54 protein-coding genes and 1 riboswitch (2 of these 55 only partly in view) are annotated in these 56,334 nt (G+C 65.7%); of the genes, 25 read left to right on the top strand and 29 right to left on the bottom strand.

The window, feature by feature from the left end; translation table 11 throughout:
• Positions 1–1,898 carry the 5' portion of an ATP-dependent chaperone ClpB gene (gene clpB / locus XI04_RS26150; RefSeq protein WP_028139951.1) on the bottom strand. It extends 742 nt beyond the left edge of the window, so 1,898 of the gene's 2,640 nt are visible here — the first part of the coding sequence; it begins with the start codon at positions 1,896–1,898; its stop codon lies off the left edge, out of view.
• A 239-nt stretch (positions 1,899–2,137) separates the two neighbouring features.
• On the opposite strand from clpB, the gene XI04_RS26145 reads away from it, so the two are divergent.
• A complete protein-coding gene (locus tag XI04_RS26145) occupies positions 2,138–2,926 on the top strand; it encodes an MOSC domain-containing protein (protein ID WP_028139950.1) in 789 nt (262 codons plus the stop codon).
• Between the two features lie 127 nt (positions 2,927–3,053).
• Here XI04_RS26145 and XI04_RS26140 read toward each other — a convergent pair whose 3' ends face one another.
• A complete protein-coding gene (locus XI04_RS26140; RefSeq protein ID WP_028139949.1) occupies positions 3,054–3,728 on the bottom strand; it encodes a TIGR02594 family protein in 675 nt (224 codons plus the stop codon).
• 217 nt (positions 3,729–3,945) lie between these two features.
• On the opposite strand from XI04_RS26140, the gene XI04_RS26135 reads away from it, so the two are divergent.
• On the top strand, positions 3,946–4,809 hold the full coding sequence (locus tag XI04_RS26135; RefSeq protein WP_271609227.1) for an alpha/beta fold hydrolase: 864 nt from the start codon (positions 3,946–3,948) through the stop codon (positions 4,807–4,809).
• A gap of 115 nt (positions 4,810–4,924) precedes the next feature.
• Here XI04_RS26135 and metW read toward each other — a convergent pair whose 3' ends face one another.
• Together metW and metX are read right to left on the bottom strand one after the other, a co-directional pair.
• Positions 4,925–5,587 (bottom strand): methionine biosynthesis protein MetW, encoded by a 663-nt coding sequence (gene metW, locus XI04_RS26130; RefSeq protein ID WP_028139947.1) that lies wholly within the window; start codon positions 5,585–5,587, stop codon positions 4,925–4,927.
• A gap of 1 nt (position 5,588) precedes the next feature.
• The gene (gene metX, locus XI04_RS26125) at positions 5,589–6,785 is read right to left on the bottom strand and encodes a homoserine O-acetyltransferase MetX (protein ID WP_271609226.1); all 1,197 of its coding nucleotides are present in this window, start codon (positions 6,783–6,785) and stop codon (positions 5,589–5,591) included.
• 90 nt (positions 6,786–6,875) lie between these two features.
• A riboswitch (SAM riboswitch) is annotated at positions 6,876–6,955 on the bottom strand.
• Positions 6,956–7,111: 156 nt separating this feature from the next.
• Here metX and XI04_RS26120 point away from each other — a divergent pair.
• The 3 genes from XI04_RS26120 to XI04_RS26110 are packed head-to-tail and all read left to right on the top strand — an operon-like array spanning position 7,112 to position 10,029.
• Positions 7,112–7,960, top strand: coding sequence for a chorismate mutase (locus tag XI04_RS26120; protein WP_028139945.1), 849 nt, complete (start codon positions 7,112–7,114; stop codon positions 7,958–7,960).
• A gap of 36 nt (positions 7,961–7,996) precedes the next feature.
• A complete protein-coding gene (gene hisC / locus XI04_RS26115) occupies positions 7,997–9,094 on the top strand; it encodes a histidinol-phosphate transaminase (RefSeq protein WP_038948510.1) in 1,098 nt (365 codons plus the stop codon).
• Positions 9,091–10,029 (top strand): prephenate/arogenate dehydrogenase family protein, encoded by a 939-nt coding sequence (locus tag XI04_RS26110; RefSeq protein WP_038948511.1) that lies wholly within the window; start codon positions 9,091–9,093, stop codon positions 10,027–10,029. The genes hisC and XI04_RS26110 overlap by 4 nt, the downstream gene beginning before the upstream one ends.
• A gap of 54 nt (positions 10,030–10,083) precedes the next feature.
• Here XI04_RS26110 and XI04_RS26105 read toward each other — a convergent pair whose 3' ends face one another.
• A complete protein-coding gene (locus tag XI04_RS26105; RefSeq protein ID WP_038971927.1) occupies positions 10,084–10,974 on the bottom strand; it encodes a LysR family transcriptional regulator in 891 nt (296 codons plus the stop codon).
• 105 nt (positions 10,975–11,079) lie between these two features.
• Between XI04_RS26105 and XI04_RS26100 the strand changes: the two genes are divergently transcribed.
• Positions 11,080–11,949 carry an SDR family oxidoreductase gene (locus XI04_RS26100; RefSeq protein WP_028139941.1) on the top strand — a complete coding sequence of 290 codons (870 nt, stop codon included), beginning with the start codon at positions 11,080–11,082 and terminating at the stop codon, positions 11,947–11,949.
• Between the two features lie 121 nt (positions 11,950–12,070).
• Complete coding sequence (locus tag XI04_RS26095) at positions 12,071–12,739, top strand: NAD(P)-dependent oxidoreductase (protein ID WP_038948514.1); 669 nt, start codon at positions 12,071–12,073, stop codon at positions 12,737–12,739.
• A 14-nt stretch (positions 12,740–12,753) separates the two neighbouring features.
• On the opposite strand, the gene XI04_RS26090 is transcribed toward XI04_RS26095, so the two are convergent.
• Entirely contained in the window at positions 12,754–13,938 is a 1,185-nt protein-coding gene (locus XI04_RS26090; RefSeq protein ID WP_038948515.1) for a DUF2125 domain-containing protein, read from the bottom strand.
• 110 nt (positions 13,939–14,048) lie between these two features.
• Here XI04_RS26090 and XI04_RS26085 point away from each other — a divergent pair, with 110 nt between their 5' ends.
• Positions 14,049–14,657 (top strand): gamma-glutamylcyclotransferase, encoded by a 609-nt coding sequence (locus tag XI04_RS26085; RefSeq protein ID WP_028139938.1) that lies wholly within the window; start codon positions 14,049–14,051, stop codon positions 14,655–14,657.
• Here XI04_RS26085 and XI04_RS26080 read toward each other — a convergent pair.
• The 4 genes from XI04_RS26080 to ftsE all read right to left on the bottom strand — a co-directional run bounded on the left by XI04_RS26080 (position 14,654) and on the right by ftsE (position 17,904).
• The gene (locus XI04_RS26080) at positions 14,654–15,427 is read right to left on the bottom strand and encodes a lysophospholipid acyltransferase family protein (protein WP_038948516.1); all 774 of its coding nucleotides are present in this window, start codon (positions 15,425–15,427) and stop codon (positions 14,654–14,656) included. The genes XI04_RS26085 and XI04_RS26080 overlap by 4 nt on opposite strands.
• A 48-nt stretch (positions 15,428–15,475) precedes the next feature.
• Positions 15,476–16,180, bottom strand: a complete 705-nt coding sequence (locus XI04_RS26075; protein WP_028139936.1) for a YdcF family protein — start codon at positions 16,178–16,180, stop codon at positions 15,476–15,478.
• Between the two features lie 103 nt (positions 16,181–16,283).
• Positions 16,284–17,252, bottom strand: coding sequence for a cell division protein FtsX (locus XI04_RS26070; protein ID WP_028139935.1), 969 nt, complete (start codon positions 17,250–17,252; stop codon positions 16,284–16,286).
• Positions 17,245–17,904 carry a cell division ATP-binding protein FtsE gene (ftsE, locus tag XI04_RS26065; RefSeq protein WP_152103638.1) on the bottom strand — a complete coding sequence of 220 codons (660 nt, stop codon included), beginning with the start codon at positions 17,902–17,904 and terminating at the stop codon, positions 17,245–17,247. Before ftsE ends, XI04_RS26070 begins: the two co-directional genes overlap by 8 nt.
• A gap of 173 nt (positions 17,905–18,077) precedes the next feature.
• Between ftsE and XI04_RS26060 the strand changes: the two genes are divergently transcribed.
• Together XI04_RS26060 and XI04_RS26055 are read left to right on the top strand one after the other, a co-directional pair.
• Positions 18,078–18,956: an MJ0042-type zinc finger domain-containing protein gene (locus XI04_RS26060; RefSeq protein ID WP_028139934.1), complete on the top strand. Its 879-nt coding sequence runs from the start codon at positions 18,078–18,080 to the stop codon at positions 18,954–18,956.
• Positions 18,957–18,997: 41 nt separating this feature from the next.
• Positions 18,998–19,372, top strand: a complete 375-nt coding sequence (locus tag XI04_RS26055; protein WP_028139933.1) for a response regulator — start codon at positions 18,998–19,000, stop codon at positions 19,370–19,372.
• Between the two features lie 278 nt (positions 19,373–19,650).
• Here the strand turns inward: XI04_RS26055 and XI04_RS26050 are convergent, their stop codons facing one another.
• Positions 19,651–20,796 carry a DUF4175 family protein gene (locus XI04_RS26050; protein ID WP_028139932.1) on the bottom strand — a complete coding sequence of 382 codons (1,146 nt, stop codon included), beginning with the start codon at positions 20,794–20,796 and terminating at the stop codon, positions 19,651–19,653.
• Entirely contained in the window at positions 20,784–22,733 is a 1,950-nt protein-coding gene (locus XI04_RS26045; protein WP_271609225.1) for a TIGR02302 family protein, read from the bottom strand. The genes XI04_RS26050 and XI04_RS26045 overlap by 13 nt, the downstream gene beginning before the upstream one ends.
• A 165-nt stretch (positions 22,734–22,898) precedes the next feature.
• Here XI04_RS26045 and XI04_RS26040 point away from each other — a divergent pair, with 165 nt between their 5' ends.
• Positions 22,899–23,282, top strand: coding sequence for a carboxymuconolactone decarboxylase family protein (locus tag XI04_RS26040; protein ID WP_018316258.1), 384 nt, complete (start codon positions 22,899–22,901; stop codon positions 23,280–23,282).
• 233 nt (positions 23,283–23,515) lie between these two features.
• On the top strand, positions 23,516–24,424 hold the full coding sequence (locus XI04_RS26035; protein ID WP_271609224.1) for an NAD(P)-dependent oxidoreductase: 909 nt from the start codon (positions 23,516–23,518) through the stop codon (positions 24,422–24,424).
• Between the two features lie 177 nt (positions 24,425–24,601).
• Here XI04_RS26035 and lysA read toward each other — a convergent pair whose 3' ends face one another.
• The 3 genes from lysA to argH all read right to left on the bottom strand — a co-directional run bounded on the left by lysA (position 24,602) and on the right by argH (position 27,673).
• Complete coding sequence (gene lysA / locus XI04_RS26030) at positions 24,602–25,867, bottom strand: diaminopimelate decarboxylase (RefSeq protein ID WP_091960257.1); 1,266 nt, start codon at positions 25,865–25,867, stop codon at positions 24,602–24,604.
• Positions 25,868–25,890: 23 nt separating this feature from the next.
• Positions 25,891–26,181 carry an LPS translocon maturation chaperone LptM gene (gene lptM, locus XI04_RS26025; RefSeq protein ID WP_038948523.1) on the bottom strand — a complete coding sequence of 97 codons (291 nt, stop codon included), beginning with the start codon at positions 26,179–26,181 and terminating at the stop codon, positions 25,891–25,893.
• 94 nt (positions 26,182–26,275) lie between these two features.
• Positions 26,276–27,673, bottom strand: coding sequence for an argininosuccinate lyase (argH, locus tag XI04_RS26020; RefSeq protein ID WP_028139927.1), 1,398 nt, complete (start codon positions 27,671–27,673; stop codon positions 26,276–26,278).
• Between the two features lie 101 nt (positions 27,674–27,774).
• Here argH and tlpA point away from each other — a divergent pair, with 101 nt between their 5' ends.
• On the top strand, positions 27,775–28,440 hold the full coding sequence (tlpA, locus tag XI04_RS26015) for a thiol:disulfide interchange protein TlpA (protein ID WP_271609223.1): 666 nt from the start codon (positions 27,775–27,777) through the stop codon (positions 28,438–28,440).
• Positions 28,441–28,446: 6 nt separating this feature from the next.
• Here tlpA and XI04_RS26010 read toward each other — a convergent pair whose 3' ends face one another.
• The 6 genes from XI04_RS26010 to XI04_RS25985 all read right to left on the bottom strand — a co-directional run bounded on the left by XI04_RS26010 (position 28,447) and on the right by XI04_RS25985 (position 32,631).
• Complete coding sequence (locus XI04_RS26010) at positions 28,447–28,641, bottom strand: hypothetical protein (protein ID WP_028139925.1); 195 nt, start codon at positions 28,639–28,641, stop codon at positions 28,447–28,449.
• A gap of 225 nt (positions 28,642–28,866) precedes the next feature.
• Complete coding sequence (locus tag XI04_RS26005; protein ID WP_028139924.1) at positions 28,867–29,748, bottom strand: 3-hydroxybutyryl-CoA dehydrogenase; 882 nt, start codon at positions 29,746–29,748, stop codon at positions 28,867–28,869.
• Between the two features lie 209 nt (positions 29,749–29,957).
• On the bottom strand, positions 29,958–30,902 hold the full coding sequence (locus XI04_RS26000) for an electron transfer flavoprotein subunit alpha/FixB family protein (protein ID WP_028139923.1): 945 nt from the start codon (positions 30,900–30,902) through the stop codon (positions 29,958–29,960).
• Positions 30,902–31,651 carry an electron transfer flavoprotein subunit beta/FixA family protein gene (locus tag XI04_RS25995; RefSeq protein WP_018316267.1) on the bottom strand — a complete coding sequence of 250 codons (750 nt, stop codon included), beginning with the start codon at positions 31,649–31,651 and terminating at the stop codon, positions 30,902–30,904. The genes XI04_RS26000 and XI04_RS25995 overlap by 1 nt, the downstream gene beginning before the upstream one ends.
• A gap of 126 nt (positions 31,652–31,777) precedes the next feature.
• A complete protein-coding gene (locus XI04_RS25990; protein WP_028139922.1) occupies positions 31,778–32,350 on the bottom strand; it encodes a cob(I)yrinic acid a,c-diamide adenosyltransferase in 573 nt (190 codons plus the stop codon).
• A gap of 86 nt (positions 32,351–32,436) precedes the next feature.
• Positions 32,437–32,631, bottom strand: coding sequence for a twin transmembrane helix small protein (locus XI04_RS25985; RefSeq protein ID WP_028139921.1), 195 nt, complete (start codon positions 32,629–32,631; stop codon positions 32,437–32,439).
• Positions 32,632–32,947: 316 nt separating this feature from the next.
• Here XI04_RS25985 and XI04_RS25980 point away from each other — a divergent pair, with 316 nt between their 5' ends.
• The gene (locus tag XI04_RS25980; RefSeq protein ID WP_028139920.1) at positions 32,948–33,841 is read left to right on the top strand and encodes a YihY/virulence factor BrkB family protein; all 894 of its coding nucleotides are present in this window, start codon (positions 32,948–32,950) and stop codon (positions 33,839–33,841) included.
• Here the strand turns inward: XI04_RS25980 and XI04_RS25975 are convergent.
• Both XI04_RS25975 and gluQRS read right to left on the bottom strand, forming a co-directional pair.
• Positions 33,768–35,048, bottom strand: coding sequence for an ATP-binding protein (locus XI04_RS25975; RefSeq protein WP_271609222.1), 1,281 nt, complete (start codon positions 35,046–35,048; stop codon positions 33,768–33,770). The two genes, XI04_RS25980 and XI04_RS25975, sit on opposite strands and share 74 nt — an antisense overlap.
• Positions 35,049–35,152: 104 nt before the next feature.
• Positions 35,153–36,025 carry a tRNA glutamyl-Q(34) synthetase GluQRS gene (gluQRS, locus tag XI04_RS25970; protein ID WP_038971919.1) on the bottom strand — a complete coding sequence of 291 codons (873 nt, stop codon included), beginning with the start codon at positions 36,023–36,025 and terminating at the stop codon, positions 35,153–35,155.
• A gap of 186 nt (positions 36,026–36,211) precedes the next feature.
• Here gluQRS and XI04_RS25965 point away from each other — a divergent pair, with 186 nt between their 5' ends.
• Positions 36,212–36,865: a DNA-3-methyladenine glycosylase family protein gene (locus tag XI04_RS25965; protein WP_028139917.1), complete on the top strand. Its 654-nt coding sequence runs from the start codon at positions 36,212–36,214 to the stop codon at positions 36,863–36,865.
• A 72-nt stretch (positions 36,866–36,937) separates the two neighbouring features.
• Here the strand turns inward: XI04_RS25965 and XI04_RS25960 are convergent, their stop codons facing one another.
• Positions 36,938–37,825: a LysR family transcriptional regulator gene (locus tag XI04_RS25960; protein WP_271609232.1), complete on the bottom strand. Its 888-nt coding sequence runs from the start codon at positions 37,823–37,825 to the stop codon at positions 36,938–36,940.
• Positions 37,826–38,006: 181 nt separating this feature from the next.
• Here XI04_RS25960 and XI04_RS25955 point away from each other — a divergent pair, with 181 nt between their 5' ends.
• From XI04_RS25955 to XI04_RS25930, 6 genes are all read left to right on the top strand, one after another.
• Positions 38,007–38,981: an NAD(P)H-dependent flavin oxidoreductase gene (locus XI04_RS25955; protein WP_271609231.1), complete on the top strand. Its 975-nt coding sequence runs from the start codon at positions 38,007–38,009 to the stop codon at positions 38,979–38,981.
• Positions 38,982–39,016: 35 nt separating this feature from the next.
• Positions 39,017–40,201, top strand: coding sequence for an ABC transporter substrate-binding protein (locus tag XI04_RS25950; RefSeq protein ID WP_028139914.1), 1,185 nt, complete (start codon positions 39,017–39,019; stop codon positions 40,199–40,201).
• Between the two features lie 24 nt (positions 40,202–40,225).
• Positions 40,226–41,752, top strand: a complete 1,527-nt coding sequence (locus XI04_RS25945; RefSeq protein WP_212474984.1) for an acyl-CoA synthetase — start codon at positions 40,226–40,228, stop codon at positions 41,750–41,752.
• Positions 41,753–41,916: 164 nt separating this feature from the next.
• Complete coding sequence (locus tag XI04_RS25940) at positions 41,917–43,680, top strand: flavin-containing monooxygenase (RefSeq protein WP_271609221.1); 1,764 nt, start codon at positions 41,917–41,919, stop codon at positions 43,678–43,680.
• Positions 43,681–43,826: 146 nt separating this feature from the next.
• Positions 43,827–44,804, top strand: coding sequence for a peptidyl-alpha-hydroxyglycine alpha-amidating lyase family protein (locus tag XI04_RS25935; RefSeq protein WP_095425146.1), 978 nt, complete (start codon positions 43,827–43,829; stop codon positions 44,802–44,804).
• Positions 44,805–45,017: 213 nt separating this feature from the next.
• Entirely contained in the window at positions 45,018–45,575 is a 558-nt protein-coding gene (locus XI04_RS25930; protein WP_018316280.1) for an HNH endonuclease, read from the top strand.
• A gap of 9 nt (positions 45,576–45,584) precedes the next feature.
• Here XI04_RS25930 and XI04_RS25925 read toward each other — a convergent pair whose 3' ends face one another.
• The gene (locus XI04_RS25925) at positions 45,585–47,054 is read right to left on the bottom strand and encodes a GH1 family beta-glucosidase (RefSeq protein WP_271609220.1); all 1,470 of its coding nucleotides are present in this window, start codon (positions 47,052–47,054) and stop codon (positions 45,585–45,587) included.
• A gap of 2 nt (positions 47,055–47,056) precedes the next feature.
• Positions 47,057–48,058 (bottom strand): glycoside hydrolase family 16 protein, encoded by a 1,002-nt coding sequence (locus XI04_RS25920; protein ID WP_271609219.1) that lies wholly within the window; start codon positions 48,056–48,058, stop codon positions 47,057–47,059.
• Positions 48,059–48,296: 238 nt separating this feature from the next.
• On the opposite strand from XI04_RS25920, the gene XI04_RS25915 reads away from it, so the two are divergent.
• On the top strand, positions 48,297–48,518 hold the full coding sequence (locus XI04_RS25915; RefSeq protein ID WP_018316283.1) for a dodecin: 222 nt from the start codon (positions 48,297–48,299) through the stop codon (positions 48,516–48,518).
• Positions 48,519–48,684: 166 nt separating this feature from the next.
• Positions 48,685–50,589, top strand: a complete 1,905-nt coding sequence (locus XI04_RS25910; RefSeq protein ID WP_173015928.1) for a sensor domain-containing diguanylate cyclase — start codon at positions 48,685–48,687, stop codon at positions 50,587–50,589.
• A 13-nt stretch (positions 50,590–50,602) separates the two neighbouring features.
• Here XI04_RS25910 and XI04_RS25905 read toward each other — a convergent pair whose 3' ends face one another.
• Entirely contained in the window at positions 50,603–51,160 is a 558-nt protein-coding gene (locus XI04_RS25905) for an autotransporter outer membrane beta-barrel domain-containing protein (protein WP_271609230.1), read from the bottom strand.
• The gene (locus XI04_RS25900; RefSeq protein ID WP_271609218.1) at positions 51,139–53,790 is read right to left on the bottom strand and encodes an autotransporter-associated beta strand repeat-containing protein; all 2,652 of its coding nucleotides are present in this window, start codon (positions 53,788–53,790) and stop codon (positions 51,139–51,141) included. Before XI04_RS25900 ends, XI04_RS25905 begins: the two co-directional genes overlap by 22 nt.
• 363 nt (positions 53,791–54,153) lie before the next feature.
• Between XI04_RS25900 and XI04_RS25895 the strand changes: the two genes are divergently transcribed.
• Positions 54,154–55,197: a helix-turn-helix domain-containing protein gene (locus XI04_RS25895; RefSeq protein ID WP_271609217.1), complete on the top strand. Its 1,044-nt coding sequence runs from the start codon at positions 54,154–54,156 to the stop codon at positions 55,195–55,197.
• Between the two features lie 56 nt (positions 55,198–55,253).
• A complete protein-coding gene (locus XI04_RS25890) occupies positions 55,254–55,901 on the top strand; it encodes an HAD family hydrolase (RefSeq protein ID WP_271609216.1) in 648 nt (215 codons plus the stop codon).
• Between the two features lie 133 nt (positions 55,902–56,034).
• On the opposite strand, the gene XI04_RS25885 is transcribed toward XI04_RS25890, so the two are convergent.
• Positions 56,035–56,334: the 3' end of an ABC transporter ATP-binding protein gene (locus XI04_RS25885; RefSeq protein WP_018316287.1), read on the bottom strand. It continues 669 nt past the right edge of the window; only the last 300 of its 969 coding nucleotides appear in the window; its start codon lies beyond the right edge, outside the window; the stop codon is at positions 56,035–56,037.

Genomic DNA, 56,334 nt, shown 5'->3' with positions numbered 1-56,334 from the left:
AGGCGGACCATCGCGGTCTCGTCGTTGAACAGATACTCCGCGAGCGCCTTGGTCAGCTCGGTCTTGCCGACGCCGGTGGGCCCTAAGAACATGAACGAGCCCGTGGGGCGGTTCGGGTCCTGCAGGCCCGCGCGCGAGCGGCGCACGGCAGTTGCGACCGCACGCACGGCCTCGGCCTGGCCGACGACGCGGGTGCCGAGCTGCTCCTCCATCTTCAGGAGCTTTTCCTTCTCGCCCTCCAGCATCTTGTCGACGGGCACGCCGGTCCAGCGCGAGACCACCTGGGCGATGTGGTTGGCGGTGACCGCCTCCTCCATCATCTCGCCGGAGCCTTCGCGCGCCTCGATATCCGCAAGCTGCTTCTCGAGCTGCGGGATCCGGCCATAGGCCAGCTCGCCGGCCTTCTGGAATTCGCCGCGACGCTGGGCGTCGGCGAGATCGACGCGCAGGGCGTCCAGCTCCGATTTCAGCTTCTGGGCGTTGGAGAGCTTGTTCTTCTCCGCGCTCCAGCGTGCCGTCAGCGCCGCGGACTTCTCCTCGAGCTCGGCCAGCTCCTTCTGGAGCGCCTCGAGACGGGACTTGGAGCCGGGGTCGCTTTCTTTCTTGAGAGCTTCCTGCTCGATCTTGAGCCGGATGATCTCGCGGTCGAGCGAATCCAGCTCCTCCGGCTTGGAATCGACCTGCATCTTCAGCCGGGCCGCGGCCTCGTCCATCAGGTCGATCGCCTTGTCGGGCAGGAAGCGGTCAGTGATGTAACGGTTGGACAGCGTCGTCGCCGCGACAAGCGCGGAATCGGTGATCCGCACGCCATGGTGCTGCTCGTACTTGTCCTTGAGGCCGCGCAGGATCGAGATGGTGTCCTCGACCGAGGGCTCGCTGACGAAGATCGGCTGGAAGCGCCGCGCCAGCGCGGCGTCCTTTTCGACGTGCTTCTGGTATTCGTCGAGCGTGGTCGCGCCGATGCAGTGCAGCTCGCCGCGGGCGAGCGCGGGCTTGAGCAGGTTGGAGGCGTCCATCGCGCCGTCGCCCTTGCCGGCGCCGATCAGGGTGTGCATCTCGTCGATGAACAGGACGAAATTTCCCTCGCTCGCGGTCACCTCCTGGAGCACGGACTTCAGCCGCTCCTCGAACTCACCGCGGTATTTTGCACCCGCGATCAGCGCGCCGAGGTCGAGCGACAGCAGCTTCTTGTCCTTCAGGCTCTCCGGCACGTCGCCGTTGACGATGCGCAGCGCCAACCCTTCCGCGATGGCGGTCTTGCCGACTCCGGGCTCGCCGATCAGGACGGGATTGTTCTTGGTCCGGCGCGACAGCACCTGGATGGTGCGGCGGATCTCCTCGTCGCGGCCGATGACCGGATCGAGCTTGCCGTCGCGCGCCGCCTGGGTCAGGTCGCGGGCGTATTTCTTCAGCGCGTCGTACGCGTTCTCGGCGGTGGCCGAATCGGCCGTGCGGCCCTTGCGCAGGGCCTCGATCGCCGCATTGAGGTTTTGCGGGGTGACGCCGCCCTTGGCGAGGATCGCGCCGGCCTCGCTGGTCTTCTCCAGCGTCAGGCCGAGCAGCAGCCGCTCGACGGTGACGAAGCTGTCGCCGGCCTTCTCGCCGGCCTTTTCGGCGGCATCAAAAGTACGGGCGAGCTCGGGCGCCAGATAGATCTGGCCGGCGCCACCGCCACTGACCTTCGGCACCTTGCCGAGGGCATCCTCGGTCGCCTTCAGGATTGCACGGGAATTGCCGCCGGCGCGGTCGATCAGGCCGGAAGCCAGCCCCTCATTGTCGTCCAGGAGGACCTTGAGCACGTGCAGGGTGGAAAACTGCTGGTGCCCCTCACGCACCGCGAGCGATTGCGCGGACTGGACGAAGCCCCTGGAGCGTTCGGTATATTTGTCGATATTCATCTTGTCTGTCCCTCGGCCTGCCCCTGGAGCCCTCTAAGGCACTCCAAACGGCATCTTCATTGGGTTTCCGATTACCGCATTGACGTTTCTCAACCGGTAACGGTCATGTTTTGCCGACGTTGCCGCCGGCCTGAGGCAGATGTGGGAAGCAGGTTGCAGATGCGAAAGAGGCCAGTTCACAATTTCGTGCGCTGGCCCGCCGGCTTGGCGGGGCCGGCTCGAATCCCTTAAGTAACGGCATGACAGTCAGCCACACTGCCGAAATCGCCGGCCTTTACCGCTACCCGATCAAGGGCCTGACGCCGGAGTCCCTGCGCCGCGCCCCCTTGCGGACGGGCCAGACCCTGCCCGCCGACCGCCGCTACGCCATCGAGAACGGCCCGAGCGGCTTTGATCCCGAGCGACCCGAGTGGAAGCCGAAAATCCAGTTTCTGATGCTCGCGCGCAATGAGCGGCTTGCCGAGCTCGACAGCCGGTTCGACGACGCCACCAATGTCCTGACCATCCGCAGGGACGGCCAGACCGTCGCCAGCGGCGATCTTGAGACCGCGGCCGGGCGCGCCGCCATCGAGCGCTACTTCGCGGAGAATTTTCAGCCGGAGCTGAAGGGGCCGCCAAAGGTCCTGTCAGGCCGCGACCACAGCTTCTCCGACGTCGCCCGCAAGGTGGTCTCCATCATCAATCTCGGCAGCGTCCGCGCCATCGAGACAATGCTGGGCGGCACCGCCGTGAATCCCCTGCGTTTCCGTGCCAATCTCTATGTGAAGGGTTGGCCGGCCTGGTCCGAGCTCGATCTCGTCGGCCAGACGCTCGCCATCGGGCAGGCGCGGCTGAAGGTGGTCAAGCGCATCGTCCGTTGCCCGGCCACCAATGTCGACCCGGTGACGGCGAAGCGCGATCTCGAGATACCGCCGACACTCTCGCGCAACCTCGGCCACATGGACTGCGGCATCTACGCCGAGGTAATCGAAGGTGGCGACATCGGCGTCGGCGATGCGGTTGCGGTGGAAGAGCCGAAGCTGGTGTGAGCGAACTCCGCTGCCGTAGGGTGGGCAAAGGCGCTCTTGCGCCGTGCCCACCATCTTTATCGAGCGGACGGAAGTGGTGGGCACGCTTGCGCTTTGCCCACCCTACGGCACCGTCGCTATGGCACCGTTAGTTCGGCATGACATAGGCATAGATCCGGCCGCGCGAGACCGGCGCTTCGCGGACGCGGTTGCCGTTGTTGCCGGAGATCATGATCGGATTGCCCTGTGCGTCGACGCCGGTGATGATGCCGACATGACCGCCGCGGCGGCCGCGCGACATCACCGCGATGGCGCCGACCTGCGGACCGGAGACACGGGTGCCGTAACGCGCGAACGAGCTCGCCATGTCGGAGCCCGAGCTCTTATGGCCGGTGTGCTCCAGCACCATGTTCATGAAGCGCGCGCACCACAGGCTGCCGCGCCCGGTCGGGTTGCCGCCAACATAGCGGCGCGCCTCGGACACCAGGCTCGATCCGCCGCCGAAGCCGCCGCTATTGGCCATTGCGGTGTTCACCATGGCGGTATGGGCCATGCCGCCGCTGTTGGCGTTCGGATCATAGCTCGCCTGGGTGTCGGCGAATCCGCCCGCCTGCAATTGCGCCGCGCTGCGCTCGAAGCGCGAGCTGCGGGCATGGTGGCGGTAATGATGATGCCTGGCGTGGTGCACGTAAGCGTGCCGCTCTGCGCTATGACGATGATGCGGCCGCGCTGAGGCCGGAGAAACCAATGCGGCAACCGCCGCGAACAAAATCGCCAGCGCGACAACACAACGCGACAGGCGAGACGCAAACAACTCAAACATTCTTCATCCTTCGTTGACACCCCACTTCCCAATCGGCCCGTGCAACGGCCGACATCGGTCTGGCCGTTAAGCCGCCCGATGTGGCGAGAAAAAGACGCGGGCTGCCTGCGAATAGCTGCGATGATTTTGCGCCGATACTGGCTTGAGGCTGCCGCATTGCCGACAACAGCATTAACTGCAATCCTGCAAAGGCGGCTTTAAGAGAGGGAAACGGTTAATGCCCCACGCCACGACCAGGGACGACGTCCGCATCTATTTCGAAGAAGCGGGTCAGGGAACGCCAATCATTTTTCTGCACGAGTTCGCGGCCGACCACACCAATTGGGAGCCGCAGATGCGCTACTTCTCGCGCGGCCATCGCTGCATCACCTATTCGGCGCGCGGCTACACGCCGTCGGACGTGCCTGAGGGTGAGGTCTACAGCTACACGCATTTCTACACCGATGCGCTCGCGGTGCTCGATCATCTCAGGATCGAGCGCGCGCATCTGGTCGGCCTGTCGATGGGCGCCTACTCGTCGCTCCAGATCGGGCTGAACGCGCCGCAGCGCGCGCTGTCGATGACGCTGGCCGGCGTCGGCTCCGGTTCGGAGATCGAGAACCTGGAGGCCTGGCGCAAGCAGTGCCGCGCCAACGCCGAGCAGTTCGAGACACTGGGCTCCGCCGAGGTCGCAAAGGTCACGCGCGAGGCGCCGAGCCGGATTCCCTTCCTGGTGAAGGACCCGCGCGGCCATGCCGATTTCTATGCCGCGCTGGCGCGCCACGATTCCAAGGGATCGGCGCGTACGATGCGCGGCTTCCAGGGCGGCCGCCCCTCGATCTACACGATGACGGATGCGATCAAGCACGCATCGACGCCGGCGCTGATCATCTGCGGCGACGAGGACGATCCGTGCGTCGGACCGAGCCTGTTCCTGAAGCAGCATCTGCCTGCGGCGGGGCTGGCGATGTTTCCGAAGTCGGGCCACGTGCTCAATCTCGAAGAGCCCGCGCTGTTCAACGAAAGTGTGGAGCGGTTCGTGACGCTGGTGGAAGCGGGACGATGGCCGGTGCGCGATCCGCGGTCGCTGGCTCCACACTAGCTGTCATTCCGGGATGCGCCGAAGGCGCAGGCCCGGAATCCATCGGGCTGCGGGCGCTGTTGCACGATTGATTCCGGGCTCGCGCTACGCGCGCCCGGGAATGACGCCTACGGCGTCACTTCCCCCCGCCCCGGCTGAGCAGGAACACCGCCTGCTCCCCGAACATGTTCCACACCCACCAGGGCAGATTCAGCGGCACCGGGCGGCCGTAGAGATCGAGCGCGACCGAGCGCTCCATCTTGACGTTGATCTCGTCGCAGAGCTGCACGAAATCCTTGATGGTGCAGAAATGGATGTTGGCGGTGTCGTACCAGGTCGCCGGCAAATTCTCGGTGCGCGGCATGTGGCCGCCGACCAGGAGCTGGAGCCGCATCCTCCAGAAACCGAAATTCGGGAACGAGACGATGGCGCGGCGGCCGATGCGCAGCAGATTCTCCAGCACCACGCGCGGCTGCCGCGTCGCCTGCAGCGTCTGCGACAGGATCACGTAGTCGAAGGCGTCATCCGGATAATTGACGAGGTCAGTGTCGGCATCGCCCTGCACCACCGCAAGGCCCTTGGCGACGCAGCGATTGACACCCTCGCGCGACAGCTCGATGCCGCGGCCGTCGATGCCGCGGGTCTCCAGCAGCTGAAGCAGGTCGCCCTCGCCGCAGCCGACGTCGAGCACTTTCGAGCCCGGCTTGACCATCTCGGCGACCAGCAGATGATCGGCGCGAAACTGGCCGGACGATCCGGTCGCAAGGCCGCCCAGCGGCAATACTTCCTGCACAGACATGCTAGCCATCCTTCAGTCCACGCGCCTTGCCCGCCGATTGCAGGAAGGCGCGGGAGATGTCGAAGAATTCGGGAACGTCGAGCAGGAAGGCGTCGTGGCCGCGATCGGTCTCGATCTCGGCGAACGACACCCGCGCGCTCGATGCATTCAGCGCGTGCACCAGCGCGCGCGATTCCGAGGTCGGAAACAGCCAGTCGCTGGTGAAGGAGACCACGCAGAAGCGGGTCGCAATTTCCGCGAACGCCTTTGCGAGCACGCCGCCATGGTCGGCGGCAATGTCGAAATAGTCCATCGCGCGCGTCAGATAGAGATAGGAATTGGCGTCGAAGCGCTCGACGAAGGACGAGCCCTGGTAGCGCAGATAGGACTCGACCTGGAAGTCGGCGTCGAACGAGAAGGTCGGCAGCTCGCGGTCCTGCATGCGCCGGCCGAACTTGCGATGCAGCGCGGCATCGGAGAGGTAGGTGATGTGCGCCGCCATCCGCGCCACCGCGAGCCCGCGATGCGGATGGATGCCGTGATCGGCATAGCCGCCGCCGTGCCAGTCGGGATCAGCCATCACGGCCTGGCGGCCGAGCTCGTGGAAGGCGATGTTCTGCGCCGAGTGCCGCGTCGCGCAGGCAATCGCCAGCGCGGAGAACACGCGGCCCGGATAGGCGGCGGTCCACTGCAGCACCTGCATGCCGCCCATCGAGCCACCGACGACCGCAAACAGCGTGTCGACGCCGAGCCGGTCGACCAGCATCGCCTGCGCACGCACCATGTCGGGGATGGTGATGACGGGGAAATCGAGGCCCCAGACCTTGCCGGTGGCAGGATTGATCGAGGCCGGCCCGGTCGAGCCCATGCAGCCGCCGATCACGTTGGAGCAGATGATGAAGTAGTGCTTGGGATCGATGGGCCGACCGGGGCCGACCAGCGTCTCCCACCAGCCGGGCTTGCCGGTGACGGGATGCACGTTGGCGACATGCTGATCGCCGGTCAGCGCATGGCAGATCAGCACCGCGTTGGAGCGATCGGCGTTGAGCTCGCCATAGGTCTGGTAGGCGATCTGGAACGGGGTGAGATCGACGCCGCAATCGAGCCGCAGCGGCTGCTCGGCGCCGAAATGCGCGATCTGCGAGCTTGGATGATCCACCTCGTGCGACCGCTCGTCGGCGCTGATCGCAGGACTCGGTATCGACTTGACGCCACCCATCTGACCATCGACCTCGTTTGCGGTCGGGATCGAGACCGCAGTGACATCAGGCCATGAAAAACCCGGCCTGAACGATAGGTTCGGCCGGGATCAGAAGCGTCCCCGGCCTGTTTAGCGAGTTTTTTAACGTGGCTGCAAGCCGGCCGGCTCAAATGACCACGGAACGGGCAAAAGCTACCGTCTTGGGCGGTTTTCGTCAAGTCGCGGCCCGGATCGGCCCAATTCGTCTCTCACGCGTCGTCCGAAAAGGACGTGATTTCTCTTTGCTTTCGCTGCCCTGACTGCCTAATCAGGACATCCCCCATCGAAACCATCGACAGCCAGACATGTCCCAACGTCCGCCCGCGCCACCATCGCTTCAGGAACTGCGCAAGGAGATCGACGCGATCGACGAGGGCATGCATCGCCTGCTGATGCAGCGCGGCGACATCATCGACCGCCTGATCCAGGTGAAGCAGACCCAGGAGGTCGGCTCGGCGTTCCGCCCGGCGCGCGAGGCCGCCATGATGCGCGAGATCGTGCAGCGCCATCGCGGCATCCTGCCGCTCGACACGGTCGAGAGCATCTGGCGCGTCATCATCTCGACGTTCACTTACGTGCAGGCACCGTTCTCGGTGCATGCCGACATCTCGGCGAGTGAGCCGGCGATGCGCGATTCCGCGCGCTTCCATTTCGGCTTCACGGTGCCTTACGTCGCGCATTTCAGCGCACAGGCCGCAGTCGAGGCGGTGGCGAAATCCAAGGGGGATCTGGCGCTGGTCTCGGCGACGTCCAGCCGCACGCCATGGTGGCTCTTGCTCGAAACGGAAGGCGCGCCAAAAATCATCGCGCGGATGCCCTTCGTCGAGCGCGCCGATCATCCGGCCGCACTGCCGGTGTTCGCGATCTCGCGCGTCGCCGACAGCGCCCTGGTGACGGAGGTCGAGACCTTCAGCGTCCGCGTGTCCGGGTGGAACGCCGAGGTCGCGCGCGCCCTGTCGCCGCTCGCCGAGATCGTGGCGGTGCCTGATACCGCCTTCGACGGCGCGGCGCTGCTGGTCTCGGTCACGAGCGCGACCAGCATCGACAAAATCAGGGCTGCCCTGATCGAGGCGGGGGCCTCGGTGCGCTCTACAGCCCTCGTCGGCAGCCACGCAACGCGCTATACGGTGCCCCCGACCGGGGCGAAATCGTAAACCACGCGCCGCGCCCCGCCATTTTCGGAGTTCAAGATGTCCCGCCCCGTGCCGAATCCCGGCATTCTCGACATTGCGCCCTACACGCCCGGCAAGAGCCCGGTCGCCGAGCCGGGCCGCAAGGTGTTCAAGCTGTCGGCCAACGAGACGCCGTTCGGGCCCTCGCCCAAGGCGATCGAGGCGTTCAAGCACGTGGCGGATCACCTGGAAGACTATCCGGAAGGAACCTCGCGCGTGCTGCGCGAGGCGATCGGCCGCTCCTTCGGGCTCGACCCGAACCGCATCATCTGCGGCGCCGGCTCGGACGAGATCCTCAATCTGCTCGCCCACACCTATCTCAGCCAGGGTGACGAGGCGATCTCCACCACGCACGGCTTCCTGGTCTACCCGATCGCGACCATGGCGGTGGGCGCCAAGAACGTCGTCGCGCAGGAGACCAACCTCACCTGCGACGTCGACGCCATCCTCAAGGCGGTGACGCCGAAGACCAAGCTGGTCTGGCTCGCCAACCCCAACAATCCAACCGGCACCTATGTGCCGTTCGACGAGGTCAAGCGCCTGCGCGCCGGCCTGCCGTCGCACGTGCTGCTGGTGCTCGATGCCGCCTATTGCGACTACGTCTCGCGCAACGACTACGAGATGGGGATCGAACTGGTCGCTACCACCGAGAATACGGTGGTGACGCACACCTTCTCCAAGATCCACGGCCTCGCCGCACTGCGCATCGGCTGGATGTTCGGCCCCGAGCACATCATCGACGCGGTCAACCGCATCCGCGGCCCGTTCAACGTGTCGACGCCGGCAATGTATGCCGCGGTCGCCGCGATCGAGGACACTGCGCACCAGGCGATGTCGAAGCAATTCACCGAGACCTGGCGCAACTGGCTGACCGAGGAGATCGGCAAGCTTGGGCTGAAGGTGACGCCGAGCGTCGCCAATTTCGTGCTGATCCATTTCCCGACCGACAAGGGCAAGACCGCGGATGACGCCGACGCCTTCCTGACCAAGCGGGGCCTCGTGCTGCGCGGCTTGAAGAATTACGGCCTGCCGCATTCGCTGCGCATGACCATCGGCACCGAGGAGGCCAACCGCCTCGTGGTCGACGGCTTGCGCGACTTCATGGCCGGCAAATGAGCAGCGCACCGCACTTCCAGCGCGTCGCGCTGATCGGCTTCGGCCTGATCGGCGGCTCGATCGCGCGCGCTGCGAAGCTCCAGAGCCTGGCGGGCGAAATCGTCACCACCGCGCGCTCGGAGAAGACCCGCGCGCGGGTGATGGAGCTCGGGATCGTCGATCAGGTCGTGGCGACCAATGCGGAAGCAGTGAAGGATGCCGATCTCGTCATCCTCTGCATTCCCGTCGGCGCCTGCGGCGAGGTCGCGCAGGAGATCGCCGCGCATCTGAAGCCCGGCGCCGTTGTCTCCGACGTCGGCTCGGTCAAGGGCGCCATCGTCAGGGACATGGCGCCGCATCTGCCGAAGACCGTTCATTTCGTGCCGGCGCACCCCGTGGCAGGCACCGAGCATTCGGGGCCGGATTCAGGTTTCGCCGAGCTCTTCATCAATCGCTGGTGCATCCTCACCCCGCCGGAAGGCGTCGACGCGGCCGCGACTGATCGCCTGCGCGCCTTCTGGGCGGCGATGGGCGCCAAGGTCGAGGTGATGACGCCGGACCATCACGATCTCGTGCTCGCGATCACCAGCCATCTGCCGCATCTGATCGCCTACACCATCGTTGGCACCGCCGACGAGCTGGCGCAGGTGACGGAGTCCGAGGTGATCAAATTCTCCGCCGGCGGTTTCCGCGATTTCACCCGCATCGCGGCGTCCGACCCGACGATGTGGCGCGACGTCTTCCTCGCCAACAAGGAGGCCGTGCTGGAGATGCTCGGCACCTTCACCGAGGACCTCGCAAAACTGACCCGCGCGATCCGCCGCGGCGACGGCGAAGCCCTGTTCGACCATTTCACCCGCACCCGCGCCATCCGCCGCGGCATCGTCGAGATCGGCCAGGATTCGGCGGCCGCGGATTTCGGCCGGCAGCACGGGCAGCTCGGCAACAAGCCGTGAGTTCGTAGCTCGGATGGCGCCAGCGCGGGAGCGATCTCGATCTGCTCCCTTGACCTAGTCGATGAAGGCCGCGAGCTCACCCGGCGTCCCCGAGGGAAAGGCTTCCTTGAGAAAGTCGAGGAACGCGGATACGCGAGCGCTGAGCAGCCGGCGCGAAGGGTACAGCGCCCAGAGGACGATCTCCGGTCCGTCGACATCACCCCAGTGGACGAGCTTGCCGGCCGCCAGGTCGTGACTCACAAGCGACACAGGAAGGCGAGCGGCGCCCACGCCTGCGCGGACCGCATCGCGAACCATAACGATCGAGGACAGGCGAAGCACCGGATCGGTCGAGATCCGTGAGTTTCCGATCGAAGACTTCACCTCCCACGCCGATGTCAGATCGCTCGCACCACGCACCACGGTCGGAACGGCAAGATCGTACGCAGGGCGACTGAGGTCGGGGCTCGCGACCACGACCAGCCGATCGCGCATCAGGATTCGTCCGACAAGGGTTTCGTCGGGGTCGGGATTGACGCGGATCACGAGGTCATAGCCTTCCTCGATCATGTCGACGGCGCGGTCTTCCGTCGTGACCTCGAGCCGCACCTCCGGATATTTCAGAGCGAACGCAGCGGCCAGCTTTCCCATCGCAGTTTGCGAGAAAAGCAGAGGCGCGCTGATCCGCAAGCTGCCTCGCGGCTTGGCACCGCCTGAAGCGATCGCCGCCGCCGTCTCGTCGAGTTCGGCGAGCAATGTTCCCGTCCGCTCATAGAGCGCCCGCCCTTCCTCGGTGAGCTTCAGCGTGCGGCTTCCGCGCTCGAAGAGGCGCAAGCCAAGGCTGCCCTCCAGCTCGGAGACCCGGCGCGAGAGCGTCGCCTTCGGGCGGCCGGCAGCCCGGGCGGCCCGTCCGAACCCGCCGTGACGGGCGACAAGGTTGAAATCGGCGAGTGCGAGCAGATCCATATGTTCCACCAATGAGACGGTCTGTACAAATATAGCGTCTATCGGCCCGCACGTGGGTCACTAATTTGCGGGGGTGTCCAGCAACCCACCCCGGAGAGTGAACCCATGACCATCCTCGTGACCGGCGCCACCGGCAATGTCGGCCGCCAAGTCGTTGAACAGCTCGTCAAGCGCGGCGCCGATGTTCGCGCCCTCGTCCGCGATCCTGCAAAGGCCAACCTGCCGCCGGGCGTGAACGTCGTGCAGGGCGACCTCCTGGACGTTGACTCGCTGCGCAGTGCGTTCTCAGGCGTCTCCACCCTGTTCCTGCTCAACGCCGTGGTAGCGGACGAATTCACCCAGGCGCTGATCGCCCTCAACATTGCGCGAGAAGCTGGCGTCGAGCGGCTCGTCTATCTGTCGGTGATCCACAGCGATCTGTACGTGAACGTGCCGCACTTCGCGGGCAAGTTCGGCGTCGAGCGGATGATCGAGCAGATGGGCTTCAACGCCACCATCCTGCGCCCCGCCTACTTCATGAACAACGATCTCACGATCAAGGACGTGGTGAGCGGATACGGCGTCTACCCCATGCCGATCGGCGGCAAAGGACTGGCGATGATCGACGCCCGCGACATCGGTGAAATCGCGGCCATCGAGCTCGTCCGCCGCGACAAGTCCGGCGCATCACTTCCGCCCGACCGGATCAATCTCGTCGGTCCGGACACACTGACCGGCGCGAAGGCTGCCGCCATCTGGTCGGAGGTGCTGGGTCGCACGATCGCATATCCGGGTGACGATCCTGCCGGCTTCGAAAAGAACCTCAGGCAGTTCATGCCGAGCTGGATGGCCTTCGACATGCGGCTGATGAGCGAGCGCTTCCTCACCGACGGAATGATCCCCAATGCCGGCGACGTCGAGCGTTTGAACACTCTCCTCGGCCGTCCGCTGCGCTCCTATCGCGACTTCGTCTCTGAGATCACGGCTTCGGCCTGACGGCAGCGGCATCAGCCAAGGGCCCGCGAGCTGCTCGCGGAAGGCAAGCTCTGATCGTCACAACGAACATGAACCAGGGGGCGGCCTCCACGGAGACGTCCCGCATTCCGAGGTCACGACCATGCAAGACTCCGAAACCGATAACATCCGGACTGTCCCACCGAAGATACTGATCCTTGGCGCGACCGGCGCCACCGGCCGCCTGATCGTCAACCAGGCGGTGGCGCGAGGGTACGACGTCGCGGCGCTCGTGCGTTCTGGCGAGAAAGCGCGTGATCTGAAGGGTGCCAATCTCATCATCGGCGATGCCCGCGACGAGATCGCCTTGCGTCAGGCACTCAAGGGCCGTGATGCCGTTGTCAGCGCACTCGGCACACCGGCGAGCCCGTTCCGCGAGGTGACGCTGCTCTCGGCGGCGACACGCATGCTTGTGAATACGATGAAGGCGCAACAAGTCTCGCGCCTCGTCTGCATCACCGGAATTGGCGCAGGTGATAGCGCCGGCCATGGCGGGTTTGTTTTCGACAATCTGATTTTCCCGCTGCTCTTGCGCAAGGTGTACGCCGACAAAAACCGCCAGGAGGCCATCGTCAGAAACAGCGGGCTCGACTGGGTTCTCGTTCGGCCCTCAGTCCTGAACGACAAGCCCGGCCGCGGCTCGGTCCGAGCCCTGACGGACCTCTCCGACTTCCGTGGAGGAAGCATATCGCGACAGGACGTTGCGACCTTCGTCCTGGATCAACTGCGCGCCGATGCCTGGCTGCATCGTGCGCCGTTGATCACGTGGTGAACTCAGCCCACGCTCTAATACAGCGGCGGGATCTGGCCGACCTTGACCGGGCCGAGCAGCACGGCGCCGTCGACGAATTTCAGCGGGAAGCTTCTCGCCTTCTTGCCTTCCAGCGTGCTCTCGGTGCCGATCGAGTTGATGCCGGCGGCGACGCCGGCATTGGCGTTCTGCTTGATCACCTTGCCGAGGCCGGGCACGGCTCGGTCGAGCGCGCCGAACAGATTGTTGAGGTCCTGCGATTTCACGCCGGGCGCGACGCGATCGAGCGTTGCCTGCGGCACGCCCTCCTCCAGCATCTTCTCGATGCCGAGCGCGGGGATCACGCGCTCGAGGCCCGTCACCGTCATCTGCAATTCGCCGTCGAGCCGGCCATTGGCGGAGAGGCCAAGCGTGCCGGCCGCAACCGCGATCATCTCGCCCTGCTGGATCCGCGACTGCACGATCTCGATATGACCGCCGGCGGCCTGGATCTCGCGGAAGCGCTGCGGCCAGGGCTTTGGCGTCAGGTCGGAGAGGCCCGTGATCTTGGCGCGCGTGTCCGCCTCGAACGGCTCGGCGAGCAAGGGATGAACGCCCTGGATGCTGCCCTGCGCGACATGGAGCACGGTCTCGATCACGGGATGATCGGCTGGCGATCCGTCCGCGAGGCGCCCGTGCAGCTCGACCTGCTTGGCACGTGCGAGCGGCACCTGCATGCTGCCGTCGAGACGATTGATGTTGGGATCGTCGAACACGATCGAGGCGCGGTCCGGCACCGCCGGCAGGCCGACCACGCTGCTGCGGCCCTTGCTCCAGTTCACCACGAAGGTGTTTTGCGTGACACCGTCGGTCAGCGTCGCGGGCGCGGAGAATTCGGCGATGACGAGCTTGGGATCGTACACCTGCGCAACGACCAGGATGTTGTCGAGCTTGGCCGTGAACGGCGTCTTGTTGGCGTTCTGCGAGACCAGGGCGACGCTGGCGCCGGAGCACTGGACCTCGAAGCGGAACGGGAATCCGGCGATCGAGCGCTTGGCGCAATCATAGATGCGGCCGGACTTGGCCTCCTGCGCCCGCCAGGCGTCTGCGGCGATCTCGGCCTGCGAGGCCGCATAGAACCAGAAGCAGCTCCAGGCGACGGCGAGGATCAGGACGAGGAGGGGGGCGATGAAAAGGCCCCAACGGGAACGGCGGCCTGCGGCAACGGTCATATTGGACATGCGGCGACCCTTTGGCCCCAGATTTTGGCAAATGTAAGCGAGGCCAGCCCCCGACGAAAGGCGGAGAATTCACTTCGCTTGGGGGCGCGGTTCTGGTAGCCGTGCCCGAAATGTCCGAAATCACCCTCCCCTCCGTCACGACAGCCACGGGCGACCTCTGGGTGTTCGGCTACGGCTCGCTGATGTGGCGACCGGGCTTCGACTTCGAGGAGCGCGTCCCGGCGCGGCTGGTCGGCGAGCACCGGGCGCTCTGCGTCTATTCCTTCGTCCATCGCGGCACGCCGGAGAAGCCGGGCCTGGTGCTCGGGCTCGACCGCGGCGGCGCCTGCCGCGGCATCGCCTTCCGTGTCGCTGAAAAGAACCGCACCGAGGTCGTCGCGTATTTGCGGGCGCGCGAGCAGGTCACCTCGGTCTATCGCGAGGTGATGCGCTCGGTGTGGCTGGAGAACGATGCGCGCCAGCGCGTCTCCGCGCTCGCCTATGTCGTCGACCGCGGCCATGTGCAATATGCCGGCCGCCTCTCGCTCGCCGAGCAGCACCGCCATGTCGTCCAGGGCCACGGCCAGTCCGGCGCCAATCGCGACTATGTCACCGCGACGGTGAAGGCGATCGAGGCCGAAGGCTTTCGCGACGCCCAGCTGCATCAGCTCGCGACCATGCTGCATGGCGATGCGCATTCCCTGCACCCGCCGGCTCCCGATGATCGAGAGAGCCGCTAGCTCTCCGACGGGGCGTAACTCGGCGAGGCGCCGATCAATTGCTCCTGCTCCTTGCGGCCGGCTTCGACGAGGCGGCTGGTTGCCTCTTCGATGGCCGTTTGCACACGGGAGAGAAACTCATCCTTCGGCAGGCCTGACGGCAACGGATCGAGGAATTCCACCACGAGCGTGCCGGGATAGCGCATGAAGGTGCGGCGGGGCCAGAACAGGCCGGAGTTGAGCGCGATCGGCAGGCACGGCACGCCGCAGGACGAATAGATCTGCGCGAAGCCGGTCTTGTAGTCGGGCGGCGCGCCCGGCGCGCGGCGCGTGCCTTCCGGAAAGATCACGAGCTGCCGGCCCGAGCGCACCGCCTCGCGCGCCCGCCGCGTCATGTCCAAGAGCGCCTTCACGCCGGCCTTGCGGTCGATCGCGATCATCCCGGTCTTGACCAGGAACTGGCCGAACACCGGAATCTGCATGAGCTGACGCTTGAGGATGAAGATCGGACGATTGAAGAATCCGGGCAACACGAACGTCTCCCAGAACGACTGGTGCTTTGCCACGATCACCAGCGGCCCCTGCGGTATCTTCTCGACCCCGCGGAATTCGACCTTGATGTTGCAGACCACGCGCATCAGGACCAGCGTCGCCTTGGCCCACCATTCCGCAACCGTCAGCATGGCGCGCGGCGGCAATGCGAAGGTCGGCAGCGCCATGATCGCGAGGCAGACCAGCACGGCGTAGAACAGCACGTTGAACACGAGCGAGCGCAGGAAAATCAGGAACATCGACGATCCGATTATTTTGCCGATTAATTTGCCGATCAATTTGGCTTGTTAATTGGCTTGGGCGGTGGCGGGCCGCTTGGGCTGATGACCTGCAGGCTGCTCCGACATCTCGGGCGAAAGGTCAATCCCGAAATCCTCCAGCCGCACCCTGAGCTCGGCCGCGACGTACTTGACATATTCCGACAGCAGCAGCCGCAAGGTGGACGCCGAGGTCCACCACGGCTCCTCGCGCCATTTGTCGCCGACCACCGCGAATGGGATCAACGTCGTCTGCGGCATCGCATGCGAGAATTCCACCAGCGCGCGCGGCATGTGATAGTTCGAGGTGACCACGATCAGCGACTTGAACCGCCGGCCGTCGGCCCAGCGCCGCGCCTCCGCCGCATTGCCGCGGGTCGAGAGCGCGGTGCGGTCGAGATCGACACAACAGGTCATGAAGGACTGGTTCTCCGGCAACGTCCGGGAGATGTCGCTCGCCGTCGACGTCGGGTGCACGCCGGAGATCAGGAGCCGCCTGCCGTAGCCGGCAGCGAGCAGCTCCATCGCGTCCGACACCCGCGAGGAGCCGCCGGTCAGGACCACGATGCCGTCTGCCTTGCGGCTTGGGGCGATCTCGGCGCCGCGCAATTGCGACAGGAACGCGATGAAGCCCGCCGCCGCGCCGACGAAGGCGAGCGCAATCGTCGACACCAATGCCGCGCGCAGCCAGCCGCGCGGCAGGTTCGGCGATCGATCGTCGGTCGGCGAGGTCATATGATGTCGGTGATCCCTTCCCTGAGGTGATTTTAAAAGGTTTTGAGGCGAAGTGGAGTCCCGGTTTCTTCGCCCTCTCCTGCGGGAGAACGGAAGAAAGAACTCAATCCACATCGTTCAACGTCGCAAACAGGGTCTGGCGCGAGGCCACCGCGGTGATGGCGCCGATCAGCACGGCCTGGGCCGCGAGCACGATGTAGCCGGATGGCCGCAGCGAGAAGGTGCCGAGCAGAGCCGCGAACTGGTCGCCGACGGGGGTACCGGAAAACCAGCCGGCGATCGACTCGGAGAAGCCGAACACCAGCATGGCGGCGCCGCCGCCGATCACGCCGCCCTCGAGGCCCAGCCTCAGGAAATGACGCAGGAAGTGATTGGCGATGTAGCGGTCGCCGGCGCCGACGAAATGCAGCACCTCGACGATCGGACGGTTCGCCGCCATGGCGCCACGGGTCGCGAACGAGACCGAGATGATGGTAGCGATGATGACCAGCGCGAGGATGCCGAGGCCGGCGAGCACGGTGGCGTTGGTCATCGAGCGCATCCGCTCGATCCAGGCGCGGTGATCGTCGACGCTGGCACTTGGCGCGACCTGGGTCACGCGCGCGCGCAAGACGCCGAGATCGAGCAGCGTGCCGGGTTGCACGCGCGCGATGATCATGCGCGGCACCGGCAGGTCGTCCATCGACAGCCCGGTGCCGAGCCAGGGCTCGAGCAGCTTGCCGCTCTCCTCCCGGGTGAACGGCTTGACCTCGACGACGCCGGCTTGCGCACGCATCGCCTCCGTCACCGCCGCGGTGTCGCGTTCGAGATCGCGGCCGGCCTGCGGGCGAACCTGGATGGTGATTTCGCTGGCGACGTCCGACTGCCATTCCGCGGCGGATGCGCTCACCAATAGCACCGTGCCCGTGGTCATCGACGCCAGGAAGGTCATGATGGCGACGACGGCGACCAGCGCGCGGCCCTGGATCGAGGCCCGCGGCACGATCGGCGACATGTTGCGCGCGTTGGCCGGAAGCTGCGGACGCTCCTGTCCGAGGTCGACCAACACGCCGCGCTCGTCGGTCCTACTCATAGACGTGCAACCGTCCCTGGTGCAGCACCAGCCGCCGGGCCTCGTACTGGTCCATCAGGCCGATGTCGTGGGTCGCGATGATGACGGCGGTGCCCGATTTGTTGAGCTCGATGAAGAGCCGCAGCAGGCGGCGTCCGAGCGTCGGATCGACGCTGCCGGTCGGCTCGTCCGCGAGCAGCAGTTGCGGCCGCGAGATGACGGCGCGCGCGATCGCCGCGCGCTGCTTCTCGCCGCCCGACAGGATCGGCGGCAGCGCGTCCATGCGGTCGCCGAGCCCGACCCAGCGCAGCAGGTCGATCACCTCCTTGCGATAGCTCGCCTCGCTGCGGCCCATGACGCGGAACGGCAGCGCCACGTTCTCATAGGTCGTCATGTGATCGAGCAGGCGGAAATCCTGCAGCACGATGCCGATGCGCTTGCGCAAATCGGCGATCTCGTCCTTGCCGAGACGCGAGATGTCGTGGCCGAACAGATTGACGAGTCCCCGCGTCGGCCGGTGCGACAGGAACAACAGGCGCAGCAGCGAGGTCTTGCCGGCACCGGAGGGGCCGGTAAGAAACTGGAACGAATGCGCCGGGATCTGGAAGCTGAGGTCGCGCAGGATCTCCGGCCCCAGACCGTAACGCAATCCGACATTTTCGAACCGAACCAAGCTCAGCTCCGTTCGAGAGGGGACGCGGGTCGCACTGCTGCGCTCCGCCATACGCGACCAACGGGTTTTGCCGCCGTTATGGTTTCCGGTTCGTTAACGGTCGCGCTGTAGCATACATCGTAGCATCCTTGCCGCGCGGCTCTCCCCGACGCGGTCATCGTCAAGGCTCGTCCATGCATATCGTCTGCCCCCATTGTATGACATCCTACGCCATCAAGCTTGCGAGCCTTGGGGCGAACGGACGGGCGGTCCGCTGTTCCCGCTGCAAGGAGACCTGGATCGCCCATGCCGAGGATGCCATCGAGGAGGCATCCGTCCCGGCCATGGCCGCGGCCAGCCAGGCCGACGACCAGACCGATCTTGCCGAGCAATGGAACTCCTATGCCAAGGACGACGGCGCCACTGATGCGCCCGTCGTCGACAGCCCCTCGATTGCCAGCGACTGGCCCGACGAAGAGGCCAAGGAAACCGAAGACGAGTGGTCCGCGGCCGCCCGGGAAGCCGAGGAGGAGGTCGTCGGCGCGCAGCACCAGTCCTGGTTCCGCGGCTTGTTCGGCCGCCGCGGCGCGCGGGTGAGCCGTCCAGTCGCCACCGCGTCGCCCAAAAAATCCCATTTCGGCCTGCCGACCGCCTGCGCCGCCATGGGCGCGCTGGTTCTGGCGCTGGTGATCTGGCGCGGCGACATGGTGCGGCTGCTGCCGCAGACCGCCGCCTTCTACAAGATGGTCGGGCTCGAGGTGAACCTGCGGGGCCTCGCCTTCAAGGACGTGAAGCTGTCCAGCGAGACCGTGGACGGTAAGCAGGTGCTGGTGATCGAGGGTGTGATCGTCGGCGAGGGCAAGAAGCCGCTCGACATTCCGCGGCTGCGCTTTGCCGTGCGCGACGGGCAAGGCGCCGAGATCTACGCCTGGAATACGGTGCTGGAGCAGACCGTGCTGCGGCCCGGCGAGCGCGCCTTCTTCCGCTCCCGCCTGGCCTCGCCGCCGCCGGAAGGCCGCAATATCGACGTTCGCTTCTTCAACCGGCGCGACATTGCCGGCGGCAGCGTATAATCGCGCCGCCCGGTACCGAGGTTGGTCCGAAAGTTGGTCTCATGCCGAAGATCTTGATCGCCGATGACGAAGATTCGATGCGCACGCTGGTGGCGCGCGCCATCGCCATGGACGGGCACGAAACGGTCACCGCGCAGGACGGCGCCGAGGCGCTGGAGATCCTGACCCGCGAGGACGGCGCCTTCGACCTGCTGCTCACCGACATCCAGATGCCTATCATGGACGGCATCGCGCTGGCGCTCTCCGCCGCGCGCGATTTTCCCGATTTGACCATCTTGCTGATGACCGGCTTTGCCGACCAGCGCGAGCGCGCCTCGAACCTCAATGCGCTGGTGCACGACGTCGTGACAAAACCGTTCTCGGTCGCCGACATCCGCACCGCGGTGGCGGACGCGCTGGCGGCGAAAAAGGGGTAGTGGCGGGCAACCTTAACCACACATACCGCTGTCATGCCCCGGCTTGCCGTCTTCGCTGACGCTTCGCCGGCCGAGTACCCGCGTGGGCCCGGCGTAGCATCGCGGAGCCGGGACCGGGGCATCCAGTACGCCGCGGCCTATCGACTTAGTCACTGCTGTCTCTGGAATACTGGATCGCCCGGTCCCGGCTCCGCCAAGGCCCACACGGCGCTGGCACGCCGAAGCTTCAGCGAAGGCGGCAAGCCGGGCGATGACAGTGAGCTTGTGGCGACTTCGCCTCAGAAATCCTTCAGCAGCCGCTCGATGTAATCGAGCTCGATCTGCGGGCGCGAGCTGTCGCCGAGGCGGCGGCGGAGCTCTTCGAGGATGCGGCGGACGCGCTGGGCGTCGATCTCGCCCGGGATCTTGACGGTGTAGTCGTCGCTGAGATCGCGGCCGTGAAGCGGGCGGCCCAGCGGATCGGTCTGATTGCCGCCGCTTTGCTGCCGGCCGGCCCGATTGCCGGGACCATCGCCCTGCCCGTCGCCATCGCCCTGCTGCATCGCCTCGGCCATCTTCTGCGCGCCCTTGCGCATCGCGTCGAGGGCCTTGCCCTGCGAGTCCACGGCGCCATCGGCATTGCCTTCGCCGAGCTTCGAGCCGGCATCGCCCATGGCGCCGTCGGCGGCATCGAGGCTGCCGTCATCATCACCCTGGTCGCCGTCCTGATCGCCGCTCTGGCCCGGATCGCCCTGCTGCCCTTTCTGACCCTGCTGACCCTTCTGGCCTTTCTGTCCCTTCTGCGCGAGGCCGCGCTTGGCGAGCTCGTCCTGCAGCTTCTTCAGGCGGTCGCGCAGCGACTGCTGATCCTGCTGCAGGTCCGACATCGACTGGTCGCCCTGCGGCTTGCCGCGCGAGCGGTCACGCCGGGAATCCTGGCCCTGCTTGAAAGTCTTGTCGCGCAATTGCTGCTGCTTGCGGATCATGTCGCTGAGCTCGTTCAGCGCCTGCTCCATGTCGCTCTCGCCGGACTGCCCGGGCTGCGCCATCTGGAGATTTTCCATGATCTGCGCGAGCTGCTCGAGCATGCGCTGGGCCGCCTCTTTATTGCCCTCACGCGCCGCCTTCTCGATCTGCCGCAGCAGGTCATCCAGATCGCGCTGCGTGATGACGGAACGATCGCGATTGGACGACTGGCTTCTTTCCGTGGCGCGCTTGTACTCCTCGAGCTTCTGAATGGCGTCGGACTGGTTGTTCAGGCTCTTCCCGGATTCCTTCTGCCTGAGGCTGTCGCCGGATTCCTGCATCGCCTTTTCCGCGCTGTCGAGCAGCGCATCGGGATCCTGATCCAGCTGAGCCGCGGCCGGCGAGACGCCGCCCAACAGCATGGCGAGGCAGGCGATCGACATCGCCTTCAAGACTGGCACGGGTGCTAGCTTCCGCATTTCCGGTCCCGCGTAAACTGGTTGGTCTTGTCGTCCCCCGCCTTGTTGGCACGGCTGTTCGCCGATTTGCGATAGGCCTGAAGCTGCTCGCGCAAGACGTCCTGCTGCTGCGCCAGCTCGGCGAGCTGCTCGGGCGTCGCATGCTGGGTCTTTTGTCGCAGCTCGACTGCCTTGTCGAGGATGAGCTGGACCTCCGCCGGGAACGGCTGCCGGGCGCCGAGCGGATTCTGCTCGGCGCGGCGGGCGAGATCGCGCACCTTGCCGGCCATGGCCTCACGCAGCTTCTGCGTCAGCACCCTGAGCTCGTCCTCGCTGGCTCCGCGGTCCAGCGCCGCCTTGAGCGCATCCTGCGCCGAGCGTAGCGCGGCGTTGACACTGCCGGCGACGCCGTCATCCTCGATGGTCGTCGCGAAGGCCCACATGCTCGCCACCACGTTGCGCAGCGCATCGTCGGTGCGGGCGGCCTCGAGCTGGCTCGCCAGACTCCGGAGGCCGAGATAGCAGCCGGCATCCGGCGTGAACAATTCGGGTGCGATCATGAGCGCGTCGAGCGCGGTGTAGACGTCGGAATTCCTGTTGGCGTCGAGCGCGAGGATGCGGCGCTGCTCGATCAGCGCGCGCGCGAGCGAGTTGGTGAACAGACGCTCGGGCAGGCGCATGTTGAAGGGTTCGCTCCTGGCCTCGTTGCCGGCCTCGTCCTTGGCGGTGAGCGTCAGCGTGACGTCGGCGCCGGCATAGGGGTCCTCGCTGAGATCCTTCACGGTCTGGCCGACGCCGTTGCGGGTGCGCGCGTTCGGCAGCACGAGCGGGAATTGCGGCGGCTGGAACAGCGGACGCGCCGCGGCCTTGCCGTCGGAATCCTTGCTGCCATCCTTGACGGCATCTTTGGCGTCGGCGGGGCGCAAGGCAATCTGGGCATCCGCGCCGGTCACGCCGTAATCGTCCTCGATCTTGTAGGAGAGCTGGAGCCCGCCGCGCGCCTGGCGCTCGGGATCCTTGGCGAGCGCGATCGTCGGTGCACGGTCCGGCGTTGCCGCAAACGCCCATTGCGGCTGGCCGGAGGGCGCGCGGACATGTGCGGTGCCGTCAGCGGCGATGGTGAAATGCTTCTCGTTGGTGCCCTTGGGCGCGGCTTCCGCGGGAGCGGCCTCCTTGAGGCCGCCGGAGACGACGACATCCAGGCTGCCGCCGGAGGAGCGTACGATCAGGGTCGAGCCGGCGGGAACGGCAAGCGGGCCGGCGGCGGGCAGCGCCGCGGCCTCCTTGTTGGCGGCCGACAGGATGACCGGCGGCTTGCCGGTGTAAAGCGGCGGAGTGACCCAGGCATCGACGCGAACATTGGCCGGCGCCAGCACGCCGTTCCAGTCGAAAGCGGCCCCGAGCCGCATCGCGCGCTCATCGCCGGCGGCGAAGAAGGTCGCGACCAGCATCACCATGACCAGCGCGCGCAGCGCCCAGGGATCATGCAGCGCGAGCCGCGGATGCGGCAGACCGGCGCGGATGCGCTTGAGCGAGGCTAGCGTACGCTCGCGCTGCGCCTGCCACAGCGCCTGTGCGACCGGGTCCTGCGAGGACAGCGTGTCCGTCAGCGTCGTGGCCGGGCGATGACGGATGCCGGAGCCACGATCGAGCCGGCTGAGTGCCTCCTCGCGGCTCGGCCAGCGGAAGCGAATCAAGGGAAACAGGACGGCAATGGCGATGCCGGCGAAAACGACGAGACCGATGGCACGGGCAACGAACGGCAGCGCCAGCCAGAGGCCGGCCCAGGACACCACCAGGAACAGGCCGACGACGGTCAGAAGCCGCGCCAAATTCGGCCAGGCACGCTCCCACGCGATGGCATAAATGGCCCGATCGAGGGCTTGCGCCAGCTTCAGCCGCGACAGAGCATCGCTGTTGCGGATCGGGTCTGACGGGTCGGGGGTGACGCCGTTCAATCAACTCTCCAGGTTGCCCGGTAGAGAAGCCTATCACAACGGCAGCACTGAGGCATCCGTTCCGGCACGGGAGACACCCCTTTTCCCGCATAACACGAGGACGTGACTGGCCCGCGGCAACCCCGTAATTTCCGCGCCGCCCCGAGGGACAAGAGAGGATACGCCATGGACAAGAAGATGCACGACAAGGGCCTGGAAGTCCGCAAAGCGGTGCTGGGCGAGGCCTATGTCAACAACGCACTGAAGAACGTCGACGATTTCAACCGCCCGTTCCAGGAGATGCTGAACGAATATTGCTGGGGCACGGTGTGGGGCCGCGAGGAGCTGCCGCGCAAGACCCGCAGCATGCTCAACATCGCCATGATCGCGATCCTCAACCGCCAGCACGAGTTTCGCGCGCATCTGAAGGGCGCGCTGACCAATGGCGTCAGCCGCGAGGAGATCCGCGAGATCCTGATGCAGGTCGCGATCTATGGCGGCATGCCCGCCGCCGTCGACAGCTTCCGCATCGCGCGCGAGGTGTTCGCGGAGATCGACGGCAAGGCGTGAGATGTCGTCAAAATCTCCGCTGTCGTCCCGGGGCGCGCGTAGCGCGAACCCGGGACCCATAACCACAGGCAGCTGTGGTTAGCGGGACTCGGAGTGACCGCTTCCGCGCAACGACACCTCCCTGTGGTTATGGGTCCCGGGCTCATCGCTTCGCGATGCCCCGGGACGACGAGCGGAGAATGATGGCCGCTTCACGTTCAACCACCAACGAATAACAACCACAAGGAAACACCATGGACATCGGATTCATCGGGCTCGGAAACATGGGTTTCCCGATGGCGCGGCGGCTGATCGAGGCGGGACACAGGCTCGTCGTGTTCGACACGCGCAAGGAGGTGACGGGCAAGCTCGAAGCGCTCGGCGCTAAGCCAGCGACATCGCCGAAGGACGTCGCCGACCAGGTCGAGACCGTGATGGCGAGCCTGCCCTCGCTGCAGGCTTCGCTCGATGTTGCAACGGGAGCGAACGGCGTCATCGAAGGCAGCCGCGCAAAGCGCTTCATTGATCTCTCCACCGTCGGATCCGCGATGGCCGTGAAAATTCACGGCCTCCTCGCCAAGCGCAACATCGTGCAGATCGACTGCCCCGTCTCCGGCGGCGTCGGCGGTGCCGAGAAGGGCACGCTGGCGGTGATGGTGTCAGGGCCGAAGGCGGAGTTCGAGCTGCTCAGGCCCGCCCTCGACGTGATCGGGAAAGTGTTCTTCATCGGCGAGAAGCCCGGCGCGGCGCAGACCATGAAGCTCGCCAACAATTTCCTGTCGGCCACCGCGATCGTGGCGACCTCGGAAGCGGTCGTGATGGGCGTGAAGGCCGGGCTTGATCCCGCCGTCATGATCGACGTCATCAATGCCGGCTCCGGCATGAACACCGCGAGCCGAGACAAGTTTCCGCGCGCCGTGCTGCCGCGCAGCTTCGACTTCGGCTTCGCCACGGGCCTGATGGTGAAGGACGTGCGGCTGGCGCTGGAGGAGATGAAGCAGCTCGGCCTGTCGATGGAGGTCGCCGACGCGGTCGGGCGGTTGTGGGAGACCGTGATCAGCGCGGAAGGCGCCGAGTCCGATTTCACCGCGGCGATCAAGCCGATCGAGAAGAAGGCGGGCGTTGTGGTGGGTGGAGCGAAGGGTGGGGTGACGGGGAAGTAGCGATCCCAATCTCCGCTCGTCGTCCCGGACAAGCGAAGCGCAGATCCGGGACCCATAGCCACAGGAGGGTGTTTGGCGAAGGCTCGGAGTCACCAGCTTCGAGTCATAACCACTTCCTGTGGTTATGGGTCCCCGCCTACGCGGCGACGACACCGCGGCTGTTGAGCCGGCGTCGTCTCACAGCCACGGCGCCGGCGTGTCCATCGCGATCAGCTGCTCGACCTCGATGCGCGGACGGACCACGGCGTACTGATCGTCCTTCACCAGCACCTCCGGCACCAGCGGCCGCGTGTTGTAGGTGCCGGCCTGCACCGCGCCATAGGCGCCCGCGGTCATGATGGCGATGAGATCGCCGGGCGCGGGCGTCGGCAGCGTGCGGTCGAGCGCGAGATAGTCGCCGGTCTCGCAGACCGGGCCGACGACATCGGCCATGATGGTGGCGGCGCCCTTGGCGGGCTGCGTCACCGGCAGGATGTCGTGATGCGCCTCGTACAGCGTCGGGCGGATGAGGTCGTTCATGGCGGCGTCGATGATGACGAAATTCTTGCCGTCGCCATGCTTCACATAGATCACCTTGGCGACCAGGATGCCGGCATTGCCGACGATCATGCGGCCCGGCTCGAACATCAGCGTACAGCCGAGATTGTGGCTGACGCGCTTGACCATGGCGGCATAGGCGGCCGGCGCCGGCGGCGCTTCGCGGTCCATGTAATAGGGAATGCCGAGGCCGCCGCCGAAATCGACGTGGCTGATGTTGTGGCCATCGGCGCGCAGCGTCTGCACGAACTCGGAGAGGATGCGGAAGGCGGTCTCCATGCCGGAAAGGTCGGTGATCTGGCTGCCGATATGCACATCGGTGCCGGTCACCTCGATGCCCGGGAGCTTGGCGGCGCGGGCATAGACCTCTCGCGCATGCACGATCGGGATGCCGAACTTGTTCTCGGACTTGCCGGTGGAAATCTTGGCGTGGGTGCCGGCATCGACATCGGGATTGACGCGGAGCGAGATGCGCGCGGTCTTGCCCGTCTCGGTCGCCAGGCGCGACAGCAGCTCGAGCTCGGGCTCGGATTCGACGTTGAGACAGAGGATGTCGGCGGCGAGCGCGGCGCGCAGCTCCTGTTCGGTTTTGCCGACACCGGAGAACAGGATCTTATTCGGCGGAATGCCGGCGGCCAGCGCGCGCTTCAATTCACCACCGGAGACGACGTCGGCGCCGGCGCCCAGCTTGGCCAGCGTGCGCAGCACCGACTGGTTCGAGTTCGCCTTCATGGCGTAGCAGACCAGCACCTTCTCGCCGGCGAAGGCCTCGGTGAAGACGCGATAGTGCCGCTCCAGCGTCGCGGTCGAATAGCAATAGAACGGCGTGCCGACGGTTGCGGCCAGCTCGGACAGGTTCACCGCCTCGGCGTGCAGCACGCCGTTGCGATAGTCGAAATGGTTCATGACGCAGGCTCGGTTGTCCCGGCTTATTTCTTGCCGGGAGGTTCGTCCAGGAGCGGATCGAGAATGAACGGTTTCTTCCTGCCCTTGGCCGCCGCGGGCGCGGCATCCGCACCGTAGGTGGGATTGAACACGCTCGGCGTCCTCTGGGCCTCGGTCTCGGTGTCGGTTGGCGCAGCACCGTTGGCCGTGGGCGCGTTGGCGGTCGGCGGCAAATCCAGCGGGCCCTTGCGGCCGCAGCCGGCAAGCGCAAGCGCCGTCAGGCTCAAGACAATGATGGCCCACCCCGAGCCGGCCGGGCGAAACTTTGACGTCACGACGAAATCCCCACTACGCGGGGCGCACCATACAGAGATTGGCGCGCTCTGGCGAGAGCCGGATGACCATGAAACATAAGCGAAATTTTGCCCCTCAGCCCAATTTTCGCTCTTTTTCCAGCCGCTTCGCCCAGGCCTTGGCCTGCGACGCCACGTTCTTCGGCGCGGTGCCGCCGAAGCTGGTGCGGCTCTTCACCGACGATTCGACCGAGAGCACGCCGAGCACGTCCTTGGTGATTTTCGGCTCGATCGCCTGCATCTCCTTCAGCGGCAGCTCGTGCAGCGCGACGCCGCCCTCGGCGGCCTTGGCGACGATGCGGCCGGTGACGTGATGGGCTTCACGGAACGGCATTTTCAGCGTCCGCACCAGCCAGTCGGCAAGGTCGGTCGCGGTGGCATAGCCCTCGCCCGCAGCAAGCTTCATCTTGGCTTCGTCAGGCACGAGGTCGCGGACCATGCCGGTCATGGCGCGGATCGCCAGCGACAGCGCGGCAAAGCCCTCCATGGCGCCCTGCTTGTCCTCCTGCATGTCCTTTTGATAGGCGAGCGGCAGGCCCTTCATCACGATCAGGAGACCGTTGAGCGCGCCGATGACGCGGCCGGTCTTGGCGCGCACCAGCTCGGCGGCATCCGGATTGCGCTTCTGCGGCATGATCGAGGACCCAGTGGTGAACTTGTCGCTGAGCCGGATCATGCCGACCAGCGGCGAGGTCCAGATCACGATCTCCTCGGCAAAGCGCGACATGTGGACGGCACAGATCGAGGCGGCCGACAATGTCTCCAGCACGAAGTCGCGGTCGGAGACGGCATCGAGCGAGTTCGCCATCGGACGGTCGAAGCCAAGCGCCTTCGCGGTGGCGTGGCGGTCGATCGGGAACGAGGTGCCGGCCAGCGCGGCGGCGCCGAGCGGGGATTCATTGAGCCGCTTGCGCGCATCCTGGAAACGGCCGCGATCGCGCGCGGCCATCTCGACATAGGCGAGCAGATGATGGCCGAAGGTCACGGGCTGCGCGGTCTGCAGATGGGTGAAGCCGGGCATCACGGTGGCGGCATGCTCCAGCGCGCGATTGACCAGCGCGGCCTGGAACGCGGCGAGCGCCGCGTCGGTCTCGTCGAGAACATCGCGGACATAGAGACGGAAATCGGTCGCGACCTGGTCGTTGCGCGAGCGCGCGGTGTGCAGGCGGCCGGCGGCGGGGCCGATCAGCTCGGACAAGCGGCTCTCGACATTCATATGGATGTCCTCAAGCGCGCGCTTGAACTCGAAGCCGCCCTTGCCGATCTCTGACAAAATCGTGTCTAGACCCTTGCCGATATTTTTCGCATCAGAGCCCGTGATGATGCCCTGGCTGGCAAGCATCGCAGCGTGGGCCTTGGACGCGGCAATGTCCTGGGCGAAGAGGTGACGATCGACGTCGATGGAGACGTTGATCTCTTCCATGATCTCGTCGGGACGTTCCGAGAACCGGCCGCCCCACATCTTGTTGCTCATGATCCCCTGCTCACGCCTTGATTTGCCGCACGTTTGCTGGCCGCCGCCAGCCGTATTAAGAGGCCCCTGATAGCCATATCTGCGACCGGATGACAAACGATATGCTCGACAAGACGCCCTCCGCCACGCGCCGGGTCCCCCTCGTCATCGCCACCGTGGCGGTCGGAGGGCTGGCCGGCTTCGCCGCGCTGTACGGACTGGGCCTGGGCCGGTCGCCTGGCGGCGATCCGGCCTGCAAGCCGGCGGTTGCGACGGCGCAGAAAATCGCCCCCCTCGCCCACGGCGAGCTGGCGGCGCTGACCATGGCGAGCGCCCCCCTGAAGCTGCCCGACCTCGCCTTCGAGGACGCCGACGGCAAGCCGAAGAAGCTGTCCGATTTCCGCGGCAAGACGCTGCTGGTGAACCTCTGGGCCACCTGGTGCGTGCCATGTCGGAAGGAAATGCCGGCGCTGGACGAGCTCCACAGCAAGCTGTCGGGCCCGAATTTCGAGGTGGTGGCGATCAATATCGACACCCGCGACCCCGAGAAGCCGAAGACGTTCCTGAAAGAGGCCAATCTGACCAGGATCGGCTATTTCAGCGACCAAAAAGCAAAGGTTTTTCAAGATCTTAAGGCGATAGGCCGGGCGCTTGGCATGCCCACCTCCGTGCTGATCGATCCGCAAGGCTGCGAGATTGCGACGATTGCGGGACCGGCGGAATGGGCGAGCGAGGACGCGCTCAAGCTGATCCGGGCGGCGACGGGCAAGGCCGCCGCGGCGCTCTAGGGATTTTTAGGCGGTGACGTTGAGATTGGCGCCGACGCCGGCACCGACATTGGCCAGCGAAGGCTGCCCGGCACCCATCAGCGTCAGGACGGTGGATTTCTCCATGTCCATGTTCTGCTTGGTCAGCGTCGCCGAGATATTCGACTGCAGCGCGCCTTGCTGAGCGGCCAGCATGGTGCTGACCATTGCCATCATGTCCATTACGCGAACCCTCTTACCGGCTGCAGCCTAGGCGCGAGGGGTTAATGAGACATGAATTGTCACAGGACCGTGGTGTGGCCTCTTGTCTGTGTCCCGGACGCGGCGCGGCACGAAGTGACGCACCGCAGAGCCGGGACCCATGCTTCAGCGTGCACGAGGCTTCTGGGCCCCGGCTCTGCAGCGCATCGCTGACGCGCTGCGCAGCGTCCGGGGCACGAAACCGCCTTAGCGCGTCGGAACCGGCTTGGCGCCGCGGTAATCGTAGAAGCCGCGCTGGGTCTTGCGGCCGAGCCAGCCGGCCTCGACATATTTCACCAGCAGCGGGCACGGGCGGTACTTGGAATCGGCCAGCCCCTCATGCAGCACCTGCATGATGGAGAGGCAGGTATCGAGGCCGATGAAATCAGCCAGCTCCAGCGGGCCCATCGGATGGTGGGCGCCGAGCTTCATGGCCGCGTCGATCGCCTCCACGTTGCCGACGCCTTCATACAGCGTGTAGATCGCCTCGTTGATCATCGGCAGCAGGATGCGGTTGACGATGAAGGCCGGGAAATCCTCGGAGACCGCGACCTGCTTGCCAAGCTTGGCAACGAATTCCTTGGACGCCTCGAAGGTCTGGTCGTCGGTGGCGATGCCGCGGATCAGCTCCACCAGCTCCATCAGCGGCACCGGATTCATGAAGTGAATGCCGATGAAGCGCTCGGGCCGGTCGGTGGCGGCGGCAAGCCGGGTGATCGAGATCGAGGAGGTATCGGAGGCGACGATTGCCTCGGGCTTCAGCACCGCGCAGAGCTCGTGGAAGATCTTGCGCTTGACCTCTTCCTTCTCGACCGCGGTCTCGATCACGAGGTCGCAGTCGGCGAGGTCGTCCAGCTTCTCGGCGGACGTGATGCGCGCCATCGCCTTGGCCTTGTCGTCCTCGGAGACGGCCTTCTTGGAGACCTGGCGCGCCAGATTGCCATTGATGGTGGCCATGCCCGACTTGAGGCGATCAGGCGAAACGTCGTTGAGCACCACGTCGAAGCCGGCCAGCGCCGCGACATGCGCGATGCCGTTGCCCATCTGACCCGCGCCGATCACGCCGACCTTCTTGATCACTGCCGCCATAATGTCATCCACCGGAACGGCGCGCGACGAGCGCGCCTGCTATCCCCCGAGCCGGGAGGTCTGATTTGATCAGAAGCTTGATTTAATCAGAACCCGGGCTCGAAACCTAGATTGGATCGCTTCCCCGGCGTGCCCCACGCCAAAGAAAACGCTTCAGAAATGAAACACCGGCCGGAGTTTATGCCTCCGGCCGGTGTTTTTGGCGTCTTTTACTTGCCAAGCTTGCCAAGTTCGGCCGTCAATTCCGGAACCGCCTGGTAGAGATCGGCGACCAGGCCGTAATCGGCAACCTGGAAGATCGGCGCGTCCTCGTCCTTGTTGATCGCGACGATCACCTTGGAGTCCTTCATGCCGGCCAGATGCTGGATCGCGCCGGAAATGCCGACGGCGACATAGAGCTCGGGCGCCACGACCTTGCCGGTCTGGCCGACCTGCCAGTCGTTCGGCGCATAGCCGGCGTCCACCGCCGCACGCGAGGCACCGACACCGGCCCCAAGCTTGTCGGCGAGCGGCTCGATGTACTTGGCAAAATTCTCGCGGCTCTGCATGGCGCGGCCACCGGAGACGATGATCTTGGCCGAGGTCAGTTCGGGACGATCGCTCTTGGCGACCTCCTCGCCGACGAAGGACGACAGGGCCGGATCGGCCGCCGCCGCGACGGTCTCGACCGGTGCGCTGCCACCCTCGCCGGCTGCGGCGAAGGTCGAGGTCCGCACCGTGATGACCTTCTTGGCGTCCTTGGACTTCACGGTCTGGATGGCGTTGCCGGCATAGATCGGGCGCTCATAGGTGTCGGGGGCGACCACCTTGATGATTTCCGAGACCTGCATGACGTCGAGCAGGGCGGCGACGCGCGGCATCACGTTCTTGAAGCGCGAGGTCGCGGGCGCGACGATCGCATCATAGCCGGAGGCCAGCGAAACGATCAGCGCGGCCAGCGGCTCGGCGAGATCGTGCGCATAGAGCTCGCCATCGGCGAGCAGCACCTTCTTGACGCCGGCAAGCTTGGCAGCGGCATCCGCCGCGGCCTTGGCGTTCTGGCCGGCAACGAGGACCTCGACGTCCGCGCCGAGCGCGGCAGCCGCGGTCAGGGCCTTGTTGGTCGCATCCTTGAGCGACGCATTGTCGTGTTCGGCAATCAGCAGCGTCGTCATCAGAGCACCCCGGCTTCGTTCTTGAGTTTCGACACCAGCTCGGCGACGTCCTTGACCTTGACGCCCGCCTTGCGGCCGGCCGGCTCCGTCGTCTTGACGACCTCGAGACGCGGAGCGACGTCGACGCCGTAATCGGCGACGGTCTTGTCCGCGATCGGCTTCTTCTTGGCCTTCATGATGTTCGGCAGCGAGGCATAGCGCGGCTCGTTGAGACGCAGATCGGTGGTGACGATCGTCGGTCCCTTCAGCTTCACGGTCTGGAGTCCGCCGTCGACTTCGCGGGTGACCTTGAAGTCAGAACCTTCGACCTCGAGCTTCGAGGCGAAGGTCGCCTGCGACCAGCCGAGCAGCGCAGCCAGCATCTGGCCGGTCTGGTTGCTGTCGTCGTCGATCGCCTGCTTGCCGAGAATGATCAGGCCCGGCTGCTCTTCTTCGGCAACCTTCTTCAGGATCTTGGCGACCGCGAGCGGCTCGACGGTGCCCTCGGCCTTCACCAGGATGCCGCGATCGGCGCCCATGGCAAGACCCGTGCGGATCGTCTCCGACGCCTGCGCAGGTCCAATCGAAACCACCACGACTTCGGTCGCCTTGCCGGCTTCCTTCAGGCGCAGCGCTTCTTCGACCGCGATTTCGTCGAACGGGTTCATCGACATCTTGACGTTGGCGAGTTCAACGCCCGATCCATCGCCCTTGACGCGGACCTTGACGTTGTAATCGACCACCCGCTTTACCGGCACTAAGACCTTCATCGATCCTCTTTCACTCAATTTAGGAGGGGGGTTATCAACTGGCGCGGAACCTAAAGGCCCGATCTGCCCCGGTCAACGCGCGAACGGGCCTAATTTTAGCCCTCTGAAATGCGAGACCTCGATGGGTCAGCGGTTCTGGCCCGGAACCCAGAGCACGTCGCCGGCGCCATTCCCGTTGGCGGCTCGGCTGGCCACGAACAGGAAGTCCGACAGGCGGTTCATATATTGGATGCCAGCTGCACTGACCTGCTCCCCGGGTCGGGCCGCCAGTTCCACGATCACCCGTTCCGCCCTGCGGCATATCGTGCGCGCCACATGGAGATGAGCAGCAGCCGGCGTGCCGCCGGGAAGCACGAAGGAGGTCAGCGGCGCGAGCTTGTCGTTGAGCGCATCGATGTCGCGCTCGAGCCGTTCGACCTGGCTCGCCACCACCCGCAGGCGCTCGGCTTTGCCGTCACGTTCCGGAACCGCAAGGTCGGCGCCGAGATCGAACAGATCGTTCTGGATGCGGCCCAGCATCGCGTGGAGCTCGGGCGCATCCTGGGTATGGAGCCGCACCACGCCGATCGCAGCATTGGTTTCGTCGACCGTGCCATAGGCCTCGATACGCAGATCGTATTTTGGGCGGCGCTCGCCCGAGCCGAGGGCCGTCGTGCCGTCGTCACCGGTCTTCGTGTAGATGCGATTCAGTACGACCATAGAGGCCTCTTAATTTTGGGCATGATCTCGTCGGAAAACCGCTTCACACTTTGCGCTAACGCGGCCCTTCGGGTCCGGATCATGCCTTACCGCCCCATCGCCCAGACCGCGAGCATTGCGATGACGATCGCCACGAACTGAAGCAGCACGCGCCAGCGCATCAGCTTCTGCGAGGTATTGGGCGAGCCGCCGCGCATCATGTTGATGAGCCCGAGCAGCAGCACCAACGCCACGGCGCCGGCTGCCGCCGGCAGGATGAAAGTCGTCAGGAGAGATGCCATTGGGGGGTGATAACACCGTGCGCGCCGGTCCGCCATGGTGCCGCGGCAGCCTCCGGCGTCCTTCCGGGCGATGCGAAGCGTCGAGCCAGGAATCCGTCGGGCCACCCCTACTGCGGCGAAATGGATTCTCAGATGCGCAATTGCGCATCATAGCTCGCGCTGCGCGCGCCCCGGAATGACAGCGAGGCGCCTCGCGAACTGGCTTTTGGGGCAAGAATATCAGATGGTAGCGCGATGATTTCCGATTTGCGCCCATTGCCTATTCTCCTGATCTCTCCCTACGTGCAGGGAGAGCGAGCAGCGGTGTAGGTGCCACGTGAAAGCCATCCGCTACATTTACTGCGTCTTGGAGGATGCGTTCTACACGTTCCTGGCCGACGACGGCTGGGCGATCGCGAGCCACATCGCCCTGTCGACGCTGATGGCGTTGTTCCCGTTCCTGATCGTGCTGACCTCACTCGCGGGCTTCTTCGGCTCCAAGGAACTCGCCGACCAGGCCGCCAGCCTAATGCTGCAGATCTGGCCGAAGCAGGTCGCCGATTCGATCTCGGGCGAGGTGCATGACGTGCTGACCACGACCCGCACCGGCATTCTGACGATCGGCGCGGCGCTGTCGGTCTATTTCGCCTCCAACGGCGTCGAGGCCCTCCGGGTCGCACTCAATCGCGCCTATGCGGTGGTGGAGATGCGGCGCTGGTACTGGCTGCGTCTGGAATCGATTGTCTACACGCTGATTGCGGCCTTCACCGCGCTCGCCATGGCGTTCCTGATCGTGCTCGGTCCGCTCTTGATCGAGGCGGCGCGGCGCCACATCCCGCTGTTCGTCGAGTCCAACGAAAGCATCCTCACCTGGCTGCGCTACGGCATCACGATCGGTGCGCTGGTGGTGGCGCTGATCATCCTGCACGTCTGGCTGCCGGCGGGACGGCGCGGCTTCCTCCAGATCCTGCCCGGCATCGTCTTCACCATCGTGGCGTCGCTGATCTCCGGCATCGTGTTCGGGCAATATCTGGCGCGCTTCGCCAACAATTACGTGACGATGTATGCGGGGCTCGCCTCGGTGATCATCGCGCTGGTGTTCCTGTATTTCATCGCCGCGATCTTCGTTTACGGCGGCGAGCTCAATGCCGCGATCATCAAGTCACGGCTTCCTCACGGCGTGTCGCTTCAAGCAGCGCAGTCGCTAAAGCCCGCGGAGACACAGGCTTGACCAGGAAGGCGTCGGCGCCGGCCTCGCGCGAGGCCGCCTCGTCCTCGCCGCGACCGGACACCCCGATGATCGGGATCCGAGCCAGCGGCGCCTGCATGGTGCGGATCCGCCTGATGGCCTCGACGCCGTCGATGCCGGGCAGCACCATATCCATCAGCACCGCATCGAACGCGCCTTGCGCCAGCCGGCCGACGGCATCCTCGCCGCGCCCGATGAACTCGGCATGATGGCCGAGCTCGGTCAAAATCGTGTTGAGCACGACGCGGCCGAACGGATTGTCCTCGACGCTGAGGACGCGCAGCGCCGCGACCGCATCCGCCTCGGTCTCGCCCTTCGCCTTGCGGGATTTGCTGGGGCCCGCCGCATCGAGCGACACCGTCAGCGTAAAGGTGGCGCCGCCGCCGCGGCGCGGTGCGACGGTGATGTCGCCGCCCATCGCGCGCGCCAATTGCTTGACCGAGGACAGCCCTAAGCCGGCGCCGCCGAAGCGCGAGGCAATGGTGACATTGGCCTGGGTGAACGGGCGGAACAGCCGCTTGATCTCGACCATGGTCAGACCGATGCCGCTGTCGGACACCGCGAAGGCGACGCCGACCCTGCCCTTCTCTTTTGACTTGCCCTTTGCCTTGCCCTTGGCAGGACGCCAGGGCGCGACCTCGAGCGCCACGCCGCCCTGGTCGGTGAACTTCACGGCATTGTCGATCAGGTTCTCGAGCGCGGCGCGCAGGCGGACGGGATCGCCGACCACGAGGCCGGGGAGCTTGTCGGAGATCTCGACCTGGGCCTGGAGACCCTTGGCCGCGGCACGCCCGGCCAGTGAATCGCCGGCGCTGCGGGCGAGCGTGCGGAGATCGAACAGGTCCTGCCGCAGCGTACTTCCGGCCTTGCTGGCGCCCTTGCCGGTTCTGGCGGCATCCACGAACAGCGTGGCAAGGCTCGCCAGATGCTCGGCACCGGCCTTGATGGTGTCGGCCCAGCGCCGTTCCCGCTCGCCGAGATCGGAGGTCGCCAGCAGGTCGCTGATCGCCAGGATGCCGGTCAGGGGGGTGCGGACCTCATGGGCAAAGGCGGCGAGCGCCGCCTGGACGACATCCGGCGCGACCGTCTTGGTGCTGCGCTTGCGCAACCCACCGGTCGTCCCGGACCGCTTCCGAGGCGGTCGCCTGGACGTCCGCGTGGTGCGCGCTGGGCGCTTTTTCGCCGCCATAAATCCCCTTCGAAGTGTCCCCTTCGAACCCCGGGCTGTCGGCCAAGCATGGCACGGCGGAACCCCCGGAGTCACGGCGGCGTTTCGCTAACCCCCAGAGAAACTTAACCTAATCCCACCAGCCGACGGATGCCGGCAGGCGTGATGCCGGCCGCACGCAAGGCGTGAAGACCGGTCGAGCCGCTCGATTTCGACAGCTTCCGCCCCTCGCTGTCGCAAATCAGCCGGTGATGACGGTAGGCGGGTTCGGGCAGGCTGAGCAGGACCTGGAGCAGGCGGTGGACGGCGGTGGCGTGAAACAAGTCCTGGCCGCGCACGATCTCGCTGACGCCCTGAAGCGCATCGTCGACGACGACGGACAGGTGGTAGCTGGTCGGTGTCTCCTTGCGCGCCAGGATAACGTCACCCCAGGCCTCGGGCCGCGCCGGGACGGTGCCGTGCTCGCCATCGGGCCCCTCGCCCAGCTCATTCCAGGTCAGGCCGCCGACGCGCCGACAGGCGACCGCCATGTCGAGCCGCAGCGCGTAGGGCGCGCCGCTGTCGATCAGGCGCGCCCGCGCGTCAGCAGGCAGCGATTTGGACTCGCCGGGATAAAGCGGCGCGCCGTCGGGATCACGCGGCCACGGGCCATCCGCCTCGCGCGCGGAAACGAGCTTTGCGATCTCGGCGCGGCTTTCGAAGGCGGGATAGACGAGCCCAAGCGCCGACAGCTTGTCCAGCGCGGCACGATAATCGGCGAGATGCTCCGACTGTCGCCGCACCGGTGTCTCCCAATCAATTCCGAGCCAGGCCAGATCCTCGTAGACCGCCGCCTCGAATTCCGGCCGGCAGCGCGTCGTGTCGATGTCCTCGATCCGCAGCAACAGCCGGCCGCCCGACTCGCGCGCGCGGTCGAAATTCAGCAGCGCCGAATAGGCGTGGCCAAGATGGAGGTAGCCGTTCGGGCTCGGAGCGAATCGGAAAACGGGTGGTGTCATGAGAAAGAACTCGTCATGGCCGGGCTTGACCGCCTCGGCTGTCATTCCGGGGCGGTCCGCAGGACCGAACCCGGAATCTCGAGATTCCGGGTTCGACTTCGCATCGCCCCGGAATGACGGAGTAGGATAATAGATAAGCGGGTCAAGCCCGGCCACATGACGTCCGAAAGAGTTTGCCAAACTGCAATGACCATCCATCTCGAATCCCAGTCCGATCTCGAAGAGGCCGTCCACGCGCTGATCAAGCGTGACCCGCGCCTCAAACCCGTGTTCGAGATCGCGGGCATGCCGGCGCTGCGGCGGCGCGAGCCGGGTTTTGCGGGCCTTGCCCACATCGTCTGCGGCCAGCAACTCTCGACCGCGAGCGCGGCGGCAATCTGGGGACGGTTGTCGGCCGCCTTCGATCCGTTCGACCACGACGCGGTGCGCCGGGCCCGCACTGACCGGCTCGGGCGGCTCGGCCTGTCGGCTGCCAAGATCAAGACGCTGAAGCATCTCGCCCGCGAGATCGGCGCGCAGCGACTGAACCTCGACGTGCTCGCCGAGGAGGATGCCGACGCCGCGCATCACACGCTGATCGCGCTGCCCGGCATCGGCCCCTGGACCGCGGACGTCTACCTCCTGTTCTGCCTCGGCCATGGCGATGCCTGGCCCGCCGGCGATCTCGCCGTGCAGGAGGCCATCAAGGTCGGCCTCGGCCTTCAGGCGCGGCCGACGGAGAAGCAGATGGCGCCGCTCGCCGAGCCCTGGCGTCCGCTGCGCGGCGCGGCGGCGCATCTGTGGTGGAGCTATTATCGCGCGGTGAAGAAGCGCGAGGGCGTGCTCGCCGGCTCGGGCTAAAGCGCGACGCGATTAGGATGAAACGTCATCGCGCTTTTCGGAAAACCGCTGCGCACTTTCCCGGATCATGCTTTAGCCCCGCAGCCTCGCGCGGTCGGCCCGGGCGCATTCGGCGACGAAATCCACGACAGCACGCACCGCCGGAAGCTCGACGAGGTCGGGATGGGCCAGCAGCCACAGGTCCGCCACGCTGGCGAGCTTTTGCGGGGCGACGCGTACGAGGTCGGGATAGCTTTCTGCGACGAAGCAGGAGAGCGCCGAGATGCCAATCCCGGCGCGGACCGCCGCCAGCATGTCCCCCTGGGAAGAGCAGCGCATCACCACCCTGGCCTGCCGGGTGACGACGTCGCTCCAGCGCGCAAGCTGTGCATTCGACGCCTGGTCGGCGAAGCCGACGACGCTATGCTCCTTCCACTCGCCGCGCCGTTCAGGCAAGGACCGCCCCGCGGCATAATCGCGCGAGGCGTAGAATCCGGTCCCAAGGCGGCCGATCTTGCGACCGACCAGGTTTTCCTCGCCGCTGTCGAAGGGCCGCAGCACCACGTCCGCCTCACGCCGACGCACGCTCGCCGGAAACGGGTGGGTGATGATCTCGAGCCGGACATGGTCATGCCCACGCAGGAAGGCGGGCAGGCGCGGCATCAGCCAATGCGAGGCCAGCGTCGCGCCGATCGAAAGCTTGACGATGCCGCGCGCCTTATGTCCCCCGGCCGCGACCGCGGTCTCGGCCCGCAGCGCCGCCGCCGCCATGGCCTCGGCGTGCTCGCGCAATGTCCGTCCATCCGCGGTCAGTGCCAGGCCGTCGGCGGCGCGCGCCAGCAACCTGGTGCCGAGCTGGGCTTCCAGCGCCGCGATCTTGCGACTGACGGTCGGATGGCTGGTGTGCAGCCGGCGGGCGGCCGCGGTGAAGCTTCCGGTATCGGCGACCGCGACGAAGGTCTTGCAGAGATCCCAGTCCAATCGGCTCCCCCCGTTCATATCTGAAAGGCTATCCGTTCATTATTGAACGACCGGAGGGCGCCGTCCAACCTTATAGTGGGTTCAAATCCGCGACACGGGCGGCAATCGCCCGCGCGACAATCAACACGGAAACGCCTCGTCATCCGCCCGCCGGCGGGGCCGCGTTTTCAGGGAGGACATGATGGCGCTGCCCGCTCTCTTGAAGGATTCGCTCGCGCTGCCGGTGGTGGGCTCGCCGCTCTTCATCGTCTCCGGACCGGAGCTGGTGATCGCCCAGTGCAAGGCGGGCGTCGTCGGCTCGTTTCCGGCGCTCAACGCCCGTCCGGTCGAGAAGCTGGACGCGTGGTTGAGCCGCATCGAGGACGAGCTCGGGCAATACAAATCGCTCAATCCGGGCAAAAAGGTCGCGCCCTACGCGGTCAACCAGATCTGCCACGCCTCCAACGACCGCCTGATGAAGGACATGGAGACCTGCGTGAAACATCGCGTCCCCATCATCATCACCTCGCTGCGGCCGCCGGCGGAGATCGTCGAGGCCGCGCATTCCTATGGCGGGCTGGTGTTCCACGACGTCATCAACGTCAAGCATGCGCGGAAAGCGGCCGAGCACGGCGTCGACGGCCTGATCCTGGTCTGCGCGGGCGCCGGCGGGCATGCCGGAACGCTCTCGCCCTTCGCGCTGGTGCGCGAGGTCAAGCAATGGTTCAAGGGCACGGTCCTGCTGTCGGGCGCGATCAGCGACGGCTTCGGCATCGCCTCCGCGCTGACGCTTGGCGCCGACCTCGCTTATATGGGCACGCGTTTCATCGCGACCAGGGAAGCCAACGCCGACGAAGCCTACAAGTCCGCGCTGACGCAGCATGCCGCGCACGACATCGTCTACACCAACCTCTTTACCGGCGTGCACGGCAACTATCTCGGCCCCTCCATCGCCGCCGCGGGGTTAGATCCGGACAATCTGCCGATGGCCGACAAGACGAAGATGAATTTCGGCTCAAGCGGCAACACGAAATCAAAGGCGTGGCGCGACATCTGGGGTTCGGGCCAGGGCATCGGCCAGATCACCGATGCGCCTGCCGTCGCCGACCTGGTCGACCGGATGAAGGAGGAGTTCGATCAGGCCCGGCAGGATTTCCTGCTCCGCGCCAGCGCCTGACGTCTCGGACTACAAGAAAAAAACGGGAGGACACCATGAAGCTCGCAGCCGCATTGATCGGCATGTCGTTGCTGACGCTCGGCGCCGGCAGCGCCCGCGCCGAAGGCAGCGCCGAGATCCGCATCGGGCAGACCCTGCCCTATAGCGGCCCGGCCTCCGGCTTCGGCGCGATCGGGCGGACGCAGGAAGCGTTCTTCGACAAGATCAATGCCGATGGCGGCATCAACGGCCGCAAGGTCAAGTTCATCACGCTGGACGACGCCTATTCGCCGCCGAAGACGGTCGAGCAGACCCGCAAGCTGGTCGAGCAGGACGAGGTGCTGATGATGTTCGGCTCGCTCGGCACCGCCACCAACAGCGCGGTGCAGCGTTATCTCAACGCCAAGAAGGTGCCGCAGCTGTTCGTGCTCTCGGGCGCCACCAAATGGGCCGAGCCGCAGAAGAATCCGTGGACGATGCCGGGGATGGCGGCCTACGAATCCGAGGGCGTGGTCTATGCCAAATACATCTTGCAGACCAAGCCCGACGCCAGGATCGCGATCCTGGCGCAGAACGACGATTTCGGTCGCGACTATGTCGCAGGCTTCAAGCGCGCGCTCGGGGCCAAGGCGGCCGGCATGATCATCGCCGAACAGACCTACGAGACCAGCGCGCCGACGATCAGCTCTCAGCTCTCGACCCTGAAGGCCTCGGGCGCCAACGTGCTGTTCGGCGTCGTGCTCGGAAAATTCACCTCGCAGATGGTCAAGGGCGTGGCCGAGATCGGCTGGAAGCCCGAACTGTTCTTCGTGCCGACCTCGGCTTCGTCGATTTCGTTCCTGGAGCCGGCCGGGCTCGACAACGCGGTCGGCCTGATCTCGTCGAGCAACCAGAAGGACACGATGGACCCGCAATGGGCCGACGATCCCGGCGTGAAGGAGTATTTTGCCTTCATGAAGCAATACCTGCCGAACGCCGACCTTTCCAACTCCAACTACGCGGCCGGCTACCACTATGCAACGCTGCTGATGACGGTGCTGAGGGCGTGCAAGGAAGACGTCAGCCGCGACAACATCATGCGCCAGGCGGCCTCGCTGAAGGAGGTGAAGCTGCCGCTGCTGCTGCCGGGAATCTCGGTTACGACCGGCGCCGACGACTATCTGCCGTTCCAGCAGCTTCAGCTCCGCCGCTTCAACGGCAAGAGCTGGGTCGGCTTCGGCGACGTGCTGGACGATCGCTAGGCTCGTGCGGGACAAGGACACGCCATGATCATCAGCGGCGAGCGCCGGATCAGCTATGACGAGATCCAGTCACGCATCAGGCGGGCGGCAAGCGGGTTTCGCGCCCTGGGCCTTGCCGAGGCCGCGCCGGTTGCGATGATGCTGCGCAACGACTTCGCCCTGTTCGAGGTGGTTGCGGCCTCCGCCGCCCTCGGCAGCCCGGTGGTGCCGATCAACTGGCATCTCAAGGCCGAGGAGGTCCGCTACATCCTGACCGACAGCGGCGCGAAGATCCTGGTCTGCCACGCCGACCTGCTGCCGCAGATTCGTGACGGCGTGGCGCCGGATGTCCGCCTTCTCGTGGTCGCGACGCCGCCCGAGCTGGCGGCGACCTTCGCCATTGCCCCGGAGCTGACCGCGGTCCCGCCCGGACGGACCGATTGGGAGCGCTGGCGCGACGGCCATACCGAAACCCAGGAACCGCCGCGCCGGGCCGCGGCAATGATCTACACCTCGGGCACGACCGGGATGCCGAAGGGCGTGCGGCGCATGCCGATGCAGCCCGAGCAGGCGGCCGCTTCCGAACGTGTCGGCGCGATCGCCTATGGCATCAAGCCGCGGGACAACCAAATCTTGCTGATCAACGGGCCGATGTATCACTCGGCGCCGCATTCCTACGGCATGATGGCGTTCCGCAACGGCTGCACCATCGTCCTCCAGCCGCGGTTCGATGCGGAGGAGCTGCTGGCACTGATCGAGCGTCACCGCGTGACGCACATCCACATGGTCCCGACGATGTTCGTGCGGCTGCTGCGGCTCCCCGAGACGGTCAGGCGGCGCTACGACCTGTCGTCGCTGCGCTTCGTCGTGCACGGGGCTGCGCCCTGCCCGCCCGAGGTGAAGAAGGCGATGATCGATTGGTGGGGGCCGGTCATCAACGAGTATTTCGGCTCGACCGAGACCGGGATCCCGGTGTGGCACTCTGCCGAGGAGGCGCTGAAGAAGCCCGGCACCGTCGGCCGCGCCATCGAAGGCGGCATCGTCAGGATCTTCCGCGACGACGGCAGCGCGTGCAACGCCAACGAGGTCGGCGAAATCTACATGCGCCAGACGGCGGTGCCCGATTTCGATTACCACGGCAAGGCGCAGGCGCGCGCCGAGGCGGGGCGCGACGGCCTCGTCAGCGTCGGCGACGTCGGCTATCTCGACGAGGACGGCTATCTGTTTCTGTGCGACCGCAAGCGCGACATGGTGATATCAGGCGGCGTCAACATCTATCCCGCCGAGATCGAGAACGCGCTGATCGGCATGCCCGGAGTGCGCGATTGCGCCGTGTTCGGCATTCCCGACCCGGAATATGGCGAGCGGCTATGTGCCTGCATCGAGCCCGACACCGGCGACCAGCTCTCCGCCGCCGCAGTGCAGGCTTTTCTGCGCGAGCGGCTGGCGAACTTCAAGGTGCCGAAGGAGATCCGGTTCCTGGATGCGCTGCCCCGGGAGGCGACCGGAAAGATCTTCAAACGCAAGCTGCGCGATCCCTATTGGACCGGCCGGGGTCCGGGCGGCGCTTAAACCTTCTCCGGCCGGCGTCCGTGCGAGCGGAATACCAGGCCATATTCCGCCCGAGCAGGGCTGCATGTCTGCCTCGCTCGGGTCCGCAGCTTTTGGCGGGCGAGGAAACCGTATAGCGTCCGATCTCAGAGGAAACGCCGCGAAAGACGGCCAAGAGGTCGCGCATGCTCGACAAGACCAAGGATCTATCCGCCTGCGCCCAGGCCTGGCTCGATGAATTCGAGCGCGCGCTGGGCAGGCCCGATCCCGCCACGCTGGACCGCCTCCTCCTCGCCGACAGCTTCTGGCGCGACGTGCTGGCGCTGAGCTGGAACCTGCAAACGATCGCCGGCCGCGAGATGATTGCGCAAGCGCTGGCCGCGCTCGCGCCCGAGGCGGCACCGACCAGCTTCAGAATCGCGCCGAACCGCGCGCCGCCGCGCTGGGTGACGCGTGCCGGCACCAACACCATCGAAGCGATCTTCACGTTCGAAACCGTGACCGGCCGTGGCAGCGGCATCCTGCGGCTCATTCCCGACAAGACCGACGGCGACCGCCTGAAGGCCTGGACGCTGCTCACCGCGCTCGACGAGCTCAAGGGATTCGAGGAGCAGCTCGGCACGTCGCGACCGCGCGGCCAGGCCTATTCCCGCGATTTCCGCGGGCCGAACTGGCTGGATTTGCGCAACGCCTCGCGCGACTATGCCGATCGCGACCCTGCCGCGCTGGTGGTCGGCGGCGGCCAGGCCGGGCTCGCGATAGCAGCCCGGCTGAAGCAGTTGAAGGTCGACGCGCTGATCGTCGATCGCGAGATGCGGATCGGCGACAATTGGCGCAAGCGCTATCATGCGCTCACCCTGCACAACCAAGTGCAGGTCAATCACCTCCCCTACATGCCGTTTCCGCCGAACTGGCCGGTCTATATCCCCAAGGACAAGCTCGCCAACTGGTTCGAGGCTTACGTCGATGCGATGGAGCTGAACTTCTGGACCGGCACCGAGTTCGAAAGCGGCGCCTATGATGAGGTCGAGGGCCACTGGACCGTCACGCTGCGCCGTGCCGACGGCAGCAGGCGCACCATGCATCCGCGCCACGTGATCATGGCGACCGGCGTCAGCGGCATCGCCAATGTTCCGGCCATTCCGACGCTCGACAATTTCAAGGGAACGCTGCTGCATTCCAGCCGCTATGAGGACGGCGAGACCTGGACAGGCAAGCGCGCGATCGTCATCGGCACCGGCAACAGCGGCCACGACATCGCGCAGGATCTGTATTCCAGCGGCGCCGAGGTGACGCTGGTGCAGCGCGCAGCCACGCTGGTCACCAATATCGAGCCGTCGGCGCAGCTCGCTTATGCGACCTACAACGAAGGCACGCTCGAGGACAACGACCTGATCGCGGCCTCGATGCCGACGCCGCTGGCGAAGAAGACGCATGTGATGCTGACGGAGCAGTCGAAGCAGCTCGACAAGGAGCTGCTCGACGGCCTCTCGCGCGTCGGCTTCAAGCTCGACTTCGGCGAGGCCGGCACCGGCTGGCAGTTCAAATACCTCACCCGCGGCGGCGGCTATTATTTCAACGTCGGCTGCTCCAACCTGATCGTCGAGGGCGCGATCAAGCTCAGGCAGTTTGCCGACATCGAGGGCTTTGTACCCGAGGGGGCGCGGATGAAGGACGGCACGCTGCTTCCCGCCGATCTCATCGTGCTCTCCACCGGCTACAAGCCGCAGGAATATCTGGTGCGAAAGCTGTTTGGCGAGGCCATCGCCGACCGCGTCGGCCCGATCTGGGGCTTTGGCGACGGTCTTGAGCTGCGCAACATGTATGCGCGCACCAGGCAGCCGGGGCTCTGGTTCATCGCCGGCAGCCTCGCGCAGTGCCGGATCAACTCGAAATACCTCGCGCTCCAGATCAAAGCGATCGAGGAAGGGATTTTGGGACGGGCATAACGACAATCGTCATTCCGGGGCGCGCGTCAACGCGAACTATGATGCGCAATTGAGCATCTGAGAATCCATCTATCCGCGGAATATGCAGCACAATGGAGTCCGGGGCTCACGCTTCGCGTGCCCCGGAATGACAGGAGGACAGATTCATGCCAGCCATTCTCGGCAGCGGCGAGCACCGCTACCGCGTCGTCGACAATTTCGCGAAACTGCCCGACGGCTGGCAGCTCACCGACGTCGCCTCCGTCGCGGTCGACGGCAGGGATCGTGTCTACGTCTTCAACCGCGGTGCCCACCCGATGGTGGTGCTCGACCGCGAGGGCAATTTCCTGCGCAGCTGGGGCGAAGGGCTGTTCTCGCGCGCGCACGGCCTTCACATCGACGCCGACGACAATCTCTACTGCACCGATGACGGCGACCACACCGTGCGCAAATGCACCACGGACGGCAAGGTGCTGCTGACGATCGGCATCCCCGAGAAGCCGGCGCCGTTCATGAGCGGCGAGCCCTTCCACCGCTGCACCCACACCGCGCTGTCGCCGAAGGGCGAGATCTACGTCTCCGACGGCTATGGCAATGCGCGCGTGCACAAATTCACGCCGGACGGCAAGCTGCTCAAGAGCTGGGGCGAGCCCGGCACCGATCCCGGCCAGTTCAACATCGTGCACAATATTGCCACCGATGCAGATGGTTGGGTCTATGTCGCCGACCGCGAGAACCACCGCGTCCAGGTGTTCAATGGCGAGGGCAAATACGAGACGCAATGGAACAATTTGCATCGGCCCTGCGCGCTGTGCTGTTGCGGCGGGGCCAAGAGCCCGACCTTCGTGATCGGCGAGCTCGGCCCGGGCCTTGCCATCAACCGCAAGGTGCCCAATCTCGGGCCGCGGCTGTCGATCGTGGACGCCAGGGGCAGGCGCATCGCGCGCCTCGGCGGCGAGGAAGGGCCGGGTGTTGCGAGCGGAAAGTTCCTGGCGCCCCACGGCATCGCGCTGGATTCCAGGGGCGACATCTATGTCGGCGAGGTCGGCGTCACCAACTGGGACACCAGCTTTCCCGACGAGGAGATGCCCGCTGCAGTGCGCGCGACGCGATGCTTGCAGAAGCTGGAGCGGGTACGGGAGTAGCTGCCGCGGCAGGCCACGACGCGCTGGTCACGGCAGTTCCGCGCCAGCCGCGTACCTCCCCAAATCGCGGCTTTTTGAGCGCTTTCGCCACCCCGGCGCCGCATTGCTTGCACCTGAATAAGTCGCTCAGCGGGCTTCACAATCCCGTCACGCTGCATGTAGTATGTCAGTACATGCTGCTTCGCAGCGTATATTGGAGGCCGGGAGCGTTACTTGAACGCACATGTCTCGCAAGGCAGTTGGCCGGTGTTGGTGCTGAATGCGGACTTCCGGCCGCTGAGTTACTACCCGCTGTCTCTTTGGTCGTGGCAGGACGCGATCAAGGCAGTGTTCCTCGATCGCGTCAACATCGTCGCACATTACGATCAGGCGGTTCATAGCCCCACGCTGCAAATGCAGCTGCCGAGCGTCGTCTCGCTCAAATCCTTCGTCAAGCCGACCACCCATCCGGCCTTCACCCGGTTCAACGTCTTCCTGCGCGACCGTTTCGCCTGCCAATATTGCGGCTCGCCCGAGGACCTGACCTTCGATCACATCATCCCGCGCAGCAAAGGCGGCCAGACCACCTGGGAGAACGTGGTCGCGGCATGCTCGCCGTGTAACCTGCGCAAGGGCAATCTCACGCCGGTGCAGGCAAAAATGTTTCCGCGCCAGCATGCCTTCGCCCCGACCGTGCACCAGCTCCACCGCAACGGCCGCCTGTTCCCGCCGAACTATCTGCATGATAGTTGGCTGGACTATCTGTACTGGGATACGGAGCTGGATCCGTAGGGTGTGGTCTCACCCCCCGATCGCGTTCCGTGCCACCACGTCGCGATAGAACGCCGCGCTCAGCTTCGGCACCCTTGCCTGGGTCTCGAAATCGACCCGGTACAGGCCGAAGCGCTTGCCGTAGCCGAAGATCCACTCGAAATTGTCCATCAGGCTCCAGAGGAAGTAGCCGCGGATCGGCACGCCCTCGGCGGTCGCGCGCTGCATCTGGGACAGGTAATTGCGCAGGAACATGATGCGGTCGAGGTCGTAGACCTGGCCGTCGGCAGAGATCTTGTCCTCGGACGAGGTGCCGTTCTCGCTGATGTAGATATTCTCGATGTTCCAGATCTTTGCCGCAAGGCGCGGCGCCCAGTAGATCACTTCGGGGCCGACCCGCAGCCATTCCGAATTCATGTGCGGGAACGAGGTGGGGAACGGCAGCACGTGGAAGCGGGGCGCGCGGTCGGAAGCCGTGACGTAATATTGCGGCGCGTAGATGTTGAGGCCGACGAAATCGTTCGGCGCGCCGATGATCTTCAATTCCTCGGCGGTGAATTTCGGCGCGTCCGCGCCGGCATAGGCGAGGAAACCGTCGGTATATCTGCCCTCCAGCACCACGCCGAGGAAGCCGGCATTGAGCTCGCGCGTCGCGATCTCGGCGGCGCGGATGTTTTCCGGCGTCGGAATCGCCGGCACACAGGCGGCGATGTTCTCGGCCGGGCCGACACGGGTGCCGGCGCGGCCGGCGGCGCGGATTGCCTGCACCGCAAGCCCGTGCGCCAGCGCGACGTGATGGCGCGCCTGGTTGAGCTGCGCGGTCGGCAGCTTGAGACCGGGCGCATCGATGCCCCAGCCATAGCCGAAATTCACGAAACGCCCGACCTCGTTCACGGTGAAGACGTTCTTCACGCGATCGGTCAGACGCGCGGCGACATGCGCAGCGTAATCGGCAAAAGCCTTCGACGTGTCGCTCGACGACCAGCCCCCGACGCGGTCCTGGAGTGCCTGCGGCAAGTCCCAATGGTAGAGCGTCGCGTAAGGCTCGATGCCGTTCGCGAGCAGTTCGTCGACGAGGCGGTCGTAGAAATCGAGGCCCTCAGGATTGGGCTGGCCAAAACCTTCCGGAAACACGCGCGGCCATGCGATCGAGAAACGGTAGGCCTTGACGCCGAGCGCCTTGATCAGCGCGACGTCCTCCTTGTAGCGATGATAGTGCTCGTTGGCGCGGTCGCCGGTCGAGCCGTCCTCGATCTTGCCGGGCGTGTGGCTGAAAATATCCCAGATCGACTTGCCGCGACCGTCCTCGTCGACCGCGCCTTCGATCTGGTAGGACGAGGTCGCCGTGCCCCACAGAAAATCCTTCGGGAACGGCGCCGGCAGGTGGCGGTCGGTCGAAGCGGACTTTTCATTCTCCGCGGCCCCGGCACCTGCTGCTACGCCCAGCGCGGCGAGGCCCGTGAGCTTGGCAAAACGGCGCCGCGAGACATCGGCTGACATCGTTATCTCCGTGCCAGCTCCAGATCGATCTGATAGACGGAAATCCGGTCGATCTCGAATGCGACGCTCGCTGGCGATTCGGCATCGACCTGACTGACGCCCGGAAAAAACTTCGACCCGATCGCGAGATTGACGATCATGTACATGGGATCGTCGAAGCCGATCGGCACCTTGATGTCGGAGACCGGCCTGCGGTCGATGAAATAGACCAGTCGATCCTCCTGCCACAACACACCGTAATTGTGGAATACGCTCGAGGCGTCGCCGACCGCGAAATCGAAGCCGCAGGACTGGATCTTCTGGGTCGAAGGGATCCGCCAATGGGTCGTCATCACCAGATCTCCCGGCCGTTCGCCGCGGCCTTCCAGCACATCGACCTCCGGCGGCCAGCCGCCGTCGTCCGCCAGCATCCAGAACGCCGGCCATACCGCATGGCCGACCGGCACCTTGGCGCGAATTTCGAAATAGCCGTGCTTCTGGGCGAACGTGCCCTGGGTCGTCAGGATGCCTGAGATGTACTCGTTGTTGAACAGCAGCGGTTTCAATTCCGGCGGCGTTCGGCTGGCGATGATCGACAGCACGCCGTCCTTCACCCTGAACGGATCGAGCCCGAGCGGCGCGGCCGCGCGGCCGGCATAGCGCGGATCGACGTAGATCTGCTGCTCGCCATTGGCGCTGGTCTTGCGCTTGAAGTCGGAGCCGTCGCCGCCCCAATAGCGTGCCTCCGGCCAGGCCGCGCCGCCGGCATAATGCGGGATCCAGCGTCCGTTCGACAGCGGATGCTCGTCAAAATCCTCGCTGAAGGTCCGGCGCAGCGGCAGGAACACCAGCGAGGCTAAACTGACCGTGTCCAGCCGGCGACACACGATGGTGGAGGGATCGGTCGTCACCTGCAGAGCCATGCTCGCCGGCGCGCGATCGAGCTCATCCTGCGCGATACAAGGCGCAGGCAGCACGCCGAGGCCGATCGCAACCAGAGTGCCCCTCGTCCAACGGCCGATCATCACCGCACTCGAAGATGCCACGACATGCGCAGAGGTTAGCTCATCCGTCTTCGCGCGGGCAACCGCGGCATCCGACGCCGGCGGGCGATTTGAAAACCATTCCTCTCGCCTCCGCTCCGGGGCCAGCGGGCACTGGGAACCCGAGGCGCCCACGCCCGTTCAGAGTCAACGCCATGCGCTCGCATGCACGTTCCATCGAGCGCGTTTGTCCGCTGCAAGATGAAACAAGGGAAGACCCATGGCCGCAACCGAGAGTGATCATGTCTACAAGATCCTGGACCTCGTCGGATCGTCCGAAACCTCGATCGAGGACGCGATCAAGAACGCGATCAGCCGCGCGTCCAAGACCATCCGCGAGATGAAATGGTTCGAGGTGGTGCAGACGCGCGGCCACATCGAGAACGGCGCCGTGCGGCACTATCAGGTGACGCTGCGCGTCGGCTTCACCCTGGAGGGATGAGGCGGCAGGCGGAATTGTCGCACTGCGGTAGCGTGGCTCCGCCGATCTGCCCCAACGATGTCGGCAATCCTTCCGGTTGATTACGGACCCCGCACAATCATTGCAGATTTTGCAAGAGGCCGTTAAGACGAAAGTGAGAGGTTTGCCCCGATTTGGAGCAAGCCTGATGGTCACGAGCCGCGAATTCGGCAAGACGCGCCTTCCGCTCTGGGCGGCGGGCTTCGTTGGGCTGATCTGCGTGACGATCCTGGGCCTCAGCGCCTGGCGCGAATGGGAAGCTCGCAATGTCGACCTCAGGAACGCCGAGATCGACGTCACCAACCTCGCACATTCACTGATCCAGCACGCGGATGATACGTTCGAGCTGGTCGATACGCTCCTGGTAGGACTGGTCCACCGGCTCGAACTCGACGGGACTGGCCCCGACACGATCACGAAGCTCCAGGCCTATCTGCCGACGCGCAAATCATCGGACCGCATCCGCGGCATCTTCGTCTATGACGCGACGGGCCGGTGGCTTGCCACGACCGAGCGCCTCGACTTTTCCAAGCTCAACAACAGCGACCGGGAATATTTCCAGCGCCACCGCGACTCCACGGAGACGGGCACGCTGATCGGACCGCCCATCAAGAGCCGCTCCGGGGGCCAGTGGATCATCACGGCGTCCCGGCGGATCAATGATCCCGACGGCGGCTTCGCCGGCGTTGCCCTGCTCACGATCGACGTCAGCTATTTCGTCAAATTCTACGAGCGGTTCGACCTAGGGCCGAACGGCTCGGCATCGCTGCTCAACAATGGCGGCATCATGCTGGCACGCAGCCGAGACGAGAGCGGCGCCTTCATCGGACGCGACCTGTCCAATGCGCCCTTGTTCAAAGGCTGGAAAAGCCGCCCCGCCGAAGCGGTCTATTATTTCAAGTCGCCGCTCGATGGCGTGCAGCGCCTGAGCTACTACCAGCGCAGCAGCCGCTATCCCCTGATGGTGCTGGCGAGTAAGTCCCAAGATGACGTGCTGGCTCCCTGGCGACGCGCCGCCGCCACACGCATAACTTTCGTCGTCGGCCTCGTCCTGCTGATCGCGGTGATCGGCTCCTACCTGGTCCGTCAGCTCTGGCAGCGACAGCGCATGGCGCAGGCCCTCGTCGCCAAGGAGGCAAATTTCCGCCTGCTGGCCGAGCAATCCAGCGACATGGTAACCCGGATCGGGCTGGATAACCGGCTGCTCTATGTCTCTCCGTCATGCGTGCGCATCACCGGCTGGACCGCTGAGGAACTGCTGAACACGTCGGCCCTGGCCGGCATTCACGCCGACGACATGGAACGGGTCGCTCAGGCCATCACGGCACTGAAGAACGGCGAGGCCGAGGAAGCGCGGTTCGTCTATCGCCAGCGTCATCGCGAAAAAGGGGAGATCTGGGCGGAGGCGGCGCTGCACGTGACGGTGGCATCGGACAGCGGCGCGATCGACGGCGTCGTCGCGGTCGTGCGCGACATGACCGAGCAGAAGGATCTCCAGGACAAGCTCGCTTCGCTTGCGAGGACCGACGGCCTCACCGGCCTTGCCAACCGGCGCGCATTCGACGAACGCCTTGCCGACGAATGGGCGCGCGCCCGGCGCGACGGCACGCAGCTTTCGCTCCTGCTGATCGACGTCGATCATTTCAAGAAGTTCAACGACCATTACGGACATCTGGCGGGCGACGGGTGCCTGCGCGCGCTGGGCCGGATCCTGTCCACCCAGGCCAGGCGTCCCGCCGACCTCGCGGCGCGCTACGGCGGCGAGGAATTCGCCGTGTTGTTGCCGAACACAGGTCCGGATGGCTGCGTGGAGGTCGCGGAAGCGGTTCGCCAGGCGCTGCACGATCTTGCCATGCTGCATGCGCAGAATCCGCCCTCCCGGTTGGTCACGGTGAGCGTCGGCGCGGCAACCGGACTTCCGTCTCTGACCTCCACGGACTTCAGCACGCTGGTCGCTGCGGCCGACCGCGCGCTCTATGCCGCGAAGGACAGCGGCCGCGATCGGCTGGTGATGTCCGGACAGGTCGTGCCTTGGCCCGCGAAGACCGCGTGACGGGACCCACCGCTCACCAGCCGTAGCGAACGCTGCCCTTGCCGGCGTAGCTGCGGGTGACGCTGGAGAACTCGCCTTCGAACGTGGCGGCCGCCGACCAGCCGTTCAGCCATTTCATCACGACCGAAGCCGTCGTGAGCGCGGCGTCGCGGGCCTGCGCTGCGCCGTTGACGACGAAGCTTGCGACCGGCAACGCCTGAAAGGTTGCGGCGGCCGCACGATCGGGATTGAAATCATGCGCCCAGGCGACACGGCCGCGCAGTGCCAACACGCCGGCCGGCGTGGCGAACGACTTGTCGGTACGCAGGCCGAGCTCGCTGCGGCTGTCGGTCACGCTCTTCGCGGCGTAGTTCAAGGCGAATGCCGATGAGCCGGAGACGACGTGTTCGGCATAGGCTGGCAGGTCGAGCGTCGTGAACTGCATCGCCCCATAAGGCGTGAGGCCGATCCCGCCGATCCATGACCCGACCAGGCGGTAGCCGCCTTCGAGACGACCGGAATACGCATTGGCGTCGAATGCGGCGCGCAGGCGGTCTGCGCCGGCGACCGTCACGGTGCGATCGGTGGTGATGTTCTGCCAGCCATAGGCCAGCGCGGCGGAGACGTAGGCCGCGCCGTTGGCGTGGTAAAGATAGCGCCGGCCTGGAACAGGTCGGAGCGACCGGAGCCGAGACCGTTCACGCCGAAGCTGGTGCCACCGCCGGCAAGCGCGAAGCCGAGCTTCGTGTTCGGCGCGAGCCAATAGTCCGCGCCGACCGCCGTGCCGGCGATGCGGCTCGTGGTGTCATTCGAGCCGTCCGCAGCATTGCCGTCGGTCGATTGCGATCCGCCGAAGCCGGCGGCCCACACGCTCCAGCGCTGCGCAAATCCCTGCGCCGGCGCCTTGGCGAACATGGCGAACGCGTCGGCGCGCTTGCGTGCGGCATAGGCGCTGGCCTGAACGTCTTCGGCAAGTCCAGCCGCACCGTTCGCGGGATCCGGCCCACCCTCGCGCTGCGCGAAGGGATCGGTGAGCAGGCCCATGAACTGGCTCATGGCGCTGAACGTGGTCTGCTGCGCTGCCGTGCCTTGTTCGCCCGAGGCTTGCGTCAAGCTGGCCGCCGTCATGCGGCCATAGATCAGCGGAATGCCGCCGTTGACGTCGAAGGAATTGACCAATGCGTTCGCCACCGCCTGCTGATTGCCGCTCAGGCCGGAATTCGGCGGCGGCACGAAGGCGAGCGACAGGTTGAGATAGGCATTGTTTGCGTCGTAGCTGAGATCGGTCTTGAAGTTCGCCGGGAGATTGCTGCTGGCAACGGTCGAGGCAAAGCTGCCGGAGAGGCCGCCGCCCGCGCTGAGGATGGTGTATTTCTTCTCGATATAGCTGCCGGCCGCAAACACCGCGCTCACACTAGCGCCGCCCAGCGTCGCGCTGCCCGTGACGTTCGCATGGGACGCCGTCGACGGATTGACCTGGACCTGATAGATCGCGCCCGATTGCAGGGCGAGATCGCCGACGATGCTCGTGACGCTGCCGGGCGTGCCGTTGCCGGCCGCAAACGTGCCGCCGCCGGCAATCGCCACCAACAGCGGATCGATCGTGCCCGATCCCATCAGCACGCCACCGGCATTCACGGTGACCGAAGAGGTGCCGGTGATCGTTCCTTCGACGTCGAGCACACCGCCATTCACGGCCGTGGCTCCGGTGTAGCCGTTGTTGCCGAGCAACATGGTGAAGCCGGCCGTCGTCGTCAGGCTCGCGGTCCCGCCGATGCCGTTGAGGACACCTCCGATGGAGGTAATGGGCGCGTTCAGATTGCCGTTGCGGATCGTGCCGCCGTTAAGGCCGACCGCGCCCTGGGTCTGCGTCGTGCCGCCCAGATCGAGCGTGGCACCGCTGTTGACCGCGGTCGTCCCGCCGACGTCGCCCAGCGTGCCGGCGCCGCTCAAGGCCAGCGCGCCGCCATTGACGAAGGTCCCGCCGCTGTAGGTGTTGGCGCCGGTCAGCGTCAGCGTGCCCAGCCCCGTCTTGGTCAGGGATCCCGTGTTGATGATCTGCCCTGACAACGTCGCATTGAAGCCGTTGGTGTCGATCGTGCCGCCGCCGGCCAGCAGCGAGATCGTCCGAGCGGTGCTGAAAGCACTGGTAAATCGCAGCGCGCCGCCGTTGAAATTGACATATTGCCCGAAGCCCAGCGCCGTGAGCGCGGCATCGCTGCCCGCCGCGACCGCCCCGCCCGCCACAACGATGACGTTCGGCCCGATGAAGGCGGTCCCGGCATTGCCGTTGTCAACGATCGGCATGGTGACGAAGGACAGGATCGTGTTGGTGGCCGTATCCATCACGTAAAACCCGAAGCCAGTCGTGATGTAGGCCCGGCTGCCGTCGGGCGTCACGGTCACTCCGATGCCGTTGCTGGACGGGCCGCCGGACAGGGTCACGCTTGCCGTGATGGTGTTCGTCAGGGCATTGATCACCACGAGTTGGTTGGACTGCGTCGTCACATAGATCCGCGACCCGTCCGGGCTGGCCGCGACGCTCAGGGGCAGTCCGGAGACCGAAACCGTCGTCACCACCGATTGCGACGCTGCATCGATCACCGTGACGCTGCCATCGCTTTGATTGGTCACGTAGATCCGGCTTCCGTCCGGAGACGTTGTGATGCCGGAGGGGGAGCTTCCCGCCGCGACCGTGCCGATGACGGTTTTCGACGCGGCGTCGATGATCGAAATGTTCGCGGAGCCCTGGTTGGCGACATAGGCCCGGGTCCCGTCCGGCGAAACGACTACGCCGTAAGGGGCTGCCCCCACCGCGATGGGGGAGCCGACCACGACATTGGTCGCGGTGGAAATCACCGTGACCGAATGGGCCGAGGAGGAGGTCACGTAGAGGCTCGAGCCATCCGGGCTGAGCGCCAATCCCGCCGTCTGTCCGGCGACGGGTATGGTCGCGACAACCGTCCGGCCGACGACGTCGATGACCTCCACCGCGCCGGACATGGCTACGACATAGGCGAAGCGGCCGTCGGCCGAAAACACCGCGCTGTGAGGATATGTGCTCGTTCCGATCGGGGAGCCGATCGGAGCGTTGCTCAGCGTGCCGAACTCGATCACCTGCCCCGGCGTGCTGTTGAGTGCGGTCCAGATGCCGTAATTGTCGATCTGCGCCCTGCTGGCGGAGGTCGAGGCGAGATACGGCAGGACCAGGATGACGAGCATCCCGCAGCTTTTCATTGTCCGGCGACGACGGCAGCTGCGCGGACGTCGTTGCCGACGGCCAGCACCCAAAATTCCCATTGACCCCACGCGGCAACCCCATTTCGACGGCGCGGCCCCGCATGGCGCGCTCGCATTCCAGAGACTGGAGAATCTCTAACAGGACGGCAGGACGGACGATGTGCCCGGCGTCTCAGCGCGACAAAATCCAACTGAATCTCTCGATGGTTGCAAATACACGAACGCACATTCTAGCTCGGCCTCGCTTGCGCCCCGATTTCCGAATGGCTACATCCAGACCCGGCATTGGCTTGCTTAGTTGCATGCGGTCTTTCCGCATCGCGAGGGGACGTGGACGGGACTGCCTTGAACGAAAGCACGGCGGCGGACAATCCCGGGCGCGGTCCGGAGGCGCTCGCGCACTTGCGGGCCATGACGGTCGACATTTGTGAGGTCATTCCGCGCACCGCAGAGGACGATTTCCATGTCACCACGGTGACAAGGATGACCCGCAACGCTTTGCTGATCGACACGCGTGCCACCGACCAGGACTATGACCGCACACCCGCGCACGTCGCCCGCGGCATCATGGATCATTTTCAGATCACCCTCTGCGTCGAGGGCGAGATGCAGTTCAGCTCAGGCCGCCGCGAGGTCACGCTGCGGCCAGGCGACATCGTTCTGATCGACATGGCGCAACCGAACCGGACCGCACTGCGCGCCGCGGGCGGCCGCACCCATCTGATGACGATCGTGCTGCAACGCGCGATGCTGGCGCCGCGGCTCGCCCATCCGGATGCGGCGACGGCAACCTTGCTGCCGTCGGACCACCCCCATGCACGCCTGCTCGCCAGCCATTATGGCGCGCTTGCCCTGTCGTCCGAGCCCGGGACGGATACCGGCACCGGCCATGCCGAAGCCACGGTCGAGGCGATCGCCGATCTCGTGGCGGCCGCCGCGGGCGGGACGGCCGAGATCGTCGCGGGCCTCGAGCGCGCCGAGCGACATCTTTATCTCACGATGATCAAGCGCCGCATCGCGAACAATCTCGAAACCGATGCGCTCACCAGCGAAGAGCTCTGCCGCCACTTCCAGATCTCGCGCGCGACGCTCTACCGGCTGTTCGAGGCCGAGGGCGGGCTTGCGCATTATGTGCGGGAGCAGCGGCTCAATCTCGCGTTTCGGCGCTTGATATCGCCATCCGCGCAGGAGGGCCGGCTGATCGAGCTCGCCGTCGACATGCGCTTCAGCAGCGATTCCACCTTTATTCGCGCATTCCGCCGCAAGTTCGGCCTGACGCCGGGCGAATTGAGGGAATTGGCCGATGCCTGGCTGCGCGAGACCGGAGCGGTGCCTGCCGTCGACACGGTGCTGCATCAACTGGCGCGGCGACGCGCATCGCAGCCCTAGCCAGCACCCGATTTGTCGCCCGCGTTCCGGCGGGATATGACTCACGCCAGGGCCGGATGTTCGGCCAATGCGCGAGCGTCGCCGTGACTGATGCCATCAAGCTCGTCCTCTTCGACATGGACAATGTCCTCTGCGACTACGACAGGGCGACCCGCGTCGCCTATCTGGCGCAGCTTGCGGGGACCAGCAGCGAAGCCGTCCACAACGCGATCTGGGACAGCGGATTCGAGCTGCTCGGCGATTCCGGCGCGCTCGAGGCTGCCGACTATCTGCGAGGTTTTGGCGAACGCATCGGCTATCCGCTCTCGCTCGACGAGTGGGTGGAGGCCCGGCGCCGTTCAATGCAGGCGAATCGCGCGATGCTGGACATCGCCGGCAGCTTGCGAAGAACCGTCGATATCGCCGTCCTGACCAACAATACCACGCTGGTCGCCGACCACATCGACACGCTGCTGCCGGAGTTGCGCCCGCTGTTCGGCTCCCGGATCTACACCTCGGCGCAATTCAAGACGGCCAAGCCGGACCCGCACTGCTATCGCCTCTGCCTCTCCGAGCTCGGCGTGAGGCCGCAGTCCGTCCTGTTCGTCGACGATCTCGCAGCCAACGTCGCCGGCGCGCGAGAGGCGGGCCTGTTCGCGCATCAGCACACGTCCGTGGCGACGTTCAGGCAGGCCCTGTCGGAATATGGCGTGCCTCTCGACTAAGATGGAAGTGCGTAGGGTGGACAAAGGCGCGACAGCGCCGTGCCCACGTCTTCAGAATCGTGGGCACGCTTCCGCCTTCGCTCTTCGAGCTACGGCGGACAAGTCGCTTTGCCCACCCTACGCGTTCATCGCGCTACGCCAGATGGCACGCCACGAAATGCCCGCCCGCGCCTTCCTTCAGCACGGGCGCGCTTTCCGCGCAGCGCGGCTGGGCGATCGGACAGCGGGTGTGGAAGTGGCAACCCGACGGCGGCTTCATCGGGCTCGGCACGTCGCCCTTGAGGCGGATGCGCTCACGCTTGAGTTTTGGATCGGGCACCGGCACCGCCGACAGCAGCGCCCTGGTGTAGGGATGCTGCGGGTTGCGGTAGAGATCGCTCGCTTTCGCCAGCTCGACGATGCGGCCGAGATACATCACCGCGACGCGGTCGGA

The organism is Bradyrhizobium sp. CCBAU 11430 (assembly GCF_028128855.1).
In the GTDB taxonomy this organism is placed as follows: Bacteria; Pseudomonadota; Alphaproteobacteria; order Rhizobiales; family Xanthobacteraceae; genus Bradyrhizobium; species Bradyrhizobium ottawaense.
This window is presented reverse-complemented; position numbering and strand designations above follow the sequence as displayed.

Coding starts and splice junctions, on each gene's coding strand:
- XI04_RS25915 (WP_018316283.1), top strand. CDS start 48,297: ATGGCCGCAACCGAGAGTGATCATGTCTACAAGATCCTGGACCTCGTC.
- XI04_RS26120 (WP_028139945.1), top strand. CDS start 7,112: ATGTCCCAACGTCCGCCCGCGCCACCATCGCTTCAGGAACTGCGCAAG.
- hisC (WP_038948510.1), top strand. CDS start 7,997: ATGTCCCGCCCCGTGCCGAATCCCGGCATTCTCGACATTGCGCCCTAC.
- XI04_RS25935 (WP_095425146.1), top strand. CDS start 43,827: ATGCCAGCCATTCTCGGCAGCGGCGAGCACCGCTACCGCGTCGTCGAC.
- XI04_RS25990 (WP_028139922.1), bottom strand. CDS start 32,350: ATGGTCGTACTGAATCGCATCTACACGAAGACCGGTGACGACGGCACG.
- XI04_RS26110 (WP_038948511.1), top strand. CDS start 9,091: ATGAGCAGCGCACCGCACTTCCAGCGCGTCGCGCTGATCGGCTTCGGC.
- XI04_RS25965 (WP_028139917.1), top strand. CDS start 36,212: ATGACCATCCATCTCGAATCCCAGTCCGATCTCGAAGAGGCCGTCCAC.
- XI04_RS26090 (WP_038948515.1), bottom strand. CDS start 13,938: ATGTCCAATATGACCGTTGCCGCAGGCCGCCGTTCCCGTTGGGGCCTT.
- XI04_RS26000 (WP_028139923.1), bottom strand. CDS start 30,902: ATGACGACGCTGCTGATTGCCGAACACGACAATGCGTCGCTCAAGGAT.
- XI04_RS26140 (WP_028139949.1), bottom strand. CDS start 3,728: ATGTTTGAGTTGTTTGCGTCTCGCCTGTCGCGTTGTGTTGTCGCGCTG.
- XI04_RS26005 (WP_028139924.1), bottom strand. CDS start 29,748: ATGGCGGCAGTGATCAAGAAGGTCGGCGTGATCGGCGCGGGTCAGATG.
- XI04_RS26010 (WP_028139925.1), bottom strand. CDS start 28,641: ATGGACATGATGGCAATGGTCAGCACCATGCTGGCCGCTCAGCAAGGC.
- XI04_RS26135 (WP_271609227.1), top strand. CDS start 3,946: ATGCCCCACGCCACGACCAGGGACGACGTCCGCATCTATTTCGAAGAA.
- XI04_RS26095 (WP_038948514.1), top strand. CDS start 12,071: ATGCAAGACTCCGAAACCGATAACATCCGGACTGTCCCACCGAAGATA.
- XI04_RS25950 (WP_028139914.1), top strand. CDS start 39,017: ATGAAGCTCGCAGCCGCATTGATCGGCATGTCGTTGCTGACGCTCGGC.
- argH (WP_028139927.1), bottom strand. CDS start 27,673: ATGAGCAACAAGATGTGGGGCGGCCGGTTCTCGGAACGTCCCGACGAG.
- lysA (WP_091960257.1), bottom strand. CDS start 25,867: ATGAACCATTTCGACTATCGCAACGGCGTGCTGCACGCCGAGGCGGTG.
- XI04_RS25985 (WP_028139921.1), bottom strand. CDS start 32,631: ATGGCATCTCTCCTGACGACTTTCATCCTGCCGGCGGCAGCCGGCGCC.
- XI04_RS26100 (WP_028139941.1), top strand. CDS start 11,080: ATGACCATCCTCGTGACCGGCGCCACCGGCAATGTCGGCCGCCAAGTC.
- XI04_RS26055 (WP_028139933.1), top strand. CDS start 18,998: ATGCCGAAGATCTTGATCGCCGATGACGAAGATTCGATGCGCACGCTG.
- metW (WP_028139947.1), bottom strand. CDS start 5,587: ATGTCTGTGCAGGAAGTATTGCCGCTGGGCGGCCTTGCGACCGGATCG.
- XI04_RS26085 (WP_028139938.1), top strand. CDS start 14,049: ATGTCCGAAATCACCCTCCCCTCCGTCACGACAGCCACGGGCGACCTC.
- XI04_RS26040 (WP_018316258.1), top strand. CDS start 22,899: ATGGACAAGAAGATGCACGACAAGGGCCTGGAAGTCCGCAAAGCGGTG.
- gluQRS (WP_038971919.1), bottom strand. CDS start 36,025: ATGACACCACCCGTTTTCCGATTCGCTCCGAGCCCGAACGGCTACCTC.
- XI04_RS26060 (WP_028139934.1), top strand. CDS start 18,078: ATGCATATCGTCTGCCCCCATTGTATGACATCCTACGCCATCAAGCTT.
- XI04_RS25920 (WP_271609219.1), bottom strand. CDS start 48,058: ATGATCGGCCGTTGGACGAGGGGCACTCTGGTTGCGATCGGCCTCGGC.
- XI04_RS25955 (WP_271609231.1), top strand. CDS start 38,007: ATGGCGCTGCCCGCTCTCTTGAAGGATTCGCTCGCGCTGCCGGTGGTG.
- XI04_RS25945 (WP_212474984.1), top strand. CDS start 40,226: ATGATCATCAGCGGCGAGCGCCGGATCAGCTATGACGAGATCCAGTCA.
- XI04_RS25995 (WP_018316267.1), bottom strand. CDS start 31,651: ATGAAGGTCTTAGTGCCGGTAAAGCGGGTGGTCGATTACAACGTCAAG.
- XI04_RS25975 (WP_271609222.1), bottom strand. CDS start 35,048: ATGGCGGCGAAAAAGCGCCCAGCGCGCACCACGCGGACGTCCAGGCGA.
- XI04_RS26145 (WP_028139950.1), top strand. CDS start 2,138: ATGACAGTCAGCCACACTGCCGAAATCGCCGGCCTTTACCGCTACCCG.
- XI04_RS26080 (WP_038948516.1), bottom strand. CDS start 15,427: ATGTTCCTGATTTTCCTGCGCTCGCTCGTGTTCAACGTGCTGTTCTAC.
- XI04_RS25910 (WP_173015928.1), top strand. CDS start 48,685: ATGGTCACGAGCCGCGAATTCGGCAAGACGCGCCTTCCGCTCTGGGCG.
- metX (WP_271609226.1), bottom strand. CDS start 6,785: ATGGGTGGCGTCAAGTCGATACCGAGTCCTGCGATCAGCGCCGACGAG.
- XI04_RS25900 (WP_271609218.1), bottom strand. CDS start 53,790: ATGCTCGTCATCCTGGTCCTGCCGTATCTCGCCTCGACCTCCGCCAGC.
- XI04_RS26050 (WP_028139932.1), bottom strand. CDS start 20,796: ATGCGGAAGCTAGCACCCGTGCCAGTCTTGAAGGCGATGTCGATCGCC.
- XI04_RS25925 (WP_271609220.1), bottom strand. CDS start 47,054: ATGTCAGCCGATGTCTCGCGGCGCCGTTTTGCCAAGCTCACGGGCCTC.
- XI04_RS26035 (WP_271609224.1), top strand. CDS start 23,516: ATGGACATCGGATTCATCGGGCTCGGAAACATGGGTTTCCCGATGGCG.
- XI04_RS26105 (WP_038971927.1), bottom strand. CDS start 10,974: ATGGATCTGCTCGCACTCGCCGATTTCAACCTTGTCGCCCGTCACGGC.
- XI04_RS25890 (WP_271609216.1), top strand. CDS start 55,254: ATGTTCGGCCAATGCGCGAGCGTCGCCGTGACTGATGCCATCAAGCTC.
- XI04_RS25940 (WP_271609221.1), top strand. CDS start 41,917: ATGCTCGACAAGACCAAGGATCTATCCGCCTGCGCCCAGGCCTGGCTC.
- XI04_RS26070 (WP_028139935.1), bottom strand. CDS start 17,252: ATGAGTAGGACCGACGAGCGCGGCGTGTTGGTCGACCTCGGACAGGAG.
- XI04_RS26075 (WP_028139936.1), bottom strand. CDS start 16,180: ATGACCTCGCCGACCGACGATCGATCGCCGAACCTGCCGCGCGGCTGG.
- tlpA (WP_271609223.1), top strand. CDS start 27,775: ATGCTCGACAAGACGCCCTCCGCCACGCGCCGGGTCCCCCTCGTCATC.